This window comes from Ginsengibacter hankyongi (assembly GCF_008710285.1).
GTDB lineage: Bacteria > Bacteroidota > Bacteroidia > Chitinophagales > Chitinophagaceae > Ginsengibacter > Ginsengibacter hankyongi.
On record NZ_VYQF01000006.1, the window covers coordinates 114,793 to 172,463 of the forward strand.

The following is a 57,671-nucleotide window of genomic DNA, read 5'->3' on the forward strand; positions in this document are numbered from 1 at the left end:
CTCATTTTGTTAGGATCTATAAAAATTTCAGGCGTTCCTTCCAATCCTTTCTGCCTGTATAAAATACTTTGATTCTGCAAACCATCATTTTTATAAAAATAATACCACTCTCCTTCTTTAAAAGGCGAACTATACTTTGGATAATTCCACATTTGCTCCAATTTGTTTTTTACTTTAGCATAAAATGGAATAGCGGAAAGATACTGCCCGGTAACTTTATTTTCTTCTTCAACCCATTCTTTTGTTTCTTCACTATTATCATCCTCAAGCCATCGGTAAGGGTCAGTTACCTTTGTACCAAAATAATCATCAACCTGGTTTACCTTTTTTGTTTCGGGATATTTAACTTGCGCAAAATTTTGTGTGGATAGCAACATAGATATAAAGAGAAGGATTAAATTTATTTTCACCATTATTTTTTAATGAAGATAATCCAATTGATAATTATTTCATTTGTTTAATAATACTGCTAAATGTGTATTTTTGACACCTTTTTAAAACAATCGTTCACCCTTAAAATGAATTTATTTGAAGATGGCGGAGAAAAAGGTAACTAAGATAGGTGTGCTTACATCGGGCGGTGATGCACCTGGTATGAATGCGGCAATAAGAGCTGTTGTGCGCACCGGTATTTATAATGGAATGGAAGTGTATGGAATATTGCGGGGCTATTCAGGAATGATCGATGGCGACATCTTTAAAATGGAAAGCAAGAGTGTTGCCAACATTATACAACGCGGCGGAACTATTTTGAAAACAGCAAGATGCAAAGAATTTTTTACTTATGAAGGAAGAGAAAAAGCATACAGCAATTTAAAAAAATTAGGTATTAATGGCCTCGTAATTATAGGCGGCGACGGATCATTCAGAGGTGCACAAATTTTCAGTAATGAATTTGATATTCCCTGCATTGGTTTACCCGGTACCATAGATAAAGATATTGCCGGAACTGATTTTACCATTGGCTTTGACACAGCCGTAAATACAGCCGTTGAAGCTATTGACAAAGTAAGAGATACTGCCGATGCACATGACCGGCTTTTTATAATTGAGGTTATGGGAAGAGATTCGGGGTATATCGCCTTGCATAGCGGCATTGCAACAGGTGCCGAAAATATTTTGATTCCCGAAAGACGAACCGACATTGAAGATATTATTAATGCCCTTGCCGAAAAACAGGGTAGAAAGAAATTAGTGAATATAATTGTAGTTGCTGAAGGGGAAGAATTTGGCGCTACCGAGCTTTCAAAAATTATGACGGAAAGAATGCCTGAGCAGGAAATAAGGGTGTGCATACTCGGACATATACAACGGGGCGGTGCACCTACTTGTTTTGACAGGCTTATTGCCAGTCGTATGGGTTACGCAGCAGTCGAGTGTCTGATGGAGGGCAGGTTCAATGTTTTTGTAGGTATCGTAAACAACCGCATGCATTACATTCCATTAGATGAAGCAGTGAAAAAGAAACAAAAAATTGGCGAAGACTGGATGAAAATTGTAAAAATATTATCAAGCTGATTAATTTTTTCTACTAATATCTGTAACCGTTTTAATCGAACATAATCACCCATCATTTATAAATTACAACAGAAATTAAAAACCCAATGTCTAAGAATATAAAGAAATACTCACAGCCTGGCATGGATAAAAAAGCAGGTGTTGAACATTTAGCGAAGCGTACGAAAATTGTAGCAACAGTAGGCCCCGCATGCGATACTTATGAAATGATGGTGAATCTTGTTAAAGCCGGCGTAAATGTTTTCCGGCTTAATTTTTCTCACGGCGCTCACGAAAACAAAGCCGAGATAATAAAAATAATTCGTAAAATAAATGAAACGCTTCCTTACAATATAGCGATACTTGCCGACCTCCAGGGTCCTAAATTAAGAGTAGGAGAAATTGAAAATAATGCACTGGAAATAAACCCTGGAGATTTGCTCACTTTTACCAATACAAAATGTGTTGGAACAATGGAGAAAATTTATGTTAGTTACCCAAACCTTTACAATGATGTTGTTCCCGGCAATACCATAATGATTGATGATGGAAAATTAGAGGTAAAAGTTATCAAGATTTTGCCCAACAATGATGTAAAAGTAGAGGTGGTTGTTGGTGGTATCCTTTCATCAAAAAAAGGGCTGAATCTTCCCGACACAAAGATATCATTACCTGCTCTTACTGAAAAAGATTTAGCTGACCTCGATTTTATTATCACACAGAATGTTGACTGGATTGCACTTTCTTTTGTAAGAGAAGTGAAGGATATAATAGGATTAAAAAATATTTTAAAAGAGAGAAAAAGCAAAGCAAAAGTTATTGCTAAAATTGAAAAGCCTGAAGCAGTTAACAACATTCGTGATATCATATTAGAAAGTGACGGTATTATGATAGCACGTGGAGATCTTGGCGTAGAGCTTCCCATTGAGAAGGTACCATTAATACAAAAAGAGATCATCCGGAAATGTATGCACCGTGCAAAACCTGTAATCGTTGCTACGCAAATGATGGAGAGTATGATTGACAGGGTAAAGCCCAACAGAAGCGAAATTACTGACGTAGCGAATGCAGTTTTGGAAGGTGCGGATGCCCTGATGCTTAGCGGCGAAACAGCTACAGGACAGCATCCTACGCTGGTAATAGAAACCATGACTAAAATAATTCTTGAAATAGAAAAAACAGCTTACGACTATAACAGGGATGATATCCTGGCACCGCAGCCCCACTCTCCTTCTTTCCTTAGTGATGCATTATGCTATAGCGCCTGCAAACTTGCTGCAGATGTGAAAGCAGATGGCCTGATAGGAATGACACAAAGTGGTTATACCGGTTTTATGTTGAGCAGTTACAGGCCCAAATCTTTATTATTTATTTTTAGCAAAGAAAGAAGTTTGATCAACCAGCTAAGTTTAAGCTGGGGCGTGAGAGCCATTTTTTATGACGAAGAAGAAAGCCTGGATGATATATTCTTTGACCAGATTGGAATTTTAAGAGAAAGAGAATTCTTAAAAAAAGGAGACGTCGTTGTAAATACAGGAAGTACGCCGGTCAATCTGCATTTGCCCACCAACGTGCTGAAGATTACCAAGATTGAAAGTTAGATTTTCGACTGATTAGAATATTAATCCCAATTGAAAATTTAATTAAAAACCCCGCTGAGCGGGGGCATTCCTGATTAAAACCACACACAACGTATTTTTAATTGTTGTATTATCGAGTTCTTATTTATAAAATCAAATATTCACACAAAACCTTTTTAAAATACTCAATTTATAGTAGTGCTAACGGGTTCGGCATTAAAAGATCACTAATTTTAAGGTGAGAATAAAATATTAAAAAAATAAGTTAGGATGATTGATTTTTTGCCAAAAGAATTTATAAATAAGAGCTGCATTAATCACCTTACTGTCATTAATTTTTACCTCCAGCTACAAACAATTATAGCGGCAATTATATTGCCGGCAATATTGTAAAGACTATTAATTAAATGAAGGCCTACCGGGCGCTTTTCATAAACATAAGATATATGCACGGCAGCCGCAGCGAAACAAATTCCTGTGAGTGCACCAAGCTTAAATCCACCCAACCAACCAAAAACTCCAAACCTCGTGGCGAGTATATCCAGCCCAAGTGAACTTAAAAACATAAATAAAAAAGAAGTTATCATAATGCCGGCAACACCTTTATTTGCATTGGAATCATTTATGAAAACAGCATTATAAGCTTTCCATTTCTTTCCAAACAGGATCGTGTACCATATAGACCCAAGCATAAAATATGCGACTCCGCCTATCAATACTACCAGCCAGTGAATGTGATTAAAAATTTCTGTATGCATCATTTTTTGTTTTAAAGAAAAATCGATTTTAGTAAAATAATAAATCTTTATTCAACTTGCAACTGGGCTTAATGATAAATCTATACTGTACTCTTTATATGGATGTTGACGCGGTATAAATTTTTCAAGTTAAACTTGTAATCATTAGCTAAATTTAATCTCTAAAATCTTCGCATGAAAAAAATATACTTCTTTCTTATCCTGTCTTTCTTTTGTTTTGTATCATTCGCTCAAAATGCAGACAGTACGTGGTTTGTAACTAATTATACTAAAATGGAACAGTATATTACCATGCGTGATGGAGTGAGATTATTTACATCTATTTATATACCGAAAGATAAAAATGAAAAACATCCGATACTTATGACACGAACACCATATTCGTGTGCGCCTTACGGTGAAAATAAATTTAAAGATTATTGGAACAGTTATAAAATCGAGTATTGTAAAGAAGGTTACATAATGGTAACACAGGATGTTCGTGGGAGATGGATGAGCGAAGGTGAATTTAAAGATGTGCGTCCTTTTAACCCAAACAAAAAAAATAAAGAGATTGATGAGGCAAGCGATACTTATGATGCTATTGATTGGCTTGTGAAAAATATTCCGGATAACAACGGGAAGGTGGGAGTGTTTGGAATTTCATATCCCGGATTTTATTCAACCATGGCTGCAGCAAGCAACCATGCTGCATTAAAAGCTGTAAGTCCACAGGCGCCCGTTACCAATTGGTTTATTGGCGACGATTTTCATCACAAAGGCGTCTTCTTTCAAATGGATGCATTTGATTTTTATTCCGCATTAGGTTTTTGTTTTGGTGTACCTCATCCTAAACCCATATCTGTTGCGCCTCCTTCGATAGGGTATAACATTCATGATAATTATAAATTTTTTCTTGAAGCGGGAACTTTAAAAAATCTTTCAAAATACATGGGCGATAGTATTGCATTTTGGAAAGAGGTAATGTCTCATCCAAATTACGATGCATGGTGGAAAGCACGTGATGCCCGCAATGCTACAAAAAATTTAAAACCTGCCATGCTGTGGGTAGGTGGCCTATTTGACGCCGAAGATTGCTGGGGTGCATGGAACTCCTATAAAGCTGCAGAAAAAAATAATCCGGGTAAATCATTTAATAAAATTATTGAAGGGCCATGGTATCATGAACAATGGGCTAACAATGATGGCACACATCATGGCAATATTCAATTCGGATCAAACACGAGTGAATATTACCATCAACATTTTGAAATCCCATTCTTTAATTATTTCCTGAAAGGCAAAGGAGATATTTCTCAAATTGCAGAAGCAAATGTTTTTATTACAGGAGCAAATAAATGGAAAACATTTTCACAATGGCCGCCAGAAAATAAAGAAGATAAAGCAATCTATTTGCAGCCTGGCGGAAAATTAAATTGGTCAAAGCCTGCGGCAGCAAATAGTTTCAGCGAATACACAAGTGATCCCGCCAAGCCGGTACCTTATGAAGAGTTTGTGCATTTCAACAGAACAAGAACTTATATGTCGGATGATCAACGCTTTGCTGCGCGCCGGCCTGATGTGTTGGTTTTTCAAACAGACACATTAACGGATGATGTAACAATAACAGGTAATGTAATTGCAGACTTACAAACGAGCATTTCAACATCCGATGCAGATTTTGTAGTAAAAGTAATTGATGTATTTCCTGACTATTTAAGTTATAATAATGTTGATATTTATGCCGAAGAAGATCCCGTTAATCCTTATCCGATGGGTGGTTATCAAATGCTGGTACGGGCAGAGATTATGAGAGGAAAATTCCGTAACAGTTTTGAAAAGCCAGAGTCCTTTGTTCCGGGTAAAATAACAGATGTAAAATGGGAATTACCTGATGTAGCGCATACTTTTTTAAAAGGCCATCGCATCATGATACAAATACAAAGCAGCTGGTTTCCTTTAGCTGACCGCAATCCGCAAAAATTTATGAATATCTATAACGCTAATGATAATGATTTTCAAAAAGCAACTATTCGCATTTTTCATGATGCTATAAATCAATCAAAAATTATTTTACCCATCTTAAAGAATTAAACAGAATAAAATCTTATATGAATACATTTGCAATAAACCTGTTTAATGAAAAAGTTAATCATTACATCTCTGATCCTGGCGAACCTATCGGTATTTGCACAAACAAATGTTAGTATTATTCCAAAACCTGTTGAGGTTACACAAAAAAGCGGATATTTTAATCTAAGTAAGTCAACAATTATTATTGCAAATTCTTCTGCAAAGCATAATGCTGATATGTTGAATTTTTATTTAAAAAAATTATATGGATTTACACTTCCGGTCAAAGCTATTCCGCCTGCTAATGGTGGAAAAACTTTCATAACCCTTGCAGTTAAAAAACTGGCACCAGGAAAAAAAGACCAGTACACGTTATCGGTGTACAAAAACAAAGTAGATATAAACGCAACAAGCAACCAGGCCTTATTTTATGGTATTCAATCGCTGCTTCAACTTTTACCGGCCGACAAAGATTCAATACAAAATATACCAATCGGGATTCCCCAGGTAACTATTAAAGACTATCCCCGCTTTCAATACCGTGGTATGCATCTCGATGTAGGCAGGCATTTTTTTGACGTTGATGAAGTAAAAAAATATATTGATTATTTAGCGTTTCATAAATTCAACACGTTTCATTGGCATTTAACTGAAGACCAGGGCTGGCGCATAGAAATAAAAAAATATCCGTTGCTTACTTCGGTTGGCGGATTTAGAAATGGAACTATCATAGGTCATCATCCCGGAACAGGAAATGACAGCCTTCACTATGGCGGATTTTACACACAAAAAGAAGTAAAGGATGTTGTAAAATATGCACAGGACCGTTATATAACAATTATTCCTGAAATAGAAATGCCGGGACATTCATCTGCGGCCATCGCTGCTTATCCAAAATTGAGCTGCTTTCCTGATGAATCAACTTTAATTAAACCTAACACTCCATGGGCTGGTAGCCGCTCTGGCAAGCAGGTACAGCAAACATGGGGCGTATTCGAAGATGTATATTGCCCATCTGAATTCACTTTCAAATTTCTTGAAAATGTATTGGATGAAGTGATGCAGCTTTTTCCGTCAAGGTATATACATATTGGTGGAGATGAATGCCCGAAAGATTCATGGAAACGTTCTGCCTTTTGCCAGAAACTTATTAAGGATAAAAATTTAAAGGATGAAAATGGATTGCAGACATATTTCATCAGCAGGATAGAAAAATATTTAAACAGTAAAGGAAGAAATATCATCGGATGGGATGAAATTCTCGAAGGAGGATTAACGCCTAACGCTACCGTTATGAGCTGGCGCGGTGAAGAAGGCGGGGTTGCTGCAGCAAAGCAACATCATCATGTAATTATGACTCCCGGAAAATATGTTTATTTCGACCATGCGCAATTAAAAAATAACGACAGTTTAACCATTGGCGGTTATCTTCCGCTTGATACAGTTTATAACTATGAGCCTGTCCCAAAAGAATTAAATAACGATGAATCAAAGTATGTACTGGGAGCGCAGGCAAATGTATGGACAGAGTACATTGCAAATAATGCCAAGCTCGAATACATGATATTTCCCAGGATGAGTGCCTTAAGTGAAGTATTGTGGAGTCCGAAGGATATGCGTAACCTCGACGATTTTAAGGCAAGGCTACCTGTAATGCTTAAACGATATGAAATGTGGGGAGTTAATTATTGTAAAGATTCTCAATAATCGCCACCGCGGCGAAAGGTGCCTGTAACATTAAAAATTAATACCATTATTGATTGCAAAATCAATCCTGATTTGGCAATCAATAGACGGTCAATTATAAAATAATTATTATTCAACTTATCTTCGCGCCGAATTTGATGTAAAAAATAAATATCCTGCGTATTGGGTATAATCACGAAGAATATATTATGCGCACTTAATCGAATAATCCAAATTAACAGAAAATAAAAGTATGATTGACTCTCTCGAAAAAATCCCGGTAAAAATTTTCAAAACACCAAAAGAAGGCTCACAGCAGGTAGCCCGAATCATTTCAGACCTTATAAAAGAAAAAAATGCCGCGGGGAAAAAAGCTGTAATTGGCCTGGCAACGGGTTCTACGCCAAAATCTTTGTATGCAGAACTGGTGAAATTACACCAGGACGAAGGATTGAGTTTTAAAAATGTCATCACTTTTAACCTTGACCAATATTACCCAATGGAACCGGATGCCCTCAACAGCTATCATTATTTTATGCGTAAATATTTATTTGAGCAAACAGATATTGATCCGGAAAATTATTTTTTGCCAAACGGCCTCATTCCCAAAGAAAAAATAAAAGAACACTGCGCCCAATACGAGCAGAAAATTGCTGACGCAGGCGGCATTGACTTGCAGATATTGGGAATTGGAAACAATGGTCACATTGGTTTTAATGAGCCAGGCTCTCCTGTATATTCCAAAACAAGATTGGTTACGCTGGAAAATTCTACCAGGATTGCCAACTCGCATGAATTTGGAAATATTTCGCAGGTGCCCCGGATGGCAATAACGATGGGCATCAGCACTATAATGAAATCGCACCGAATTATTTTAATGGCATGGGGCAAGACAAAAGCGCCGGTTATCCAAAAAGCCGTAGAAGGAAAACCAACTGAAGAAGTTCCTGCATCTTTATTGCAGAATCATGACAACTGTACTTTTGTGGTGGATGAATTTGCAGCGTCGGAATTAACAAGATTTAAATCGCCCTGGCTTACCGGTGAATGTGAATGGACTCCTGGTATCATTAAGCGTGCAGTAATAGGCGTTGCCTTAAAGCTCGGCAAGCCCGTACTTAGTTTAACTAATCATGATTATAATGAATTTGGACTTAGTGATCTATTAGTAGATAAAGGCGACGCCTATGAAATAAACCTTGAAGTATATTATATGCTTCGCGACAGCATTACGGGTTGGCCTGGCGGTAAACCCAATTCTTTCATGCCACATCATCCTGAAAGAAGCCTTCCGTTTCCAAAGAAGGTTTTGATCTTCTCCCCTCACCCTGATGATGATATTATAAGCATGGGCGGCACTTTCATGCGGCTGCACGACCAGGGGCATAATGTTCACGTTGCTTATCAAACGAGTGGAAACATTGCCGTAACCGATGAGTTTGTAACACGTTTCCTTGATTTTACCGTTGGCTTCGAGGAAATTTTTAACATAGATACTACAGTCAGTCAAACAATATTAAATAAAGCCACTTCGTTCATCACCGAGAAAAAAGCTAGTGAAAAAGATACAGAGGAAATAAGAAGCATTAAGGGGTTAATACGCCGCTGTGAAGCCAGAGCCACCTGTAAATATGTTGGGTTAAAAGAAGAACAGATTCATTTTATGAACCTTCCTTTTTATGAAACTGGCACCATTGAAAAAAAGCCGATGAGTGAAGAAGATATTCAACTAACGGTGAAGCTTATGCGTGAAATAAAACCTCACCAGGTTTTTTGTGCTGGCGACCTTGCTGATCCGCATGGTACACACAAAGTTTGTATAGATATTATACTTGCCGCTCTTGCCTTTATGAAAGAAGCAAAGGATGAATGGCTCTCGGATTGCAGGGTTTGGTTGTATAAAGGGGCATGGGAAGAATGGGACATCAGCGAAATTGAAATGGCAGTACCTATGAGCCCCGACCAGGTAAGAAAAAAACGTTATGGAATTTTTATTCACCAGTCACAGAAAGATAGCGTTCCTTTCCAGGGAAGTGATAACCGTGAGTTCTGGCAACGTGCAGAAGAAAGAAATGCCAATACCGCAGATTTGTATGCAAAACTTGGACTTACAAGATATGCAGCGGTGGAAGCTTTTGTAAGATTGCCACTCTGAGGAATAAGATTTAAGAAAACTTTTATAAATTGATATTTTAATCCGGCAATACCTTTGCATCGCCATGAAAAAGCTACTGGCTTTTATTTTACTATTATCTCACATGAATACTTCCATGCTCCTGCCGCAGGCGCCTGAAGATGATGTGTATGATAAAAATGGTAACCAGGTTGATGATATCAATAGCATCGTGGAATTCGTTATGGTACACCTCGGGATTGACCATCACGCTGATGATGAAGATAATGACCAGGGCCAGAATTTTCACATCGTAAAAATCTTCGATTATTGTTTTCAGCCTGTATTCAGCAATATTAAAACACACGAATTTACAATTACCAAACAACCTATGTTTGGCGAATACAAAGAAGATAAAATACCCAACCTTTCCTTTGATATAATTATACCGCCTCCCAAGTCTTCGGTATAATCAACATCTTCTTACATCCGAAGGATTAATTTTTCCTTCCAGCATTTTTATCATCTTAAATATGAACTATGAATGTTAATTCATGGCGCAAGCTGTGCGTAATTGCATTGTTGACGCCGGCGTTTCATTGTTTGGCAACGCCAACTCCGCCGGATACGTTAAAAATAACTATTGAAGAAAGCGAAAAAATATTTCTTCAGAACAACTTATCCATACTGGCAGCCAAATATAATATTGATGCTAACCAGGCACTGGTAAAGCAGGCTAAGTTGTGGGACAATCCTGTTTTAAGTACGGACCAGAATATTTATGACAAGCAAGGCGGCTTTTTTAAACATGACCAGGCTAACGGGCAAGTGTATGTGCAGGTGATGCAGTTAATAAAAACAGCAGGCAAGCGTAATAAATTGGCTCAACTGGCGCAGGATAATGCCACTATTTCAACGGCCCAGTTTGATGATCTTGTAAGAACACTTCGTTTTGCGCTTATAAGTGATTTATATGAAATTGAGCACCAGCTTAAGATAAAACGTGTGTATAATGCGGAGATCAATGAATTGCAAACATTGGTTGGCGGTATGGATGAACAATTAAAAGCAGGTAATATATCCGTCAAGGATAATATTCGTATCAAGGCGCTCCTGTTCAGTTTGCAAAATGAATTAATTAATGTTGCTGCACAATTAATCCCCCTTCAAAGTGAAGTAAAATTATTATTAAGAAACACCGACAGTTCTTTTATACTTCCGGTTTTTAATTATTATTTACCTGATTTGATAAAAAAAGAAATTCCATCAAAAGAAGAATTGATACAAATTGCTGAAAGCAACAGGCCTGACGCAAAGATTGCACATTCACAACTAGATTACGCAAACCATAATTTCATTTACCAGAAAGCATTAGCAAAACCCGATATTAATATTGGAACCGAATATGATCAGCACAGTAGTTATGCCCCCGATTATGTTGGGTTAGCCATTTCATTTCCATTAAACTTTTTAAATAGAAACCAGGGAAATATTGCGTCAGCTCAATTTACTATCAAACAACAACAGGCTTTGTACGATGGCCAGGTTTCACAAATTGAAAATGATATTAATTCCGCAATTGCGAAAGTGAAGTTCTATCAAAATATAGATAACATACAGCAACTCGATTTTTCACGGCAATATGAAACAGTTTTTCAAAACATGTTAAAGAGCTATCAGCAAAGACAGGTGAGCCTTTTAGAATTTATAGATTTTGCTGATGCATATAAAGACACCAAATTAAAATTACTCGAACAACATACCAGCCTTATAAAAGCAATGTTAGAACTGAATTACCAGGCAGGAAAAGATGTCATCACTTTAAATAAATAAATATGAAAAATATTATTCCCTTTTTTATAGCAACAACACTTGTTCTTTTCGCATGCAAGGCAAAAGTAGAAACGGTTGCGGTTAAAGACCCTCCAATTATTTCAGATTCACTTGGACAAATTATAAAAATAGATACCGCAAAAAATGAATACATCGAAGACCAGCTTTCTTTAAGCGGCGAAGTAAGTTATGATGATAATAACGTTGTAAAAATCTTTCCTAATGCCAGCGGCCAGGTTATGAGTGTAAATGTTTCTTTGGGTGATAAAGTTAAAAAAGGGCAAACACTTGCAGTTATTAAGAGCGCCGATGTTGCAGGCAATTATGCTGATCTCTCAACGGTCAACAGCGATGCTGCTATCGCTGAAAAAGAATATAAAAATGCAGAAGAATTGTATAAGAACGGCATCAGCAGCGAGAAAGATTTCGTTCAGGCAAAACTTGAATATGATAAAGCGATGAACGCTGTTAAAAAGGTTCAGATGCAAATTGAAATAAACGGTGGTGGAAAAACAAAAGCCGGCGGCGCTTACTTTATTACCGCACCACGAGATGGATTTATAGTAGAAAAAAATATTAATGCAGGAAGCTTTATACGCAATGATAACAACCAGGATTTATTTACAATTTCCGACATGAAAGACGTATGGGTTTTAGCTAACGTATTCGAAACTGATATTCCGAAAATAAAAGTTGGTCAACCTGCTGAAGTGACCACCCTTGCCTATCCCGGTAAGGTTTTCTATGGAAAAGTTGACCAAATAAATTCAGTGTTGGACCCAATGAGTAAGGCCATGAAAATAAAAATAGTATTACCAAATACGAACATGCTTTTAAAACCCGAAATGTTCACCAGTATTATGCTCGCAAAAGCTGAATCGCAGAAGGCATTGGAAATCCCCAGTACTGCAATTATCTCCGACGGGGGCAAAAACTACGTAGTCACCTATAAAGACCGTTATCATGTAAGGGCACAGGAAGTAAATATTCTAAAAGTATCGGGTACGAAAACTTATATAACGGGGGGGATAAACGAAGGTGATTTGGTAATCAGCAAAAACCAAATTCTCATATATAATTCCCTCATTGAAGAGTGACGCAATCATTACAATCAATTTTTTAAAAAATGTAAGCTGTGGTTAAAATCATAAAAAATATTATTCATTTTTCATTACGTCACAGGTATCTTGTTTTTTTCCTTACCATAGTGTTGGTAATCATAGGAATATGGAGCTATAAAAACACTCCTATTGAAACATTTCCTGATGTAACGAATACCCAGATCATTATCATAACACAATGGCCGGGAAAAAGCGCCGAAGAAGTTGAAAAATTTATAACCATTCCTTTGGAGGTGGTATTAAATTCCGTGCAGAAAAAAGAAAATCTTAGAACGACTTCCTCTTTCGGATTAAGTTATATCCGCATAATTTTTAACGATGATGTGGACGACGCGTTTGCCAGACAGCAAGTTATCAGTCGCCTGGGAAATGCCGATCTCCCCGAGGGAATAAGCCCCGAAGTAGAACCACCTTATGGTCCAACGGGTGAAGTGTACAGGTATACGCTTACCGGGAAAAATTATTCAATACGCGAACTCACAAGCATACAGGATTGGGTACTCGACAGGCAATTAAAGAGCGTGCCGGGAGTAGCAGATGTAAACAGTTTCGGAGGAGAAGAGAAAACTTTTGAAATAAGCGTGAATCCGAATTTGTTGAATCAATACAACCTTAGTTCTCTTGATGTATATTCTGCTGTTGCCAAAAGCAATTTAAATGTAGGTGGCGATGTGATTGAAAAAAACGGGCAGGCATTTGTTGTTAGAGGTATCGGCTTATTAAACAACACAAGTGATATCGAAAATATTATTATTACTAACATTAATGGAGTACCTATTCTTGTTAAAAATATCGGGACAGTGGAAGAAGCTGGCAAACCAAGGCTGGGACAGGTCACAAGGGATTTTAATAAGGATGTAATTGAAGGTATTGTTGTAATACGAAAAGGAGAAAACCCTAAAGAAGCATTAGACAGGATACATGCAAAAGTAAAAGACCTGAATGATAACATTTTGCCGAGGGGTGTAAAAATTGATCCATTCTACGACAGAACTAACCTCATGGACTATGCAACAGAGACTGTTCTGCATAACCTCACGGAAGGCATTATACTCGTTACAGTGATTGTATTTCTTTTCATGGCCGATTGGCGTACAACCTTAACTGTTAGCATCATTATTCCTTTATCATTGTTATTCGCTTTTATTTGTATGCGCATCAAAGGAATGTCTGCAAACCTTCTAAGCATGGGCGCTGTGGATTTCGGAATTATTATAGATGGTGCAGTAGTTATGGTGGAAGGCCTTTTTGTCGTACTCGATCAAAAAGCACGTGAAGTTGGGATGGAAAAATTCAATAAACTGGCAAAGCTTGGGTTGTTCAAGCAAAAGGGAACTGAAATGGGGAAAGCCATTTTCTTTTCAAAGGTTATTATCATAACATGCCTTATACCCATTTTTGCTTTTCAAAAAGTAGAAGGAAAAATGTTTTCTCCTTTAGCTTACACCCTGGGATTTGCGTTAATAGGAGCCTTACTTTTTACACTCACATTGGTTCCTGCATTATCAAGTATTTTACTTAGAAAAAACGTACGGGAAAAGCATAATCCTATTCCATTATTTTTTGAAAGGAGCATTGGTAAGTTTTTCAGGATAACTTACCAGAATAAAAAATCAAGCATTCTTATAGCGCTTGCAATTATGCTGGTTACATTTTTTTCAGCAAGATTTCTAGGAACAGAATTTTTACCTCAATTGAATGAAGGTGCTTTATGGGTTGAAGCAGAATTACCCATGAGTGTAAGTTTGCCGGAAGCTAATGAAATCAGCAATAAAATGGTGGCTATACTTCATAAGTTTCCTGAAGTAAAGCAAACATTGGCGCAGGTTGGAAGACCCAACGATGGTACAGATCCCAAAGGGTTTTATAATGTTCAAACCCAGGTGGATCTATATCCTGAAAAACAATGGAAAAGAAAAATTACTGAAGATGAGTTAATTGCTGAAATGGATAAAGAATTTAAGAAATACCCGGGCATTGTATTTAATTATTCTCAACCCATAAGAGATAATGTTGAAGAAGCTGTATCAGGCGTAAATGCTTCTCTGGCAGTAAAAATTTTCGGAAGCGACTTTAATGAATTGGATAAAGCTGCAGACGAAGTAATGGCACAATTAAAAAATGTTAAGGGAATTGAAGACCTTGGTGTTGAAAGAAATCTTGGCCAACCGGAATTCAGGATAGAGCTCGACCAGCAAAAGATGGCGCAATATGGAATTACGATGGCTGATGCACAAAGTGTAATTGAAATGGCAATTGGCGGTAAAGCAGCAACACAATTATATGAAGGTGAAAGAAAATTTGATGTAAGGGTTCGCTATGAAAAGCCCTATCGTGTGGACCAGGAAGCGATTGAAAACCTTATGATGCCGGGCAAAGACAATAGCAAAATTCCATTAAAAGAAATTGCAGATATTAAAACGATTACAGGGCCTGCCTTTATTTACAGGGATAATAATTTACGTTACATAGCAGTAAAATTTTCAAACCGTGGCCGGGACTTAGGCAGTACTATCCAGGATGCACAGTCACGGGTAAACGCTAATGTTCATTTGCCAAGGGGGTATTATGCTACGTGGAACGGCGAATTTGAAAACCAGGTACGTGCTTCCAAAACCTTGTCGCAGGTAGTGCCCATTTGCCTGTTGGCAATTTTTCTTATTTTGTTTGTAACATTCAATAATGTAAAAGATGCTTTACTCACTTTACTGAATGTTCCGTTTGCATTAATCGGCGGTATTCTTGCTTTACATATTACCGGCTTTAATTTCAGCATAAGTGCAGGTATCGGGTTTATTGCTTTGTTTGGAGTATGCATTCAGAACGGTGTAATTCTTATAAGTGTTTTCAGAAAAAACCTAGAAGAGAAAATGCATTTGGATGACGCAATTTACAAAGGAGTTATATCACGAGTAAGGCCTGTAGTAATGACGGCATTAATGGCTGCAATTGGTTTGTTACCCGCGGCAATTTCCCATGGCATTGGCAGCGAAACCCAAAAGCCACTAGCTATTGTGGTAATTGGCGGACTGGTAACCTCAACCATTTTAACGTTATTAATTCTTCCTGTAATTTTTTCATTGGTGCACCAGTTAATGCATAGAAGGTCGAATAGGTCCTTTTTAAGAAGAATTGGTGTGGTGAGTAAGCTGGAGCAACCTAACCGCTAGTCTTATACGAAAATAGTAAATTACAATGGCGGCTCATTTATTTCATCCGGCATTTCATCCTCCACCGCTGCCTGCTCCTCCATAGATGCAGGCAGTTCGCGATTGGGTTTATCATGCTTAAGTCTTGCTTTCATCTGGCTTGCCTGTGCAATCAGGTTGCCCTTGCCGGTATATAACTTCCTGCCGGCATCATTAAATACAGCAGTGGCTTTTTGTAGCTGTGCACCTACTTTTTCAAAATCTTCCACAAACGCTGCCAGCTTCTCATATATTTTTACGGCTTTGCCTGCAATCAATTGTGCATCTTTGTTGATATCATCTTTTTTCCATAAGTCATATACCAGCTTCATAGCCGGTATTAAATTGGTAGGACTTATCAGCAATACTTTTTTATTGTATGCATAGCGCCACATTTCCATATCATTTTGCATGGCAGTTATATAAGCGCCCTCCACGGGTATGAAGAGCATTACAAAATCAAGGGCATTTATTTTTTGTTGATACTCTTTACTGCTTAAACTATTGATATGCGCATAAACAGAATTAATCAGTAGCTGCAGGTATTTATCCTGTTCAACAATGTCTTTGCTGCTGCAATATTCTTCATAGTGGAGCAACGAAACTTTGGAGTCAATTACGATATTCCTGCCGTCAGGATATTTTACAATAATATCTGGCAGGAATGCCTGTCCTTCTTCATTATAAATGCGCTCCTGTGTAAAATAATGCAGGTCCCTGGTGAGCCCGGAATAATCTAAAATACTTTCCAATATCATCTCACCCCAATTTCCCTGCTGCTTTACTTGCCCGCGAAGTGCATTGGTGAGATTATTAGCCTGGTCTGAAAGTAGTTTGTTAGTCTCTGTAATTATTTTTATCTGTTCTTTCAGGCTTATGCGCTCGTTGTTCTCAACGTCGTAGCGGGCGCCTATTTCTCTTTTAAAGCTATCGATGTTATCCCGCAAAGGCTTTAATATTTCGGCAAGCGATTTTTCCTGGTGTTCATTGAAAGCCTGTGTTTTTTCGTTCAAAATATTTTGCGCAAGCACTTTAAATTCTGTTTCAAACTTTTTGCCGATGTTTTCCAATTCTGCTTTTTGATTGGCAAGCTGTTCATTCTTATATTTTAATTCTGCATCCAAATAGCTTTTTTGTTTGTCCAGGCTGTTGATAGAATTCATTGCTTCATTAAAACGCTGTTCCAGTTTTTGAAACTGTTCTTTGGCGAGTGCTATATTATTTATTTCTGCTTCTATTTTCGCATCTTTTCCTGAAGCCTCGCTGCTTATCGCCCGCAATTGTTCCTGCAGTTTTTCTACCTGCAGTTGCAGTGCTGCGTTATTGCTTACCACTATATTTTTCTCGGTCTCTAATGCTGCACCTCTCTTTAACGCTTCTAAGTCTTGCACCTGCTCTTTTACAACACTTGCCTTTTTAATAAGCCATGCAATGAGAAAGCCAGAAAGAAATGCTATGATGATATAAAGAATGGTCATAAACAATTTTTATTATTTTCAATGCATGCTCAACAACTTTATGCTGCTATTCAATTTTTGTAAAGCAAATATAAGTGCGCGATATAGTCTCAATTCTTTAGTTAAAATTCCAGGTCATTTTTTCTATAGAGCCTTTCATACTTGCTGTTTTTGTGAGCGCCGATACTTGTACTTATTCCACTGAAAATAATTTTAGTCAAATAATTAAAAAATGAAAAGTTTTTTAGCCGTTCAAAATAAATAAGCCCGGTCCGGGAGGTATTATTATTTCTTATATAAAAGAAATTTACCAAATTACTCTCAGTGCTCTTCAACAGTTTTGTTTTTTCCGTCCCGCCCTTTTTTAATAGTTTAATATGCATGTTATGATAATAAAATTTCATTTTGCCCCAGGCAACATTGTCATTACCGATGGCATTCATATTGAAATAGTCTAAATAACCCGTAACAAATTTTACGTTGGAAAGCGGTGCCAGTAAAGGATTTAAAATTGATAATGAAACAGGCTGTACCTGCAAATTCAACCGGAAACCATATAATAAATCGTGGTAAGATTGATGAATGTTAATGTTAAAAGGAACTTCATCTAAAAGACGGCCTGCAATATTTATTAATAAAGAATCCTGCGGATGAATCTGTTGATTTTTAATGTTACTTATGTTGCCATCCAAATGAGTGAGCACGAGGCTGCCATCCAATCTTGATTTAGCATTTCTCTCTGTATAAATTATTTTTCCATCGTCTATAAAAACCTTAGTTGCAGAAAGAGGCAAGTCAATTTTTTTTATTTGCTCCGTAAATAATTTCTTACGAACGTTAGGCAACAACGGCGGAAGTTTATCCCTGTAGACATTTACATAGGGATGATTAAAATCAGCCGTTTGCACAGCTAAAGAATTTCCATTGAGTAGTGTCGCCATGTCTACCCCGGATAACAAAGCCCGTCCGGAATTAAAATAAATATAATCAGTTTGATATGGACTTAACGCTATTGCAGAATCGCGGGATAGCAACGGATGATAATTTATCGAATCTACTTTAAGTTGTTTCTTACTGCCATTATAATTTACTTCATCCACATGCCACGAAGAATGTTTGGTGGTATAATTTGCTGAAGAAGTGCTCATCCATGCGCCTGGATTTTCTGTAAGTAGTTTAACCGGGGTTTTTATCGCGTTATTGTTTAATGCCACATTGCCGATAGCAATATCGTTCAATCTAAGATCATTTCCTTTTACATTAAAAGCAAAACCCTTTGAATTTTTTAAACTTAACGATGTAAGAAAAGCCTGCCACGCAGTTGAGTTTGCTGCAACAGGGAAATTAATCTTTTGCAAGCTTACATTAATATCACCATCAATATCCACAACTTTTTTGTTATCCCTAATGTATGTCGCCTTTCCTGATTCAAGATTAAAATCATCTGCTGTAATTTTATCCGAATCGATTGCAATGTTGTCCATTGTTATTTTACTTGCTTTAGAATCAGGCAATAAAATATTGCTGTTCGATATACTATCCTGCAATAACAAATTCAAGACAGGGTCAGTAATATTTAAATGATCAATTTTAATTGAGGGAATTTTTTTTGAACTTTTAGCAATAGTTGATAAAGCTTTTTGTTGCTGGTAATTAACATCCGGGGATTGTAATGCGACGTTTTTAAAATAAACATCCTTAGTAAAATATTTATTGAATGCTCCTTTAAGTTGTACAGAAGGAATGGTAACCATTAAATTTCCGGAACTATTGTTTTGCTGAAACACAGTATTTTTAAACTCCTGCGCATTATCAGCTAAATTAAATTCTGTTGCTTTTGCCCGCATAGACGCAGTTATATAATTCAATTTTTCTCCTGCCAGTTGCAACCCTTTCATTTCAACAGGGCCCTCGTAATTTTTAAATATTGATTCTATTTGAACATCCTTAATAAACGCCGTCGCATTATTATCCTTATTTACAATTTGCAAAGCGGTTTGTTTGCCTTGTATGTTTTTTAAAAGTAAGGATGTATTTCTATGTTGTTGCTTACCACCTGCGGCTACATTTACGTTTATGGCACCGTTATTCCATCGCATTCCATCAACCACAAAACTGGTGTTATTTTTTTCCGAATAAATTTTATTGATAGTTACATCCTTGATCCGGGAATCAACCTGGCGGCTATTATTTTTAATCAATAATTCTGCTGCATGTAACTGGTTATTCGCATCAAACCGTACATCCTTCAATTGTGCGTTGATATCGCCAATTTTAAAAAGACCATCCGTGAATGATAAAGTCTGTACATCATTATAAAGGCTCACATGTTTAATGTCCGTAAAATTTTTGCTTAAAAACCCAAGGTTCAGTCCATTTAATTGTAACGAATTGCTAAGGCCCCAGTTAAGGTTAATAGTTCCATTTACAATTTTAAGTTTGTCAATCGCCATAAAATCATCAAACGTGTGGGTTGAATTAAAGAGCATTGATTTTTTAGAAATTTCCACCTCCCTATCTTTCTTAAAATTTATAACAGGTTCATATAAGATAGCTTCGCTTGCAGTTAAATATTGATCCAATATCAACTCAGACCAGTTGATACCCAATAGCTCAAAATAATGTACGTTATAATCCCTGTAGTTCCGGGCTTTGTTTTTACCGGAGACTGTATGCACTGAAAAATTATTAAGTAATAATTTATCGTTTGAGAAACGCACGCTGTCAAATGAAAAGATGCTCGTGCTATCGGCGTTATATAGCTGGTAACCTTTAACCATCATGTCAAAACTTTTTATTGAAATAAGTTTTGATGAATCGGGATTGATACGAAGATTGCTGATTTGAAAATTTACTTTACCTGAGTGAAAATCGGGTAGCGTTTTTTTTCCCTTAATACTTAAATGAATATCGGCATTCATTACACCCACAAAACCCAGGTCCAGGTTACCCGAAAATGTTTTTATAATATTTTCAATATCAGGTACACTTTTTGAAATCTTGCTGGTTCCTGCCTGTGTTGAATTAAGACTAATGTTTGATACAGGATTTTCGCAATAAACGGAATCTGCCCTGATAATGTTTTTCTTATATAACGCAGTAAAATCCACCCCTACAAGCGCTAATCTTTTAAAACTAATAGTGTAACTACTTTCCGATTCGTGAACAGGCAGTGCTATGATAGTACAACTATCAAGTATAATGTTTTTCGCCTGCTCTATCGAAAGCTTTTTAAATAATAACCTATGAAAACCATCACTTAAAGTAATATCCTGTTTGGAGGAACTAAAATCAAGGTTATTATTTTCCAGGTATTTGCCGGGTTCGCCGTTGTGTTTATCCAGCTTTTTAAGAGTAAAATAAATATTGGAGAGCACAATAGGTTTTTTACCGGGCGCTTTATTATTAAGAATAAGCTTGGCATTAATTACATATATTGAATGGGTACGAAGCGCTGAAATCCCCTCCTCTATTGAATTATAGATTTTACCTAATTCAACCCCCAGGAAAAGCTGGTTGGCTGAATCGGGAATATTTTTTACACGATTATTATATACCTCAATAACCGGATCGTATGCTTTAATTTCTTTTATCTCCAGCTGCCGGTGAATCAATAGCGACCATATTGAATTGGTGTGTAATTTTATTTTTTTGAAATTAACCTGGTAACTTTTAGGAGCATTACTGTTAGCCGTACTTGAAATGTTAGCTTCACGAATGTTAACATCGCTATTGATAAAATCAAAAGTTGCGTCAGCGAGCCTTAGTTGTAGCCGCCCTCCCGATCTTTCATTAAAAAGATTTATTAAAATGCTTTTGGAATTATGCACAAACCACCCGTAGCCCGCAGCAAGAGCAAGAATAAATACAGTAAGAATAACAATAGCCAGCTTTATCAAATGTTTCCGAAAAGGTCTGTGGCCCGCTGCTTTCATAAAAAGTAAGGATTAATAATCCATAGTCGCCGTTTATATTTGTAAAATTAATGAGATAATATTAGTTATCATTTAATGTTTGAGCAGTCATTGTCAGGCAGCCCGCTGAATAAACTTAATCCAGTTTCTATAATTAATTGTTTGAGTTGCATCGTCATTGCCAAAAAATGAAGCAGGTTTTTCGTGTAGCCAATTGTCGACTTCCCGTACGTTATTTTGGTATTCTCAACCGCTGCAATAATGTTACTTTGTGTTGTAAAATATAAAGCCAACTGTTTTTTATTGAAAGCTTCAGAATTTTTAAATCCCTTAATGGATTTTACCACGCTGCACTGCAAAATTCAACATCTCCTGCGATGCGTCTGTGCCATAAACATTTGTTGCAATTTCCAAAAGGACTTTTGTTGAAAGGCCTGTTCCGCAAGCTATGTCTAATGCGTTATTAAGCTTTTTGTCGAGATGTATAATAATCTTTGATGTGCTTTATAGTGTTGCTGTGAAAGTCGGGCCGACCTTTCGAATAACGCTCTGCCACTGTCTTTGGATTAAAGTAGTTCATCTTCTTTCGTGTTGCGTTCTTTACTTCGCATGCAACGTTAGTTGGCTTTCGATTGACCAATTAAGGTATTGCTAATATTTTATTTCCGCAAAACAAATATAATGTCTGTAGATACAGGGGAAAACTATCTCGTTAGCGCTTACTTGTTGTCCAAGCCGTGAAATCATACTGTATTTAAAGTCAAGATTCCTTAATGGAACTTTGTCTGAAAGTGTGCCATCACCCGCAAGCGTTTGCTCATTCATAATTTGAGTTTGTTTTACAGATTCGTTATACAGGAAATATATTTTGCTCGCCGCATTTATTACAGTAAATGACGGAAACGTAACACCCGCATATTGAGATTTAACGATCTCGTTAGTCCAGCGAAGATGTGCCTTGTTATCAAAATAAAATATGATCACATTCTTGCAGTAGGCGCTCGCTAATATTCTAAAACTGGAAAATATATAGGATGAGGAATAGAAAATAGGATTATCCCGCAGACCCCATGGCAGGATAAACGCTGCGGGTGTCTCGAGGTCTTCGGCTGTTACAATAAATCCCCCATCGTTCGTTAATATAACATCTCTCAAATAAAAACCGTCCAGCGTATTTGTTGCTGCCTTTTGAGATGCAGCTTTATCAGGCCCAGCATCGGCAAAAGAAAAAAAGTTGCTTGCGACTAACGCATTCATCTGTTTACTCCAGATGGCACTATAAGGTCCTTCTTTGTCACTATTTCTTTTTTTAAAATATAATGCATTGATGACGTATTGCTGGTTCACATTATCTACGCGAAGATCTACCCTGTCCAACAAATTGCCGGATAGGTTCAGCAAATGCATATTGAAATTATCTTGTGTGGGAGCTTTGATAACGAGTATTAATTCATTAAAAACATCGGTTGGATCCAACTTACTCCCCTTGGTAAAAACAAAGTTGCCGTCATTATCAACCAGGAAATCACTGAACAAATCGTTTTCTGTTTCAAACAGACTTGGTATATGTGATTTGCGTATCAGTTGAAGACTATCATTAAAAAGCAGCGTGGTAAAATCGTATAAGTGATTACCCGTAAAAACATCGCCCTTATAAAGTTTATAAATAATTATTTTCGATTTGTCTTCACTGCTGATGATGTGATAAAGCTCAATATCGGCGATAAATTTAATATGCGTCGTATCAAGTTGAAAAGGTTCCCGTATCGTTTTTCCATTTTCGTCTATGGCCGCCGCCATGCAATAAAAAACATTTCTTTTTTGGAATTGATAGATCACATAAACCCGCCCAGCACAATCAACAAAATCTAGTGAACGAATAGTTGAAGGCAAAAAATCAAGATTTGCATTGCTTTTTAATTTCATCTGGTTATCGTAAACCGCTATCAAATGTTTATAGCGGATATTTTTATAAACCAGAAGATTGCCGTTTAATTTTCCTATTATATGGAAACTCTTCGTTAAACCAAACGGAACCCTGGTTGGAGCGTCAAAAAGAAGATCGTCACGTTCAGGTTTGCTGTAACTTATTTCCTGTGCCAGTGATGATAAGCATGAAAAACCGGCTATTATAAAAATGAAAATAGTTTTCATGGTGCTTCGGTGGAAGATTAAAAATTTAATACATCTAATTTAGGTTAAATGCTATTAAAGGAAAGAAGCAACTCTTTGATAATCGAAAATGCCTATGGATAAGTTGAGCATGAATCGGGGAAGCCTTCAGTTTTTCTTAAGCCGTATTGTATTGATATGGTTTTAAGTTTTAGGTAATTATTTTAAAGGGTTCAAAGGATTACAGTTGAAATTAAGCATTGCCCGTCTTTTCCAAATTACAATCTGGATTTTAATTGAAATGTGATCAATATTTTCGACAAACATAAGTTATCGATTCGTTTTTCTTCCCGATTCGCTTGTTGTTATGTAAACCGGATTGTGATGCACAGGAAAGTTTAATGAGTTGGCTACAAAACATAATTCATTTGCCTTTTTGTGAAGTTCATTAGCCATTTCTATATTCAGAATGCCTGTTATAGTAACGGTAGGATTCAATGTTACCTCTGTGAATTTACCACCGCCATTTGCAGTCTCAATCATTATGCCTGTTGCAGTGTCAACATAGTTTGTTACAATAATACCTTCCACAGCACATAAATGCAGATACCACAACATATGACATGATGAAATAGAAGCTAACAAAAGTTCTTCTGGGTTATGTTTTGTTTTGTCGCCGCGAAATGCCGGGTCGGAGGACCCCAAAATATCATTTTTGCCATTAACTTTAATAATATGGCTCCTTTCAAATTCTTTGTAATTTGAAGTACCTGTTCCAGTATTGCCTGTCCACATTACTGTAAGGGTATAATTATGTTGCCTGCTCATATTGTTTTCTATTTAATCAGCTTTGCCATTCTTTTGTCCATTCCTGAGACACTTGTATGCCTTTTTCGTAATTGTCAACAACTACAATCAATTGATTTGAATGATCGCTGTATTGTGTCAAAATATTTACGTTAGCATCTGCCATTCTTCTGCAAAACATTCCTAGTTGGCCCGGAACATCCTGGCGAAGTTTCTGAATTATTACATTGTTTATTTTCCGGACTACAATTTGAACTTTTGCTAATTCTTCTTTTGCTCTTTCTGCTTCTTCAACTAAATAATGTGCGATTGCTATTTCGCCATTTTGAAATACTCCCCCACCCTCCAGGCTGATTTTGCTTTTGCCTAATGTTTCACCCATATGCGCCAATTCTCCGGGCTTGTTCGCTAATAAAATTTCTATGTCTTGCATTTTTTGTATTGTTTGTACAAAGAAAATACAATTATTATTTTTACAATTCATTTAAGATTGAACTATGGATGTAGAAGATAAGTTTGTGTCAATTTCCGCATTGTTGTGTGAAACTACAAGAGCAAGAATGCTTTGGAATTTACTTGACGGAAGAGCATATACTGCAGGTGAAATGTCTATCGTTGCAGATACTTCGCCTACTTCTGCCAGTAATCATTTGTCAAAGTTGCTTGAAGCAGAAATAGTCAAAGTCGAAATTCAGGGACGACATAGGTATTACTCTCTTTTAAATTCTGACGTTGCCTATGCCGTTGAAGGATTAGCAAATCTTGCAAAAAAAGGTTCTTCTAAAATTATAAAGAAACAGCCCAAACAAAATGGTGTAAAATATTGCAGAACCTGTTACGATCACTTAGCTGGCTTTGTTGGTGTTAAAATTGCCGAAACATTAGAAGCGAAGGGCTATTTAACAAAATCAAAAAATATTTATTTAGTTTCTAAAAAAGGCTGGGAATGGTTTCAGTGGTTTAATATATCAAAAGAAGGTTTTATTAATAATCGTCGGCCAATAACGCGTCAGTGCCTTGATTGGTCAGAACGCCGCCCGCATTTAGCCGGCCAGCTAGGTGCATCATTTTTAAACAAAATGTTTGATAGAAAATGGTTTAAAAAAGTTGAATTTTCAAGGGAGTTAATCATAACTTCAAAAGGCCGGGAAGAACTTTATAAGATGTTGGGTATTGCTCTGTAATTCTGACTTTTCAAAAGGTACAAATTCATTTTTTCATTTCCTGTACCAACAGCCGATTGCTATTCCCTCTGCCAGCCTCGCGGCAAACTGCAATGTATACTGGCTACTGTAATTATTTATCGTAGAGTAAATGTTTACAATTGCTCCTGACTTAAAGGTAGTAAAACTTACAAGTTGCGAATCTGTAAGATGTAGAGTCGTAGCAAACACAATAATTCCTTTCCTTGTTGTTTAAGTTTAGTGATATCGGCAACAAGGTCGGCTGAGACACTGATATAAATACAGGTATCAAATTTGATTGGTCAGGTTAACGGCAACTTTTAAAAATAATGCACCATGAGAAAAATCATTTTAATCCTTCTCATATTCCAGGTGGCCTGCCACCAGGGCATGGAGAACAAACCTGTGGAAAACATACCTGTTCCTGTTAGGAGCGATTCTGTTGATACACAGAACCTGAAGTATCCGATAAAGAAAGGCGTAAGTGTGGATTCCCTGGCTGGGGAAAAGACGATGGGCGAAAAAACTAAATGAGATTGGCTTTGCAAAGAAAATGGTAATTACTTTGCTACAACACCAGCCGCAAACAAGGCGGGTATCTTGTAAGCAAGCGGTGGAATATTGTTTTAGGCACACTAATAGCTTCCGAATCATAAGAGTAAAAAGTCTGGCGTTGCTTTTGTAAGAGACGAATATAATTTTCTAAATATGAATATCAGTTTTCAGCATATAATACCAACTGGTTTCAATAACCAGTCCCGAGTTTGGATATACCAAAACAACCGGCCTTTTACTAAACCCGAGATGCTTCATATTGAAGAGCATCTGGGAAACCGCATCCTTGAATGGGAATTTCAAGGTACAAGTTTACAGTCTCATGTGAGTATATTGTTTCAACAGTTTATCATCGTGATGGTGGATCAACCAGCAACACAGAATAACAGTTCCTATGCAGGCAACCTGATCGGATTGATTAGGGAGATTGAAGAGGATTGCCAGGTAACATTATCAAACAGGCAGATGCTTGCTTTCATTATACAGGATAGAATACAGCTTATGCCGCTAACCATGGTGAATGATGCAATTGAGAAGGACCTTATTACTTCCGAAACACTGTATTTCAACAATACAGTGCTTACAAAAGAAGAATTATTGAATAACTGGATTGTACCTCTTAAAGATAGCTGGCTTAGCAACAGGATGCCCGAGAATGTAGAAAGTGATGATGAATTTATTTACTGACACTCTCCGCGTAGACCGGCGCTGAATTTATCACAGGAAAGCCCGCTTCGAGCATAAGCAAGTTCCTTCGGCATGGGGCTTCCCGGAAAAATGATTTTTATTTTGAAGGTTTGTAAGGGGCAGCACGCTGAGACACTAATAACCGATGTATTAAATATTATAAAGTGCGAAATTAATTTAGAATATTATCTAAAACTTTTATTGCAGAACAAACAGCACCTTCCATGTATCCCGGAAATTCAGTTGATGATTCTGTTCCCGATAAAAACAATTTTCCATCCAGGTAACTTTCCTGCAATAATGGATGCCCATTGTTTTGATGTGGCCTTTCGATATGCTGCTCTCCGCCCCATACAAATTCATCAGTCCACACTTTGTCATAATAAGTAACAGGATATTTTGCGTCATCCCCAAACAGTTCTGCTAACTGCTGTAATACAAGCTCTTTTCGTGCCTCTCGCGAATAAGAGGAAGCACCGCTATTTAGGAAACCCGTAAAACCAAACCTGTCTTCTTCAACATTAGTGTGGTCATACATTTCAACAACTATACCTGCATGACTGTACAACATTCCCGAATATCCATTGTTTCGCCAAAAGGACGCTGCATATTCTAATACAAATTTTATATTGCCGGCCATCCAGGTTTGAACGGTGGGTAGAATTATTGCCAGGTTACGAGGCAATCCAGTATAAAACTGAATTTGCGAAGCTGCTAATTGTGGTGGTAAACACAACACAACCTTATCAGCATAAATCATTTCTCCGTTTAAAGTCTCTACGCACAATTGGCCTTCTGCTTCTTTAATGGCAATGGCTTTTGTATTCAGCCTGATGTTTTCAGAAGCTATTTTCTTGCTTAACGTGTCAATCAGCATTTGCGTTCCGCCTGCTATTCTGTAGGATGGTGTGTCTGCTTCAGGTATAAAAAATTTTTGTGGCGGTTCAAAAGACTTGGTTTGAAAGAGTGACATGCCTTTTGAGAATTGCGGAAATTTTTTTAGTCCCAGATTTTCAATCAATGATAATAAATTCGGATGCATATCCGAAAACCATGTAGCACCTAATTCAAGCGGCGTTTGCAATTTTCCTTTAACTGTTTGTATCCTTCCTCCTAATCTTGATGATGCCTCCAGAATTATGGATTCTATATTTTTTTGGACAAGTAAATAGGCCAGGGTGAGTCCGCTTAGTCCACCGCCAATAATTACTATTCTTCTTTGTTTCATTGAATCTTTATGTTGCCAATTTTGGTCCCTGCTTATTTGGCTTGTGCGTAACGTTTACGGCTTACTGCTGTGCCAGTAATTTATATCGTTCATCCGTCACCGTTAGCCCCGTAGAAAAACTATTGATGAAGATAGGTACAAAAGATGAATAATGAAACTCTATGTGGATTGCTACTGATAGCATTATAAAGATGGATTTGCGTTTATACCGGTGAAAGATTGCCTACGTACAAACGCTGCTCTACACTCTTGCTCCAGGTGTCTTTTCCGCATGCCTGGACTAAATAAGGGATTAAGCAGTCACATTATTTTATTTCTTCAGGAACATGAAGCACAGCATTTAAAGCTGGCTTCGGTTGCCGGCTTCTATCCCACAGTAAGGGATAATTGATGCGGTTGGGAATAGGATAATCATTTTTCCAACTCATGCCATCATGTACTCCCCAAAAAGTTACCCTTGCAATTTTATCTTTTTTACTATAAAATATTTTAAATAATTCTTTGTACCTGTTAGTGAGTAATTGTTGGACACTGTCGGGTAATCCATTGCGATAAGGATCCAGGAAGTTCTTGAATTCTTCCAACTGAAATTGTTTATCACTCATACTTTGGCCAATGATCTGTCCTTCTTTTGTTAAGGGTAACACATCTACATCCAGTTCGGTGATCATTACTTTAACGCCGCATGCAGCGTAGGCGTCAATGGCTGCTTCTATATATGCTGTTTTAGGATAGTTGAGCCCCCAATGGCCCTGCATACCTACACCGTCAATGCGTATGCCTTCTTTCTGCAACATTTTTACCATGCGTACTATACCATCCCTTTTTTCCGGCCGCCAGGCATTAAAATCGTTATAGTATAATTCTGTATTGGGCGCAAATTCGCTGGCAAACTTAAATGCATATTTTACGAGTGTATCGCCATTACCAAATGCATTTACCCATGAGGTGGACCTGTAGCTGCCATCATTATCTATCACTTCATTCACCACGTCCCAGGCATTTACTTTGCCGGCATACCTACCGGCTACTGCTTTGATATGATTTCGTAAGCGTTCAATTTGTTCTTCTTTTGAATTAGGCTTCCCTTTTGCATTTATAAAAAACCATGCGGGTACCTGGTTATGCCAAACCAATGTGTGGCCAACGATAAACATATTATGTGCCCGACCAAATGCAACAAATGCATCGGCAGGAACATAATTGAAAACGTCGGGCTGAGGGTTTATCAAAGCAGCTTTCATTGAATTTTCCAATGTGATACAGTTGAAATGCTTAATCACAATATCCTGCGATGCTTTATCTGCACCTGAAATTATAGCATCATTAACTGAAACACCCATTAAAAATGCGTTACTGTAAACTTCTTTTAATGTTTTATTGCTTCCAGAAGGAGTTGCAATTTTCTTAGTATCACTACAATTTTCTAAACAAAGAAAAATGAATAGTAAAGTGTAAATCGTTGGAAATACTTTCTTCATAGGTTGATTCTTTTCTATTTCTTACGCTACAACATTTATCAGTTCACCTATTTTATCAATAGCAATTGAAATTTCATCGCCACTTTTCAGTGTAAATTCATTCCCGGGAACAATACCGGTGCCGGTCATTATCATACAACCGTATGGAAAAGAACATTCACGATAAATAAAAGAACTTAATTCTTCAGGGGTACGCCTCATCTGGTTAATAGCAATACTATCTTTAAAAGCAATTTGTTTGTTTCTGCTGATAGTTAGCGTAATTTTTGTGTCGCTCTCAATTGGCTTTTCCGTAAGCAATATACAAGGGCCAACGGATGCACATCCATCATATGTTTTTGCCTGTGGAAGGTATAAAGGGTTTTCTCCTTCAATACTACGGCTGCTCATGTCATTTCCAACGGTATAGCCTATTATTTTTCCTGAGCTAGTTACCACCAATGTCAATTCAGGTTCCGGAACATCCCATGTGCTGTCTTTTCTTATTCTTACAAACCCTTTATTACCTACTACACGGTGTGGTGTACTTTTGAAAAAACATTCGGGTCTTTCGGCTTCATACACACGACTGTAGAAATCTCCGCCGCCGGCATCTTTACTTTCCTCCTGTCTTCCGATTTTGCTTCGCAAATAGGTTACGCCACAGGCCCATAATTCCTGGTTATTGCCAATTACAGGAAGTAATTCTTCAACCAGTGTACTGTTCCCTGCAGTGGCATCTTTTATAAGTGCTGTTGCAGATCGAAAAGCATTATCATCATTAATCAGTTTTTCCCACCGGGCCTTTACCGCATAAAAATTTCCATTGGATTCAATTACAGTTCCGTTGTTGGTGTTGTACAATTTCATTTTTATTTTCTTTTTAAATTGTCTTTTGATTATTATAATCTATCACTCCATAATAGCGTTTACCCTTATGCGTTACTTCAATGGCATTGATAAAGTTTGATTTTTTTACCCAGAAAAAGATTTCATACAACTTTAATGAATCAAAGCCAGGTTTATGTAGTGAATGTTGCAGTTTGGTGTTACGCAGGCACCAAAGAAATAAATGTTAATGCGAATCCCTGGTTACTTCACTTCCGGAATTTCCCTGTAAAAAATCAAGATCAGCACCTTTATCAGAACCCATCACATGTTTTATGTACAAACTCACATATCCTCTTTCTGCTGCGGGTTTAGGAGCGGTCCATTTTTTTCTTCTTGATGCCAATTCTTCATCTGTTACGTGCAGGTGTAATTTTCTTTGTGTCACATCCAGTTCAATCATATCTCCATTTTGCACCAACGCCAAATTGCCGCCAATGGCTGATTCCGGTGATACATGCAGTACGGCTGTGCCGTAGGCAGTACCACTCATTCGCCCATCACTTATCCGAACCATGTCTTTAACGCCTTTCTCTAATATTTTTTTGGGTAAAGCCATGTTACCTACTTCCGGCATACCAGGATAGCCAACAGGACCTACATATTTTAAAACCATTATACAAGTTTCATCAATATCTAGGTTAGGATCATCAATTCTGGCATTGTAGTCTTCTATACTTTCAAATACTACTGCACGGCCTGTATGCTCCAATAAGGCAGGCGTGGCTGCGGAGGGTTTTATTACTGCGCCATTTAAAGCAAGATTGCCTTTTACCACAACGCAACCTGCATCAGGTATCAATGGTTTTTCATAAGTGGCAATTACATCATCATTGTAACAATCTGTATGGCCCTTAATATTCTCGTGATGATTTTTACCGGTAACCGTTATTATATTTTTGTGTAAAATATCTTTTAGTTCATTTAAGATTACCGGTAACCCTCCGGCATAATAGAAGTCCTCCATCAGGTATTTGCCTGAAGGCATCAGGTTTAATAATAATGGAATTTTACTGCCAATTCTATCAAAATCATCCAGATTTATGTCAATACCAATTCTGCCCGCAATAGCAATAAGATGAATTATAAAATTGGATGAACCACCCACTGCTGCATTTACCAAAATAGCATTTTCAAATGCTTCCCTTGTCAATATTTTATCGATGGTTAAATTTTCTTTTACCATTTCTACTATTCTCCTGCCGCTCAGTTGCGCCATTTGCTTTTTTCGGCTATCGGCTGCGGGAATGGCCGATGCGCCACTTATTGTTAAGCCCAACGATTCTACCATCACAGCCATGGTACTTGCAGTGCCCATCGTCATACAATGACCGATACTCCGGCTCATACAGCTTTCAGCTACTTCACATTCTTCTTGTGTCATTTTTCCGGTCTTCATATCTTCATCAAACTTCCATACGTGTGTGCCACTGCCAATAGTTTGTCCTTTATATCGTCCATTCAGCATAGGTCCACCAGGGACAACTATTGTTGGCAAGCCCACACTGGAAGCACCCATCACAGTTGACGGAGTTGTTTTATCACAACCTGTTAACAGTACTACGCCATCGATCGGGTTGCCACGAATACTTTCTTCTGCATCCATACTTGCCAGGTTTCGGAAAAGCATTGCTGTTGGTTTCAGTAATGTTTCACCCAGGCTCATGATGGGGAATTCTAATGGAAAACCACCGGCTTCCAACACACCACGTTTCACCATTTCAGCATGCTCCCGCAAATGTGCGTTGCAAGGCGTTAGTTCGCTAAATGTATTGCAAATACCAATCACGGGTCTTCCATCAAACATATCGATGGGCATGCCTTGGTTTTTCATCCAACTCCGGTAGATAATACCGTCTTTATTTTTTTTACCAAACCAGTTGTGGCTTCTTAAATTTTCACTCATATATCATAAATTTGGGAAAAGTCATTCGTTATTCTTTATTATTGCTTCTTTAGTACGGACACCATTTACTAACCTGTAAATTTTCATTGGGTTCAGATCTGTTAGCTCTTCCGGCAATTGTTCCTTTTCAGCAGCCCGTCTAATCTCTTGCGATGTTGATTTATAAAAAGATAGTCGTTGTTTTTGTCTGTAGAGGGGTTGTAAGAATAAAAAGTTTCATTCCCCAAGCCTGAAAATTGAACGCCTATGATTTGTTTTTCTATTGTCATTTAAGTTGTTTAAGTAGCTGTTTAGCTAAGGGGATAATTTTAAAAAGACCTAATGTAAATACAAAAGATCGGCCTGCTGTATGAGAGGTTGAAACCACAATTGCGGTCTCGCAATTTAAACTAGATTCGGGCATACTTCACTCCTGAAATACAAAGCATCTCTTAGCGCAGGCAGATTAGCTTTTTAAAAAATGTCTACATTAAAATGTATTGACTGGCATACTTAATTACGGATTTTTATATTATTATATAAACTGTCTAAAGATTATGAAGGAACTTTCATCAAACCACCAGCCACTGTAACAAAAATTGAGACTGTGACTGGTGGTTACCAAATCATGTAAAAAACTATCTGCTTTGCATTGTCTGTTGATTCTTTTATTTATTTATCCCACCAAATCCTCGTACTTAATTTATCCGCTCCCTGTTTAGCAATTGCCGCATTTACATTATCTGTGTTTACTGATAATTCGGAAGTAGGATAGGTAAGCCTCCTGATAAAAGTTCCGGTGGGTACATCCGGATTGTTGGGTTGTCCATAAGGATTAGGGGTTAATGCAGGAAATCCGCTTCTTCTGAAGTTGGCAAAGGCTTCCGGGCCATTTAAAAATGACGCAATCCAATACTGGGTATTGATTTGTTCCAACTCAGTTCCTGCCATTAGCGGATTTGCAGCTATGTAAGTATCCCTGTCACCGGGTGCCACCGTACAACCAGCATCATAAGTAGCCATTTGGTCCATGTGGGCTTTTATTCCATCAGAAAAATATTGTGCAGCAGTACCAGAGGTTATCCATCCTCTAAAGGCAGCTTCGGCCAATAACAAATCTGTCTGGGCAGCAGTAACATAAAATACCGGGGCAGAAGGTTTTACGATCCTTCTCCGATCTGCCTGGCTGTAATCATAGAAGCTTGCCAGACCATCAGCGCTTGCCTGGGCAACAATAGTACCATTATCATATCCCATTGGCATTCCAATTTGCTGAGCCGGGTTTGTAGAACCCACCCCCACCGTTTGTCCATTGCCTGAAGTGGCACCTACATAACGAATAGCAATAGCCGGTAACCTGGGATCGTTAGTATTTTTCAGCTGATCAACAAAAGGCTTGGCCAGGTAAAAATTGGCAGCTTCACTTCCGTTTAGCATACCACCAATAGGCTGTGTATAATTGCCGTCTTGTCTCATGTATGCATTATCAGCATTGGAAGTTATTACACCACCTGCAAAAGCAGCCTGAACAGTAGCCTTGGCTTTGTCAGCATCAATCTTACTGAGCCTCATGCCCGCTCTCAAGAGCAATGAATTGGCAAATTTTTTCCATTGGGCAATGTTTCCGCTATACAGTACATCCTGTGTTTCTATTACACCGGTAGCGCTCAATGCTGCAGAAGCATCCTTCAACTCCTGAATAATGTTCGGGTAGATATCCTTCTGCTCATCATACGAAGGAAAAAATTTCTGGTCAGAATAGCCAGCTCCTCCCTGAGAGTAAGGGATGTTCCCATATTCATCCGTGAGAATCATGAATGCATAAGACTGGAATATGCGGGCCATATTATAAAGGTTACTTCTTGCGGCAACACTTTTTGTATTTATAATTACATCATGCGTATACTTAATAACATTTTCGTAGTAAACTACCCATATAGAGGCTAAAGTAGCTTCCTTGCTATCCTGGTTAAAATTGGCGCCGGCCAATACCCCGCCATTAGGCGTAACCATCTGTTGAACGATTCCTACATCAAAAACCAGTGATTTTCCGGGAAATGAAGTATTAATAATAGCATTGTTCAAAAGAAGAACAGGATCGATAGCTGTCGGGTCGGTAGTATTTTTATTTAATCGTTCCAATCCCTTGTCACAGGAAGCGGCGAATAATAATAAAACAGCCAGTAAACTATAGTTACGTATTTTTTTCATAATTAATCGTATTAAAATTTAATATTTAAGTTCACACCCAAACCTCTTGTAGTTGGGAGGCTCGGAGACTCTAGTCCGATCATATTATCAGAACCATACCCGGAGGATTCGGGATCAATATTGTCAATCCATTTCTTAATAATGAGAACATTGTTAGCAACTAAATCAAGCTTAAGACCTTTAATTGGCCATTTTGCCGGTATGAACTTTGTGAAATTGTATCCAAGGGTAATCTGCCTGAGTTTCCAGTAACCCCCATTATAGATAACGGCTTCAACCAGCGCTTGTGATCTGAGGTGCTCCCAGTAAGTTTGATTTTTTGCTACGGCTGTGTTGACGTTTCCATTGGGGTCCACGCCATCTCCAATCACACCCCCTTCTCTTCCTTGCAATGTCATTTTATGAAGCCCTTCGCGGATAGCGTTGAAGTTAGTACCTGATAAAACTTTGTTGCCTAATTTATAATCTATGAAGACGGACAAGCTGATTTCTTTGTAACTAAATGAATTAAGAAATCCACCGGTCCATTTAGGCAAGGCACTTCCAAACAAAACAAGGTTGGGTGTACGCAATGGTATTCCGTTTGTCTGAAAAATTTTTCGCCCTTTTGCATCCCGGGCATATCCATACCCCGCAATCTGCCCTATTTCTTTACCAACAACATCTCTCACTTCTCCATTAAATGGGTGAGACCCTATGGTGATTCTTTCTCCGGGTGTACTGGTAAGTATGCTGAGTACCCTTGTTTTATTAAATGAGGTATTCGCAGTAAAATCCCACTGGAAATTTTTTGTACTTATCGGTACTAAATCCAGCAATACTTCAAAACCCAAATTGCGGCTTTTGCCACTATTGATACTAGTATTAACAAACCCCGAAGCATCTGATATTTGAACCGGAACAATCTGATCGGTAGTTATTTTTCTATATGCAGCAACATCTAGATTCACCCTGCTGTTGAACATTTTTAATTCCAGTCCTATTTCCGTTTCAGCTGTTCTGCTGGGTCTTAAATTGGCATTTGGCACTGTCGTGCCACTCGCTCCTACTGGCACTGCGGTTCCTGATGGATTATTGATCAAATTAGAATTAATAGAATAGAACAATTGGTTAGAATAAGGAGCCACGTCACCATCACTTCCCACTTCGGCATATCCCATTCTAATCTTTCCAAAAGATAACCAGGGCATACTGTTTTTCAGTGTTTCTGAAAAAACATAAGCGCCGGAAACAGAAGGATATAATATGCTTCTGTTAGCTGCAGATAATGTAGAGAACCAATCGTTTCGAACGGTACCGTTCAAATACAAAGTCCGGTTCCATGATACCTCTCCGGAGCTATACAAAGAATTTACACCTTTTTGAGAAAGATTGTAAATGGGGTTTTTTGCCCTGCCATTTTGAACCGTATAAAGCCCCCTGATAATAAAATCAGTTACCTGAACATTGTTCACGTCAGTGCGCCTGCGCATTTGATTGCCCCCACCGGTGAGAGCGACTGCAAAATTTCCAAATTCTTTGGTAGCATTTACCAAAAAATCAAGGTTGGTTTCTCTGAACCGGCGTGATTCCTGGGTATACACTCCATTTACAAAACCAGGAGGTGCTGACGTCCTTGAGGCCTGGCCCGTAGGAAAATTATTTACATCCTCATCGCGTGACCAGTAATCCTGGCCAAAACGGCCCTGAACAAAAAGCCAGGGAAGGATATCATATTTTGCCGAAACGTTTCCAAAAACCCTGTCTCTCCGGATATTATGGAACTGCTGTGATAATTCCCAAAATGGGTTGGTCCTGTTTTTGAATCTTGAATAGACATATTCATCCTGCGTTCCGGGGATGAATTTATTCGCGTCTAATACACTTAGTGGCATCGAATTGGCTAATGCCATTAAAGTAGTAGGAATCGTATTGTCCTGATTGGATATGTTCGGCGGATTTTTATTAACTTCATTTGTATAGTTAACATTTCCGGCGAAACTAAATTTATCAGATAAATTATAACTAAACCCAAGATTCATCCCCTTACGGTTAAGGCTGTTATTTGGAACGATTCCCTGATTATCTGTATTGTTTAGTGAAAGATGCATGCCCCCTTTATCACCACTACTTTCCATTGTAACCGTATTTGCCAGGTTTTGACCGTGGCGGTAGAATTCCTTAATACGACTCCCTTGTGGAACGTAAGGAATGCCCGGGCTATTAAATAATGTCTGCGTCATGCCCGGCTGAAATTTTTCACCAAAAGACCATTCCCCTGATGTTGGGTTCGGGGTAGTAGGACGAACCCCATTTTCTCCCTGGCCATATATTTTTTGATAATCAGTAAAATCTAAAGGTGCTTCGTCGGTATAATTTCCATTATATGTTACTCCAAGACCCTTACCCTTGCCTTTTGTTTTAGTGGTGATCATGATGACTCCATCTTTAGCCCTGGAACCGTAAAGAGCAGATGCAGGAGCTCCTTTCAGAATGCTCATACTTTCAATATCATCAGGGTTAATACTTGATAAGCCGTCTCCTCCATCTGCAAAAACACCGCCACCATTAACACCAATTGTATTATCATTAAAATTGGTATTATCAATAGGGACACCATTGATTACGATCAATGGGTTGTTTTGCCCGGAAATGGAAGATTGACCCCGGATACGGATCTTTGACGTTCCTCCTGGTCCGGTACCTAACGAACTAATGTTTACCCCTGCTACTTTACCCTGCAAGGCATTCATTACATTCGAAGTTCGGTTTACAGAAAGTTCATCCGGATTAACATTAGTAGTAGAATATCCCAGGCCTCTTGCCTGCTTGGTAATTCCTAAAGCGGTAACTACAATTTCGCTAAGATTCCTGGCTGTGCCTGAGATTCGTACATTTATGGTATTCCTGTTACCCACTGTTTCTTCCTGGGTTTCAGACCCCACGTAACTAAACACAAGGACATCAGTTTTTGTAGCATTAATTTTAAATCGTCCAGATTGATCAGTAACAGTCGCCCGGTTGGTATTTTTAACCTGAACGGTAACTCCGGAAACAGCCTGGTTGTTTTCATCTAAAACTGTTCCGGAAATAGTTGTTTGAGCTTTTCCGGAATTACAAAAAGCAAAAAGCAGCAGAGAAAACAGAAACCTCATCAAGCCCGGTACATAAGCCGGTTGTAGATTTTTTGTCATAAAGCAAATCGTTTTAGTAAATAAATAATTAAGGGAGTTTATTTGGCTCCCTGAGTTTAGAAAAGAAATGCTAAGGTAGAAATACGTTTAAGTAAAAACTTCCAATAAAAAACTTCGTTGGATTTTATAAGTCATCTTAAAATAAATTCCCTTTCTTTATCGGGTAATTTATATTATTAACGATTGCGGTTACAATATACTTGTTCTTAATTGTACATGAATCAATTTCTACTTTGCCAAAAGAAAGCCGTGGAATTACTCCTGTTTCCACACATTGAAGAAATAGGCGTAATCAAGAATTCAGCTATTCGACTAAATGGCTTTCTTAATATCGTGGATGATGGGTTAAAAATATATTATGTACAGGAAGGCAAATTTGAATGGACAATTAATCACCGGCCTTTTATTTTATATCCCGGCGATGTGGCATTAATATTACCCGGAATAGCGTTTGGAAATGAAAACAATGTATTGGAGGTTGGATCTTTTTCCTGGATTCACCTACGGATAAAAGTAAACAAAAAAGGACAACTCCTAACGGGTTCCTGGAGCAGTTTGTCAGATAGTGAAACCCGGGCAGTTAGCAAGATCTTGCAAATGAACAGTTCGCCGGTGCTTCAAAAATTTACAGAAGCAGGCCACATTTTTAAATCTATTCAGTCAGAATTATTTAATCAGGAGATAGGTTACCAGGCAAGGGTAAATCATCTACTTGATGAAATTTTTATCCAGATGTCAAGGCAATTCTCCAGGATATCTAATCCGGGAAGAGATTTTCCATCAACGTTTATGAAATTGGAACACGAGCTAAGACAGGATCTTTCACATCAATGGACGGTAGAAGAAATGGCGGCGCTGGTAGGATTAGGCACTACATTATTTAATGACACGGTCAAAAGTTATTCAGGTTTTTCACCGGTAAGTTATCTTATCAATATCCGGATTTCTGAAGCAATTAAACTATTGAAAAAATCAGACATCAACCTCACCGATATTGCATTGGATACCGGGTTTTATTCATCACAACATTTCTCCACCACCTTTAAAAAACTGACTGGTTATACGCCCAGCCAATTTAGAAAAAATCATTCGCGAACGAAATAATTATTTTAACCATGGAATGTATCATCACCATAGAACTTGGCACCAATGCAGTAAGAGTGTATGCATTTGATTTGAATGGCCGTATGCTTGGCTCACTAAAAGGATATTGCCCCACATTTCATAGTGAACCTGATTACAGTGAACAGGATCCAGACCAGATATTTATCACTATGTTGTATGTTCTCAAAAACCTTTTAAACGATTTAGTACATCCTAAAAAATACAAAGTATTATCAATTTGTTTTAGTGCGTCCATGCACAGTGTGCTTGCCGTAGATAAAAGAGGAAATCCCATGGGTAATGCTATCACCTGGGCGGATAACAGAGCTAATAAGGAAGCTGCCGAACTCAAGAAGTCAGCCCTTGGTAAAAAGATATACAAAACTACCGGTACACCGCTGCACCCCATGTCTCCACTAACAAAAATTGCCTGGATTAAAAACAATGAAAAGGAAAAGTTCAAACAGGCTAGTAAGTTTTTATCCCTTAAGAGTTATATCCTGCAGCAATTAACAGGAGAGTACATGGTTGATTACAGTATTGCATCGGCTACAGGTTTGCTTAACATTCATAAAATACAATGGGAGCCTGAGGCGCTTAAATTTGCAGGCATCACTCCAGCCATGTTGCCAGATCTGGTACCTGTTTTTACCTCTACAGGAAGATTAAACAAAGCCTACCAAACATCATTGGGTCTGTCGGCCGATACCAAACTTCTTGTTGGTTCCAGCGATGGCTGCATGGCGATTCTGGGGGATGGGATAATTGGAGAAGGAATGGCCAACATCACTGTTGAAGACAGCGGTGCCGTGAGGGTAATGGGTGATAAGGTATTGCAGGACGAAAAACAACTTTTCTTCAACTATTTGCTTACCGAAAACCGGTACGTATCCGGGGGGCCTACGAATAACGGAGGTAACATCTTTGAATGGTTTACCCGGCAATTTGGCGATTTTAAAAATCCATTTGACATTGAAGATAGTATGATGGAGCTAATCAATAAGGCCTCAGGTATTTCACCGGGGTCAGATGGTTTAATATTTCTGCCCTATTTATTGGGTGAGAGAGCGCCTATATGGAATGCCAATGCACGGGGTGTTTATTTTGGAATAAATATAAAGCATACTAAAGCCCATTTTCTGAGGGCAGTTATCGAAGGCATTTTATATGAAATTTATAGTATTGGCAAAACGCTTCAGCAACATCGTGCCTTCAATACTCTTTCTATTAACGGAAGTTTTGGCACACTACCCTTTTTTGTACAAATGGTGGCTGATATTTATAATAAGCCTGTCCGGCTGATGCATAATTATCATAGTGTAAGTTATGGCTCCTACTTAATAAGCGCAACAGAAATGGGTATTTACAATTCTCTTGATGAAGCAGTGAAAACGGTTGTACTACGCGACATTGTAACTCCTGAAAAAAATAACCATGGAACCTATTTAAAATATTACAAAATATTTGAATCACTAAGTACTAAACTGGCTAATGAGTTTGCGGATATTGCTGCATTGCAACAGTCATAACCTAAAGCGCCATTACAAACAGGCAATTAATCATAAAGTGCGATGGTTTAATAACCTGCTTTCCGTTAAAAGATAAAAAAACATTATTAACAATCGTCTTAACTAAATATTTCTTTCAAAACATGCGGGTCAAAAATTATCCGACAATCTTTTATAGTGTTGCTGCCCTTTGCGCTGTCTTATCTGTAATCTTCAGGGTAGCCGGTGAAATAAATATGGTAGGATGGTCGATGTGTTTGTTCTTTATGTGTATTGCATTTGCATTGAGGGGTACTCCCTTGCTAAAAGGTATGTCATTCACAGCTATCATTTTTGCCTCAGTAACGCTGGCAATGTTTCATCCGCAATATTTTATAGCATGGAAGAATTATAAATTAAGTGATTCTATCATTCCCTTGATACAGCTGCTTATGTTTGGCATGGGCTCTTCAATGGGTATTAAAGATTTTGCATCCATTGCCAAATCACCTAAGGGAGTAATGGTTGGTGTAGGATGCCATTTTGTTATAATGCCATTGCTTGGTTTTACACTGGCAAGCCTTACCAACTTTCAGCCTGAAATAGCTGCCGGTATTATTTTGATAGGATGTTCCCCCAGTGGCCTTGCATCAAACGTAATGGCTTATCTCGCCAACGCGAATCTTGCCCTATCAATCACTATCACTTCCGTCGCCACATTGTTAGCGCCTTTTATTACTCCATTGCTGATGAAAGTTTTCGCGGGTGCATTAATTGAAATTAATGTGATGAGCATGATGTGGGATATTTTGAAAATGATCATTATCCCCATTGGTGCCGGTTTAATATTTAATAAATTATTATTTGGAAAATTAAAATGGCTTGATAATGTCATGCCGTTTATTTCTATGTTCAGCATTGCAGCCATCGTTACAATAATTGTAGCAGCCGGCAGGGATAATTTGATGAAGATCGGACTGCTATTATTACTGGTAGGATTAATGCATAACACATTCGGCTATTTACTGGGTTATTGGGCAGCCAGGTTATTTAAGTTACCTGAGCGGGATTGCCGTACGGTTGCCATTGAGGTAGGTATGCAAAATGCAGGACTGGCTTCAGGTATTGCAAAACAAATGGGAAAAATTGGAACCATCGGGTTAGCAGCGGCTGTATTTGGACCATTGATGAACATTACAGGATCTGCACTGGCAAGCTGGTGGCACAACCGGTTGCCGGATAGCGAAAAACCAAAATTGATAGTTGAGCCATCTTCTAAATTAAAAAAAGCTATATGAAAAAAATCAAACTTCTAGTAACCATGCTTTACCTGTTTGGGATTCTACAAAACGTACAAAGTCAGCAGGTGCAAATAAGCAAAGAAGAATTAATTGCGTTGACACACGAATGGAAAGGCGAACGCTTTCCTGATGGAAGACCAAAAGTACCGGATGATATTATACGGAGAATGAAATCAGTTAGCGTCGAAGAAGCCTGGGCCGTTTTGAGCAATGCTGGCTATAATTACCAGGTTGCTGAAGATTGGCAAATAATCAATCCGGATAGTGTACTTGTCGGCCGTGCGGTAACCACAACGTTTATGCCTGGCCGGCCCGATGTATGGAAGGCCATTGATTCATTAGGCAAAAAACAAGGGAAAAGAGCTCAAAATGTTTGGGCCGTTGAAATGTTGGTTAAAGGCGATGTATATGTAGCGGATCAGTTTGGAGCCAAACGAAACGGACCCACTATCGGTGATAATGTAGGTAATGCCATTTATGCCAGAACAGGGAATGGTATTGTGTATGATGGCGCAATAAGAGATTTGGAAGGTTTAAAAGAAATAGGAGGGTTTACTTCTTATTATACCAGTTACGATCCTTCCTATCATAATCCCGGTGCCGGACAAAATAGAGATTTAACTACCATGATTGTTGGTATCAACCATCCTACCCGTATAAGAACAGTAACTGTAATGCCCGGAGATGTAGTATTGGGTAAAATGGGTGTGGTTGTTTTTATTCCGCCCCAGTTAGCCGAAAAGGTGGTGAAGACGTCAGAAATTGTGCGCTTACGCGACCAGTTTGGTCACCAGCGTTTAAGAGAAGGAAAATATACGGCCGGACAAATAGATGCCCGCTGGACAGATGAAATTGAAAAAGATTTCTCAAAGTGGTTAAACGACCATATCAATGAATTGCCGGTTGGCAAAGAACAGATACAGGAATATCTGAAAGACAGAACCTGGTAAAATATTTTTTGAAGCTTCAAAAAAATGATGTCTTCACCTGATGGTTCGCGAGGTGTATAAAACAAAATAATTATCTAAACTAAAAAGTAACACAATGTCAAATTCCAGAAGATCGTTTTTAACAAAGACGGCGATAGCTGCGGCCATGACGCCCTTTGCATCTTTATCATCTTTGGGCCAGGGAATTACAGAAGCGGTAGAAAGAACGCCAAAATCTTCAGCCCCTTCTGATTTAAAAATAACTGGTGTAAAGTGTGCTTATTCGGGCGGCGGATTATTTGTAAAAATTCTTACTAACCAGGATATATGGGGCACTGGTGAAGCAGTAGATGCAATTGGTGGCACCTATTATTTGGTGCAACGGATAGGCAAGCAAATTACAGGAAGAAGCCCTTTAAACCCGAACCGTATTTTTGATGAGCTGAGAAAAGGAAATTTCTTTGGGGGTGCCCAATCAGGAATGTATGTTGCTGTATTATCGGCATTTGATGCTGCCTTATGGGATTTATGTGGCAAAGCGCTTGGCCTGCCTGTTTATCAGCTATTGGGCGGCAAGTTTCGTGACAAACTTAGGGTGTATTGCGATACAGAATTATATGCGGTCAGAAATCCTAAACCGGAAGATTATGCAAAAGCTGCTACAGATGCCGTGAGCAGAGGATATACCGCAGTTAAATTTGATATTGATGAAGCAAACGATCCTAATAAATTCGACCGGTATAACTGGACGGCAAGCAATGCAGAGTTAGAAAGAATGTACAATTCCATTGAGGCCGTTCGCAAAGCAGTAGGTCCCCATATTGATATTTGTGTTGACATGCACGGACGCTACGATGCACCGACAGGAAGAAAAGTGGCCAAAATGATGGAGCCTTTAAATCTTATGTGGCTGGAAGAGCCGATACCTGCAGATAATGTGGATGTTTATAAAACCATCACGCAGGAAACAAGCACTCCGATATGCGGCGGAGAAAATTTTTATCTCGGGTACGGCTATACGCGTTTATTATCAGAAGCGGCTATTGATATCATCATGCCGGATCTTCAGAAGTGCGGCGGACTTGGCGAAGGGCAGCGCATAGCTAACCTGGCTAATTTATATTATACGCCTTTTTCACCCCACATGGTAGGTTCTTTTTTGGGCGCTATGGCCACCGCTCATGTGTGTGCTTCAGTACCAAATTTTCATATCCTGGAATGGCAAACATTAAGCGATACAGAACCAAAATGGAAAGAGATCATCACGTATGATAAACCGTTTATTGAAAAAGGATTTCTTGTATTATCTGACAAACCTGGCATTGGCGTTGAACTTAACGTAGAAGGATTGAAAAAATATGCTGTTCCCAACGTTCCTTTCTTTGAGTAAGCAAATCACATTTAACAAGGTTCTGAATATAATTTAATCGCGTCAAAATTTTCGAAATGAAATATTGAATGGAGTTGAGGTAGTTTTTCTGTCTTGCCATTTTGTTGATTGCAGAAAATTATAGCTATACAATCTATGAGTAGTGCTTCAGCCAGCGTTGCTGTCGTGATAACTTTTATCGTTCATCCGCCACCGTTAGCCTTATTGAAAAACTATTGATGAAGATAGGTACAAAAGCTCAATAATGAAACGCTGCCGGGGCTGCTGTTCATATTACAAAAAAAGAGGCTTTCCAGTTTACCCGAATTTCGAATAACAGGAAAGCCCGGCTTCGCGTATGCGCAAATTTCTTCGGCATCGGGGTTCCCCAAAAGAGATTTTTATTTTGAAGGTTTGTAAGTGGGAAACTCCGCTGAGACACAACGGCGGCTCTCACGGATGGCGACCTTGGCTTGTAATGGGTGGAACCCCCACGTTGGTTGAAGTGTAGAATTAGTCGTCGTTGCAAAATCAATCAAACTAATTCTGATAATCAAAGCTGCCTTTTTGGTCCACATATAATTGCGTGCAACCGCATTCACCCGTAAATGATGTCGCCGGCGAAAACAATCCCCAAAAATAAAAGAGCACCAGCCGATGGACTGCAAGGTTTTCATAGCATGGCATGAAAAATGAAACTAAATAATATTTTTCACTTGTCACAACGGTCCGGGGCATGCCTGCGATAAGGCTTTTTTAAAGACTACTTCTTTTCCAAATAATAACTATTGCTTCCCATAAATACTTTTACTCCTTTGCAATGAGCATCAAATTCCATGTCAATATTCGCGGCTATCAACCTGAATTTATTTTTACTAACATATTCCAACGGCAGGCTAGTAAATCCCATTCCTCCTACCTGTAATCCCTTTTGTTTTTTTCTGATAATGATTTCAAAGGGAAATTTTTTATTAGTGTATACTCCCGTATATCGCTTAGAATGCTTCGTTTTTGATATTACAAATTTCATTTCGCATATTGGCGGCGCTTTCCCAAAATATATATCCATTGCCCTGGTAATGATATTCTGCACAGGATAGAGCTGACCGTTAGAACAGTAAGCAATTGACAGACTATCCTGTAAAAAGTGCGCAGCTACTGAAACGAACTCATCTATAGAACCGGTATGACCAAAAGCATCTTTCGTTTGATAAGGGAACTTCATCATTCCCATTCCATAGCCATCCGTCATAGTTTCCATTTGAGAAAGGTTCGTAAAGCTGATTAATCTTCCTGAGAAGAGTGCATCCATAAATTGGGTAAGTGCAGCCGGTGTAGAAACCATATTCCCGGAGGCCCCAGGTATACTCATGTCAGTTACAGGGCTTTGTTTCCATCTTTTTTTAAACCTGTAAGAAAAACATTCATTGTTTTCTATGGATGTTTCATGACCGCAATAAATATCTTTAAGATTGATTTTCGAAATGATTCTTTCGTTAACAACAGTTTCATAAGATTTTCCGGATATTTTCTCAATGATATAACCCAACAATAAGTAATTTGTATTGTTATAATCAAATTTTAAACCCGGTAAAAATTTGGTGCCGCCGCTTTTAACAATCGCGAGCATTTCTTCATGTGTTTTCGGAGCTCTTCCAAATCTTTGTCTTGAAAAATTACGAAGGCCCGTCCGGTGGCGCAGCAGCTGCTCAATAGTAATCAGGTGAGCATTAGGAATACCAGGAAAATAATTGTCCAGGGTACTTAGGAGGCCCAGTTTGCCCTCACCGATCAGTTGGAAAATAATGACCGCGGTAAACATTTTAGTGATAGAGCCAATCCGGTATTTTGTTTCGCAATTAGCCGTAACCGGTCTTTGATTATTCAATAATCTATAACCAATCGAATGACAATACAAAACTTGCCCATTTTTAGAAATCGCAATACTTCCCATTCCCTTATCGGCGGCAGCAATTGCTGAAAAAAAGCTATCTAATTTATCTGCATTGGGGCACTGGGCATATCCCTTTAGAAAAAGAATACCGAAAGCCATCAGCAACAGCCGGCCTATCGCGACTATTTTTGAAATGTGATAACGGCAAGGCATAATCGAAATGATTATAAAATTGTCATATTGATTCAGTCGCTGTCAATCAACAGTATAATTCCTACCCACACGTCCGCTGAGACATTGAGGTACCCAACTCAATGCCTATTGGTTTACTAAAATCTACAATAATATCAACGTCACTCTTAGCAGTAAAGTCGTCCCTAACTATTGACCCAAATAAACCGATTGAACTGACAAAATACTTCTTCATCAACTCCGGTTTAAGTTGAGCCAATATTTCCTTTACCGAAGTTAATTCTGTCATATTTCAAAGATAAGAATAGTTTCTATTTGGCCATTTACACCTACGACGAGCCTGCTTCTATGCTAATTTATTTCGTTTAGACCATTCCGTTAGTCTTATTGAAAAGCTATTAATAAATATATGCACAAAAGATGAATAATGAAAGTCTGCCGGGGTTGCTGTTTATATTACAAAAAAAGAGGCTTTGAAGTTTACCCGAATTTCGCATAACAGGAAAGCCCGGCTTCGCGTATGCGTAAATTCCTTTGGCATCGGGGTTCCCCCGAAAATGATTTATATTTTGAAGGATTGTAAGCGGGAAACTCCGCTGAGACACTATTATCAATGGCATCATAAGCCATTTGCATTTCTTCATACCTGTAAGATTTTATCTGCGGAACCAGAATCAATTCATTCAGCACATCATCGTGATAAAACGTTTTAGCTAATGTGTAAAAGGAATTTTGGTTGCTCTACCCACCAAAATGTTTACTCAATGCTGCACTATTAATAACATTAATATTAGAACCATCAGCCGCTATAAGACGATACTCGTTCCAGCGCTTTACCTGGTTACTGCTATAGAAATAATAGCTTCTGTACAGTACTGCATTCCACCAATAAAAAAATGAAAAGTGAAGTTTGCATCTTTGTTGTGTAAAGGCACTTGCAGAACATGGCATAGAGTTATTTAGTTCTTCAAAATATCGTTCCAGTTCAACACTCAATGTCTTTTTGCAAAGTTTAATAATGAAGAAAGCCAGCTTATCAAACGGCAGTTTTCTTGATCGGGAAAAGTCTTTATCAGAGCTGCAAAATTTACCTAACAGTTCTCTATTGGAGGAAACTACGGTAATAAAATTCTTTAATTCACTGAGGATTTTTACATTTACATCAAACATGGGATTGCAGTTGGTTTTAAGATTCGACACCTCAAAACTATATAATTGCAGTCCTTTTTGTTTGATTACTTAACTTAATGACATTGCCCGCAGGGACATTTAAGACAGGCGTAAAACTCAACAAATGCCAGGCTTAACAATATATCACCCATCATTTACAACCAAAAAATTGAACTAAATATGTATTACTTAAGTCGTACTATTGTAACCATTTTCGTATTTATATTTATTACTGCAATGAATATTCATTCTGAGACAGCCGTGGAGAAAAAAGCGACTGCACACCGATACCTGAGGGTATCTATTGCACATTGGGATATTAATCTCTATACCGCTGATGCCGAACAAATTTTTCGTCAGATTGAGACTGATGGTGTTGCTGTGTTTCAGGCGCAACCCGGATTCATTCGCTATCGGCTGATGCGTACAGACAGTACTACCACCATTGCCGTGGCTGAATGGGAATCGGAACAACTCGGTCAGGCGGGTGCAGAAAAATATCGGGCATGGATGCGCAGCGTTGGAATTATGAACCACATTAAGCTTGAAACTTACACAGGCGATATTGTAGCCGCATCCTGAAGTTTACTCACTGTCAATCGTCCCACTGTTGCAAGCGCATTCTCCCATCAACGTAAACTTAGCAGGCGGCGCTTCAGCCTTGGTCGTGGCACACGAAACAATTCTCTATTCATGGAAGAGGTTATTTAAAAACCCAAATTCATCCACACCCGTTTCATAAAATCTGGCAGAATAATAATAATCCAAATAATCTGTGGCAAGATTCCACTTACTACTAACAGGAGTTCCTATTTGGCCATTTACACTTACGACGAGCCTGCTTCTATGCAAATTTATTTCGTTCAGCCCATGCCGTTAGCCTAATTGAAAAGCTATTAATAAATATATGCACAAAAGATGAATAATGAAAGTCTGCCGTAATTCTGCTGAAAGCATTGCGACGCTTACCCGAATTTCGCATAACAGGAAAGCCCGGCTACGGGTATGCGCAAATTCCTTCGGCATCGGGGTTCCCGGAAAATGATTTTTGTTTTGAAGATAGGTGAGTGGGAAACCCCGATGAGACACTATTATTTCTACTGCAAACGAATATTACATTCATTTGGCATCCCTAAGTTTAAGCCAAATTTGAAACCATTTCTTTTTTGGATTGTCAATTTTCAACAAGAATTGTTTGTGATTGTCAATCACAGTAAAAACCAAGTCGTTGTCCAAAATGATTCCAGATTTCTTCCTATAAAGAATTTTATCACTTTCTTTCTGATACCATTCTTCTGTTGTCTTAGTCCAATTAGCAAACTTTAATGATTGTCTTTCTTTCATAACGAGGTCTGTCTAAAATTACCGCTAACAGTAGGTAGTGCCCAAGCCACGATATTCAATAAACGTTCTGCCGGAGCGATGATTTATAATTTATTAATGAAGATAACAACAAAAGCTCATAACAATTCCTGGCTTCTAAAGCAAGATTTGTATTGACGGGGTTTACAAAGTATAGAATTTAACTTGCTATAAAGTAAACGTATAACCCCTATGCTAACCCCAAATTCGAATAACAGAAAAGCCCGGCTTCGGGTATGCGCAAATTCCTTCGGCATCGGGGTTCCTGGAAAGAGATTTTTATTTTGGAGGTTTGTAAGTGGGAAACCCCGCTGAGGCAGTAATCGTATTATGCTTTTCTCTCGAAGTATCTTCCTTTAAATCTGTAATCGATAAATCTATTAGTTACTTTGCCTTCGTCGAGCACAATAGGTATCCTTAACGTCTTTGTTTCTTTGTCATAAGAAATCAGGTAGATAGGCCTTTGCTTTCTATCCACTACCGAAAAGAAGTCGTAGTCAAAACCAAGATTATTTTTAATTCCGGTGCCTGTCTTAATCAAATTAACTGAGTCGTTTAAAAGAGTATCGTTTATAGCGAAGGCTTTTACACCCTGATATGCGTCCTTCGAAGAATAAGTACAATCATAAAGTCCCAAATAATATGTATGAACGGATGTCTTGACAGTATAAATTCGCATATACCATTTGACACTATAGTGGTCTTCCTCGTTCAGGGAATCTTGAAGTATTCTTGCAAAAATCTTTTCGCCTGATTTATATTGAAAGATATTCTGTTGAAAATGCATTGTGCCCCCAGTCCAGGTGTCCCACGAATAAATACGAAACAATCCATCGTCAGAAGTGGAAATCCATAATCCCCGTTCTTTTAGTTGCTTGAATTCAAAGCTGATACTCTTAGGGTTCTTAGAAGTGACGTTTAAAAGGCTTTTCTCAAACTGATCATTAGCATCTAGCAGTGAGTCATACACGCTAATATTCTTCCTGTCGCCGTCGAAGTCTCGCCAATACAAAATACGTTCAAACTGCCGGACTAACTTTTGCCCGACATCGTTTCGTGACTGTTCAAAAGAACCTAAAGCGAGAAAAACAAAAATGATTGCGAATAATAATTTCATCCTGAAAGTATTGGTCTGCTTCCCGCTTACGCCGGCGAATATCTGCTATATTGAATTATAGCGTTCACCCCATACCGTTAGTCCACCCAAGCCTACGGGGTTGCAAAGCTATTCATGAAGATATGTACAAAAGCTCAAATATGAAACGCTGCCGGGGCTGCTGTTCATATTACAAAAAATGAGGCTTTGCAGTTCACCCAAATTTCGCATAATGGAAAAGCCCGGCTTCGGGTATGCGCAAATTCCTTTGGCATCGGGGTTACGGGAAAATGATTTTGATTTTTGAAGATTTGTATGCGGAAAACCCCGCTGAGACACTAATGAAACTCTGCAGGGCCTGTAGCTGATAGGATTACGAAAGTTGCACATCTGCGACCATAGCTGCAAGCCGCTTTGTTATAAGCAGCGTTATTTGGTTTGTTGATTACTTAAAAGTAATGAAAACCCCGTCAATATTTTATCCATCTGAATCAGGCTGTCTTGTTTATTTTTAATGATAGAATCTTTTTGTAAAACAATGGAATCCTTTAACAATATTGTCCTATTCAAATTGACGGTGTCTTGCCTTAGGACTTTCAAATCTTCATAATAATCGCTTTTCTCTCTATCAAATTTTGAACTGCCAATGCTTTGGCCTAAAATGAAAGCTGCAGAAATTAATCCTGCAAAAACTGTCCAGAAAAACGCCGGAGCAATACCAAATGGTAGTTGTGTCTTCATTTTAATAATAATTTCAGGTTGTGTTTGCGGAATTGCCATTGGTTTGTTTGTTTCAGTTCGGGCCTGTTGTTCTTTATACTGTTTTGCCAATGCTACCTTTTGGATAGAATCCTTTCGTTCTTTTTCCAACTGCTCTTCTAAATACTGAATGTTTTCGTCTAAATACTGTATCGCTTGGTTTTTAATAATTGCGATTTCACCGGGCTTAAAGCCGAATATTTTCTTAGTCGCAAAATCATATATAAGTTCGTGAAAATTGCCGGCTCTTGGTGAGTAGCTTTTGAAGTATTCTTCTAAAAAAGAATAGGTGGTCTTAAGCCAAACTTCCGTATCATTTTGGTTAACTTTTAGTCGCTGCTCTCTTAATTTTTTTATTGTGTAGTCTGTGTCCATGAAAGTTGTCTATAACGATAGGGCTGGGGTTGCTGGAATTTATTTCGTTTAGCCCACAACGTTAGCCCAGTTGAAAAATTATTAATGAAGATATATACAAATGCGCAATAATGAAAGTGCGCTTGATCTGCTACTCCAGCCAGCGTAAGTCTCCTTCTTTCGCAAGCCCACCTCATGCGTTCGTGCGAGCCGGCGATTGATCTCCGGTCACCGCATCAAGAACATCTTGCCTCGTAATGAGGGGAACACCCACATTCGCTGAGTTTAGCAAATCTATACTTTTGCCTACCAAAATTTGCACCAGGGTTTTTTGTCTGCTTGTATTTGACGACTTTCAGAGGTTTCATTACTTTCAGAATTCTTTTTATTCTTAAAATAGCTATCGTCATAAAATTCATTATCGTCACCTTGAACCCTTGCATTTAAGGCTTTAGCAATTGATAGCATTTTCTTTATGGTTTCGTCGTCAGGATATTTAGCACTAATAGTCCCTTTCCAAAAGTCAAACCATAGTGACTCACTCGGTACGCCTTCTGAGTGACCAGTCCAGAGGCAAAATCCCGGGTTTTCCTCCCATGAAGTCTCAACGTTTGGTATATCTAATTTATAACCGTTTGTCAAATTTAGTTCTGGGTCATTTGAAATATACTCTAACCACTCGTCCATGGTTATAGAGCTATCTTCTTCATCATTTTCATAGTCATCTCTTCTTATAATATGAACTTCATACCCCATAATAATAATTCATTTTTGTCAGGTCAAGTAATTGCAAGCAATTTTGTATTTATATATTACACGAAACTTTCAATCCAAAAAACCCTTTCATTTCGATATACCATTTATTTCAGTTATTAAAGTTGTAACCAACCCGGTCAAGCAAGCAGCGTCTATCCTATCAGTTAGTTTTTCAATGTAGAGATTTCAAATATATTACTTTCTACTTATTTATATAAATCAAAAATTAAATTCGCTTGCATTTTCCGGTGGTTTAAGGGGTGCTTTTTACACCACAAAATCGGGAATTTATCATGATACCAGGGGCGTAGTATCATGATACAATGGTCATGGTATATATGTACTAAGGTCGTAGTATCATGATACAATGGTCATAGTATATATCTACTAAGGTCGTAGTATCATTATGCAATGGTCCTGGTATATATGTACTAAGGTCGTAGTATCATGATAAAATGGTCATAGTATATATGTACTAAGGTCATAGTATCATTATACAAGGGTCATGGTATTTATGTCTGAAGAACTTTTTCAAACAATATTTTGAGCCCGGCGGCCCCTACCCTGCACCGTTAGCAATTCAATTTGGGTGCATTTATGGCCCGGAAATGTGGATAAATAATATTTTTTACGGGTATCATAAAAAAATATCCGGGGCACACGACTTTAATGAAATGCAGTATTTACGGGCATTCCGGCCCGGCAACGCAATTACAGGCTTTTTTATTATGTCCCAATATTGGGACTTGACGGGTATGTGATAACAAAGCAATTTAGCAGCCTCATTTGAGATGAATGGGGCTTAAACAAAAAATTAAATTCTTATGAAAAAGTTTTTAAGAAAGGTGGTTAAATCCTTTAAAAAATTAGCTGAAGCGAATCTATTAACGTTTTCGCAAAATGTAGCCACATCAATGGCCAATGCCATTGCTGAATTTCCAACACCCACCCCACCCCTTGCAGATATTAATACCGCAATAGGTATCTATGCCGAACTGCTCCAGGCAGCTGCGGGCAGGGACAAAGTGCAGGTGGTGATGAAAAACCTTAGTAAACAAAACCTCCTGCTGCTGCTGAGCCAGCTTGCAGATTATGTAAACCTTACAGCACAGGGAGCCGAGGATTTGCTGGCAAAAAGCGGCTTCACCCTTAACAAAGTTCCTGAGCCTGTGGCCCTGGATGCACCTGGATACGTGGTGCTGCTGGATGGCGGCGGAAGCGGCGAACTTACGTTCAAGTTCAGGAGAGTAAAGGGCGCCTCAAGCTACTTGTACCAATACACTTCAGATGCATCACTTGCAAATGAAAGCTGGGTAAGCATACCGGCCACCACTACTTCTTACACTTTTACAGGGCTCACCAGCGGAACCACGTATTATTGCCGCGTGGTAGCTGTGGGCAGCTACCAGCAACAGAAGACAAGTATTGTTCTAAATCGTATTTCTCAATAATTAATTAACCAAGCCTCATTCAAAAAAATTGCTGCCGTAAGGTGGCTTTTTTTTTGTGATTGTCTGAACCATGATTTACCTGATTAAAGGATTCTCAGGATTAATAAGCGGGGAGAATCATGGTAATCTGATAATCCTTTTTAATCAAGGTTCAGAAAAGTTCATGGTAATCTTATAATCCTCTTAATCATGGTTCATAAAAAGTTCAAACCATTCTTTCTCATAAAGTCATCTATAGTGGCTGCATTGAGGGAGCCAAGCATTTTCTTTAATCTCTTGCGGTAAGTATATACGGTTTCTTTACTAAGGTTTGCGGCTACAGCTATTTCTTTAATGGACCATCCCATGCGGCTGCAATACAATACAATGATAAATTTTTCATTAAGCATCCGGTTATTATTGTTACTTGTACCGGGACGGTTGTTGCCGGCGGTCATGGCCAGCTCTGTCTGGCTGCAATAAAATGCCTGTCCCTTCATTGCCATTTTTACAGCAAGAATAATTGCTGTGGGGCTGGCATCCTGCTTAATACATGCGATACAGCCGGCAGCTATAGCCTTCGCCACTTTATGTTGATCCTGTTGCTGCCATAGCAAAATAATTTTGAATGACCGGGTGCGAATGGCAAGCTTCTGCAAGGCTGTAAATTCTTTCCGCTCCGCAAGGCCTATATCTGCAATAATAATGTCCGGGCTAAGAGCAATGGCCGCCTTTAGCAGCGCTGAAGCGGTGGTGATTTTACTGATGATTTGAACGCCCCGGTAAGATCGCAATACGTTGTGCAAAATAGCCATGATAACCGGGTGGCTGTGGGCAATAATTAAATTAAAGATCAATGTACAAGAAGTTAGTTTAATAATTAGTTAGCGTTCCGGCAATTGGTAGAATAAATATAATTATTTTGTTTAAAAAAACCAAGGCAGGGCCAACGATTACGAAAGTTATTGATGGTAAGGCGCCGGTGTAAATGAGCTTATTATCTGCTGTTTTTTAATGGCTACCGGCAACGGCTGTACGATGCTCTGTGGTAGGTATAATAAAGGAGGTTTTGTAAATATTAATTCTTTTTTTTTAATTAAATGCCATGGGTAACAATTGCCGGCAACATTTTCTTTAGCTGGAAAAGTGAGCAGGAAATATTTTACAGGCAATCCTGAATCACGGATATTTATAATAATTTCCAGTTGGGTTTTTTAATTAACTATTAATTCCATACGATATGCACACGATATACGATCTTTTTGGCCAGGGGCAAAACCTCACTTCACTGCAAATGAGCCTTCGTGCAATAGTTATATTTTTTATTGCACTTATCCTTCTCCGTTATACCGGCATGCGGGTGTTTGGTATTAAATCAGCTTTCGATACGTGCGTTATGATAATGCTTGGCGCAGTTTTAGCCCGGGCTGTGGTGGGCGCTTCTCCATTTATAGCCACGGTTGCTGCATCTGCCGCGCTGGTAGTCGTTCACAGGTTAATTGCACGCATAAGTGTAAGCAACCAGTTCCTGAGCCATTTGGTAAAGGGTAAACCGCTTTCCCTTTATAAAGACGGTATTCTTAATGATAAAAATTTAAAAAGATGCGCTTTAAGCTACGGGGATGTTATTGAAGAAGTAAGAATAAGCATGAGCCAGAACAACCTTGATAATATTGATGAGATTTTTATGGAGCGAACGGGAAAGATAAGCGTGATAAGGAAAAACAATTAACGATAATGAAATACAAAAGAGATTGTTGCTAAAAACCATCTCACAACAATCTCTTACTCCCTCTCTATTTATTGTCGTCCTGGTGAAAAACCACTCTGTCAAAAATATTTGCGGTAACGTTTCTTCCCTGGATTAATCCCGCATCAATAGAGGACTGGTAATGAATGCAACCTGGAATTGCCTGCTCTATGCCAATGTATGCAGTCTTTATGCACCGGCCGTTTTGTTCGTTTCAATTCTACTCTTCCGGGCGTTGATACTTACTCTGAAAAGATTCTTCCTGTACAATACTCATGGCCGGTTTTCATTATAATGGATCCATTAGCCTGAAGATTAGCATATGCACCTTTTCCATCTATAATACGCCACTGACCTGTAAAAGTTGTCATTTGACATTCAGAATAGGTAGTGAATTGATCCCCTCCGGCAGGTGTAAATACAGTAGTACAGTGAATTGCCATGCCATAGAAATCTATAGTCATCACATAAGTCCCTGACGTTCCAAGTTGCGCACTGGCAACAAAAGAGCCTGTTTTCACTACTTGCGGAGCTGCTCCGCTGGAAGTCAATGTCGTGGTTGTTAAAAAGACGTCGGCCGGTGCTTCTGAATTTACTGAATTGGCCCCAGGCGTCAAAGCTGTTGCGTTGTTTACAGCAGAAGGAGCCGAAGGAGAAACCAAGCTGTTGTCTTTTTGGCACCCGGTGAAGATAATAAGTGATACTCCTATAAGGAGCAGCATTAATTTTGAATTCTGTTTCATAACTGTTCTTTTTAAATTATTAATGAAAAATGGTTGAATGAGAATGACAAAAATTTATTTATTTAGTGACAGACTACCTAAAGCAGCCATTGCTGTTGACAAACATTAGATGGAGATATTAAAGGAATAAACAAACTTTTTATTAAGTAAAGCTTTCATGATAATTTATATTTTTAGATTGAATACAGATTTAAATCTAATCTGCTCAGAACACTTATTTTCCCTATTTCGTTCTATTACCTTAATTACATGGTAACAAACGGAAACAATGGTGTAATTACCTTTTACCGACGACGAAATGCCTTCGCCTTTTCAATAAATGAATTGGTCTATTTTATTGAATAACTATTGCTTTTTGAATAACCAATAGATAATTTTAAGAGAGAAACAATTATGTGAAGGCTTATGATTTCATATTCTCCAACCGGTTATCACACCGCCTTACAAGGCATCTTATTTTCTGGATTGTATTTTTAGTTTATTTCTACTACGTTAATCTTATTCCCGGTACCACGCAAGATTTATGGAGCAGCAAAACATACCGCAATGCCCGGTAAGCGTTATATCGGTGTATGTTTCCATATACATTTTATTGCCCCGGTATATACTTCGCGGTAAATATGTAAGCTTACTCTTAATAACAGCAGGGCTTTCCGTGATCTATTTTTTATTGGCATGGCTGATTACCGTCCTACTGGCCCGTCTCACTACAAATATTTCTTATAATGAGCTACCGGTCACTTTCAGGTGGTTTCAACCGGTGCGTTATGGCATAGGGCTTCCGCTTACATCGGGCGTATTAACTACTATTATTATGTTGTTTAAAAACTGGCACATTGAGCAGAAAGAAAATGAAGTATTGCAAAGGCAAAAGATCAATACAGAACTACTCTTATTGAAAACACAGTTTCAGCCTCATTTCTTATACGATGCTTTGGAAAACATTTTCTTTCTTGTCCGTAAGCAATCTGCTGAATCTCCGGGCTCGGTGCTAAAATTATCTGACCTGCTGAGTTATATCCTATACGAAAAAGACCTGGTGCCGGTTGAGAAGGAACTTGATATGATGAAAGCGTATCTCAGTTTACAAAAAACGTTTTATCCTGAAGTGCTTTGCATCAACTTCGATCAAAACATTGAAAAGGGAAATTTAGTAATTGCACCCCTGCTATTGGTATCGTTAATTGAAAACTGCTTTGAAAGATTTCTAAAAACAACAGGCCAAAAGCTTAACCTCAATCTTAATATTAAAACTGATAAACGCGAATTATATTTTCAATTAGAATGCGGCGATAATTCAGGAAGTGAATTAAAAAGTATTAACCCCGATTACAGTTGGATAACCTCTTTAAAAAGGATAGAGTTACTATACGCAGGCGCTCACAGTTTTGATATGTATATAGAAAATGGCACCAGCAATATATTACTGATGCTGGAACTCGACGACATTGCCACGGCTAATAAAAAAAGTATAAAGGAACCGGTTTTGCTATGACGATACACGATTTCATATTTTCTAATGAACGCGGCAAACGTATTGCCAGGCATTGTATCTTTTGGCTTTGCTGGTTTCTTTATATGGCGTGTACGCAGTTAAGAAATCAATCGCCGCAGGAAATAGGGATGAAGAATTTTATCATTTACCAGGCGGGGGTATCGGCTAACCGCACGCTATTGCAAATAGTCTTTTGCTATCCTCTTATTTATTACTTAGTGCCATTTTACTTACAAAAGATGAAGTACAAAGCGTTTTTTGCTTTGCTGGCACTCTTTTTATTTGCGATCTACTGGATCACTTATTATGATTTTTATTACATATGGTCGGATACTGCTTCGCCCGTATTTTTTAATGTAAATAATGTGAAGCCATTGAACCTCTTTCAAACAAAGTATTTTTCTATCTACAGTAACATTCATTTTACGGGATCCCTTGTATCATGTGCATTTATTCTTTCAGTAAAATATTATAAGAACTGGTATAAAAAGCAACGAGAAAATGAAATGCTGATGAAAGAAAATTCGCAGGCTGAGTTACAATTATTGAAGGCGCAGGTGCACCCGCATTTTTTGTTTAATACACTCAACAATATTTATTCGCTTACGCTCGATGACTCACAAAAGGCCGCAATAACTATAAAAAAATTATCAGGGATGGTATTGTATATGGAAAATGAAGGCGCACAGCATTATGTATTGCTAACCAAAGAAATTAAAATGCTTCTCGATTATATAGGGCTTGAAAAAATACGATACGGCGACAGGCTGGTAATGGTGGTAGATATAAAACATAACCCGGAAGATAAGCTTATGATAGCGCCGCTATTAATGATACCCTTTGTTGAAAATTGTTTTAAGCATGGTGCCAGCAAAACAATTGATACAGCAAGGATAGAACTGTTAATTGAAACAGGAAAAACATGGCTCACATTTAAAATCAGTAACAGCCTGCTGGCTGTTGCGGAAAAAGAAAATGGAAGAATAAAAATCGGTTTATTGAACGTTAGAAAAAGACTACAGCTCCTTTACCCCGGAAGGCACACATTAGATATTCAATCCTCGGGCAACCTCTTTACCGTACACATGAAA

Annotated in this window: 45 protein-coding genes (2 of these 45 only partly in view); 22 read left to right on the plus strand and 23 right to left on the minus strand. The window is 38.2% G+C overall.

Features of this window, described 5'->3' with window-relative positions:
* A protein-coding gene (locus tag FW778_RS17480; protein ID WP_150416144.1) for a prolyl oligopeptidase family serine peptidase crosses the window boundary here: on the minus strand, positions 1–413 show its 5' end (the start). 1,705 nt of this gene lie to the left of the window's left edge; 413 of the gene's 2,118 nt are visible here — the first part of the coding sequence; it begins with the start codon at positions 411–413; the stop codon falls past the left edge of the window.
* Positions 414–534: 121 nt separating this feature from the next.
* Between FW778_RS17480 and pfkA the strand changes: the two genes are divergently transcribed.
* Both pfkA and pyk read left to right on the plus strand, forming a co-directional pair.
* Positions 535–1,518 carry a 6-phosphofructokinase gene (gene pfkA / locus FW778_RS17485; protein ID WP_150416145.1) on the plus strand — a complete coding sequence of 328 codons (984 nt, stop codon included), beginning with the start codon at positions 535–537 and terminating at the stop codon, positions 1,516–1,518.
* 86 nt (positions 1,519–1,604) lie between these two features.
* Positions 1,605–3,098 carry a pyruvate kinase gene (pyk, locus tag FW778_RS17490; protein ID WP_150416146.1) on the plus strand — a complete coding sequence of 498 codons (1,494 nt, stop codon included), beginning with the start codon at positions 1,605–1,607 and terminating at the stop codon, positions 3,096–3,098.
* A gap of 317 nt (positions 3,099–3,415) precedes the next feature.
* Here pyk and FW778_RS17495 read toward each other — a convergent pair whose 3' ends face one another.
* Positions 3,416–3,838, minus strand: coding sequence for a DUF1761 domain-containing protein (locus FW778_RS17495; protein WP_150416147.1), 423 nt, complete (start codon positions 3,836–3,838; stop codon positions 3,416–3,418).
* 171 nt (positions 3,839–4,009) lie between these two features.
* Here FW778_RS17495 and FW778_RS17500 point away from each other — a divergent pair, with 171 nt between their 5' ends.
* The 7 genes from FW778_RS17500 to FW778_RS17530 all read left to right on the plus strand — a co-directional run bounded on the left by FW778_RS17500 (position 4,010) and on the right by FW778_RS17530 (position 15,810).
* On the plus strand, positions 4,010–5,908 hold the full coding sequence (locus FW778_RS17500) for a CocE/NonD family hydrolase (RefSeq protein ID WP_150416148.1): 1,899 nt from the start codon (positions 4,010–4,012) through the stop codon (positions 5,906–5,908).
* Between the two features lie 45 nt (positions 5,909–5,953).
* Positions 5,954–7,594, plus strand: a complete 1,641-nt coding sequence (locus FW778_RS17505; protein WP_150416149.1) for a beta-N-acetylhexosaminidase — start codon at positions 5,954–5,956, stop codon at positions 7,592–7,594.
* A 232-nt stretch (positions 7,595–7,826) separates the two neighbouring features.
* Entirely contained in the window at positions 7,827–9,728 is a 1,902-nt protein-coding gene (nagB, locus tag FW778_RS17510) for a glucosamine-6-phosphate deaminase (protein ID WP_150416150.1), read from the plus strand.
* A gap of 64 nt (positions 9,729–9,792) precedes the next feature.
* Entirely contained in the window at positions 9,793–10,158 is a 366-nt protein-coding gene (locus FW778_RS17515) for a hypothetical protein (RefSeq protein WP_150416151.1), read from the plus strand.
* A gap of 68 nt (positions 10,159–10,226) precedes the next feature.
* The gene (locus tag FW778_RS17520; RefSeq protein WP_150416152.1) at positions 10,227–11,519 is read left to right on the plus strand and encodes a TolC family protein; all 1,293 of its coding nucleotides are present in this window, start codon (positions 10,227–10,229) and stop codon (positions 11,517–11,519) included.
* Positions 11,520–11,521: 2 nt separating this feature from the next.
* Positions 11,522–12,616, plus strand: a complete 1,095-nt coding sequence (locus tag FW778_RS17525; RefSeq protein WP_235906388.1) for an efflux RND transporter periplasmic adaptor subunit — start codon at positions 11,522–11,524, stop codon at positions 12,614–12,616.
* A gap of 38 nt (positions 12,617–12,654) precedes the next feature.
* Positions 12,655–15,810, plus strand: coding sequence for an efflux RND transporter permease subunit (locus FW778_RS17530; protein ID WP_150416154.1), 3,156 nt, complete (start codon positions 12,655–12,657; stop codon positions 15,808–15,810).
* Between the two features lie 20 nt (positions 15,811–15,830).
* Here the strand turns inward: FW778_RS17530 and rmuC are convergent, their stop codons facing one another.
* The 6 genes from rmuC to FW778_RS17560 form a co-directional block, all read right to left on the minus strand.
* Positions 15,831–17,306, minus strand: coding sequence for a DNA recombination protein RmuC (gene rmuC / locus FW778_RS17535; protein ID WP_150416155.1), 1,476 nt, complete (start codon positions 17,304–17,306; stop codon positions 15,831–15,833).
* 101 nt (positions 17,307–17,407) lie between these two features.
* Positions 17,408–21,220, minus strand: a complete 3,813-nt coding sequence (locus tag FW778_RS17540) for a hypothetical protein (RefSeq protein ID WP_150416156.1) — start codon at positions 21,218–21,220, stop codon at positions 17,408–17,410.
* A 309-nt stretch (positions 21,221–21,529) separates the two neighbouring features.
* The gene (locus tag FW778_RS23785; RefSeq protein ID WP_150416241.1) at positions 21,530–21,691 is read right to left on the minus strand and encodes a methyltransferase domain-containing protein; all 162 of its coding nucleotides are present in this window, start codon (positions 21,689–21,691) and stop codon (positions 21,530–21,532) included.
* 159 nt (positions 21,692–21,850) lie between these two features.
* Positions 21,851–23,353: a hypothetical protein gene (locus FW778_RS17550; RefSeq protein WP_150416157.1), complete on the minus strand. Its 1,503-nt coding sequence runs from the start codon at positions 23,351–23,353 to the stop codon at positions 21,851–21,853.
* Positions 23,354–23,641: 288 nt separating this feature from the next.
* Positions 23,642–24,139, minus strand: a complete 498-nt coding sequence (locus tag FW778_RS17555) for an OsmC family protein (RefSeq protein ID WP_150416158.1) — start codon at positions 24,137–24,139, stop codon at positions 23,642–23,644.
* A gap of 16 nt (positions 24,140–24,155) precedes the next feature.
* Complete coding sequence (locus tag FW778_RS17560; RefSeq protein WP_150416159.1) at positions 24,156–24,551, minus strand: amino acid-binding ACT domain-containing protein; 396 nt, start codon at positions 24,549–24,551, stop codon at positions 24,156–24,158.
* Positions 24,552–24,615: 64 nt separating this feature from the next.
* On the opposite strand from FW778_RS17560, the gene FW778_RS17565 reads away from it, so the two are divergent.
* The 3 genes from FW778_RS17565 to FW778_RS17575 all read left to right on the plus strand — a co-directional run bounded on the left by FW778_RS17565 (position 24,616) and on the right by FW778_RS17575 (position 26,544).
* A complete protein-coding gene (locus FW778_RS17565) occupies positions 24,616–25,302 on the plus strand; it encodes an ArsR/SmtB family transcription factor (protein ID WP_150416160.1) in 687 nt (228 codons plus the stop codon).
* A gap of 336 nt (positions 25,303–25,638) precedes the next feature.
* Positions 25,639–25,836, plus strand: a complete 198-nt coding sequence (locus tag FW778_RS17570) for a hypothetical protein (RefSeq protein ID WP_150416161.1) — start codon at positions 25,639–25,641, stop codon at positions 25,834–25,836.
* Positions 25,837–26,010: 174 nt separating this feature from the next.
* The gene (locus tag FW778_RS17575) at positions 26,011–26,544 is read left to right on the plus strand and encodes a hypothetical protein (RefSeq protein ID WP_150416162.1); all 534 of its coding nucleotides are present in this window, start codon (positions 26,011–26,013) and stop codon (positions 26,542–26,544) included.
* A gap of 172 nt (positions 26,545–26,716) precedes the next feature.
* Here FW778_RS17575 and FW778_RS17580 read toward each other — a convergent pair whose 3' ends face one another.
* From FW778_RS17580 to FW778_RS17605, 6 genes are all read right to left on the minus strand, one after another.
* Positions 26,717–27,772, minus strand: coding sequence for a flavin monoamine oxidase family protein (locus tag FW778_RS17580; protein WP_150416163.1), 1,056 nt, complete (start codon positions 27,770–27,772; stop codon positions 26,717–26,719).
* A gap of 305 nt (positions 27,773–28,077) precedes the next feature.
* A complete protein-coding gene (locus FW778_RS17585) occupies positions 28,078–29,253 on the minus strand; it encodes an endo-1,4-beta-xylanase (protein ID WP_150416164.1) in 1,176 nt (391 codons plus the stop codon).
* A gap of 21 nt (positions 29,254–29,274) precedes the next feature.
* On the minus strand, positions 29,275–30,102 hold the full coding sequence (locus tag FW778_RS17590; protein ID WP_150416165.1) for a fumarylacetoacetate hydrolase family protein: 828 nt from the start codon (positions 30,100–30,102) through the stop codon (positions 29,275–29,277).
* 205 nt (positions 30,103–30,307) lie between these two features.
* Positions 30,308–32,026, minus strand: coding sequence for an IlvD/Edd family dehydratase (locus tag FW778_RS17595; protein ID WP_150416166.1), 1,719 nt, complete (start codon positions 32,024–32,026; stop codon positions 30,308–30,310).
* A 651-nt stretch (positions 32,027–32,677) separates the two neighbouring features.
* Positions 32,678–34,216, minus strand: coding sequence for a SusD/RagB family nutrient-binding outer membrane lipoprotein (locus FW778_RS17600; RefSeq protein ID WP_150416167.1), 1,539 nt, complete (start codon positions 34,214–34,216; stop codon positions 32,678–32,680).
* A gap of 11 nt (positions 34,217–34,227) precedes the next feature.
* On the minus strand, positions 34,228–37,389 hold the full coding sequence (locus FW778_RS17605) for a SusC/RagA family TonB-linked outer membrane protein (RefSeq protein ID WP_150416168.1): 3,162 nt from the start codon (positions 37,387–37,389) through the stop codon (positions 34,228–34,230).
* Positions 37,390–37,638: 249 nt separating this feature from the next.
* On the opposite strand from FW778_RS17605, the gene FW778_RS17610 reads away from it, so the two are divergent.
* The 5 genes from FW778_RS17610 to FW778_RS17630 all read left to right on the plus strand — a co-directional run bounded on the left by FW778_RS17610 (position 37,639) and on the right by FW778_RS17630 (position 43,600).
* Positions 37,639–38,493 (plus strand): AraC family transcriptional regulator, encoded by an 855-nt coding sequence (locus FW778_RS17610; RefSeq protein ID WP_235906391.1) that lies wholly within the window; start codon positions 37,639–37,641, stop codon positions 38,491–38,493.
* Positions 38,494–38,504: 11 nt separating this feature from the next.
* Positions 38,505–40,022: a gluconokinase gene (locus FW778_RS17615; protein ID WP_150416170.1), complete on the plus strand. Its 1,518-nt coding sequence runs from the start codon at positions 38,505–38,507 to the stop codon at positions 40,020–40,022.
* Between the two features lie 122 nt (positions 40,023–40,144).
* A complete protein-coding gene (locus FW778_RS17620) occupies positions 40,145–41,278 on the plus strand; it encodes a bile acid:sodium symporter family protein (RefSeq protein WP_150416171.1) in 1,134 nt (377 codons plus the stop codon).
* The gene (locus FW778_RS17625; RefSeq protein ID WP_150416172.1) at positions 41,275–42,231 is read left to right on the plus strand and encodes an RraA family protein; all 957 of its coding nucleotides are present in this window, start codon (positions 41,275–41,277) and stop codon (positions 42,229–42,231) included. The genes FW778_RS17620 and FW778_RS17625 overlap by 4 nt, the downstream gene beginning before the upstream one ends.
* 94 nt (positions 42,232–42,325) lie before the next feature.
* Positions 42,326–43,600 (plus strand): mandelate racemase/muconate lactonizing enzyme family protein, encoded by a 1,275-nt coding sequence (locus FW778_RS17630; protein ID WP_150416173.1) that lies wholly within the window; start codon positions 42,326–42,328, stop codon positions 43,598–43,600.
* 742 nt (positions 43,601–44,342) lie between these two features.
* Here FW778_RS17630 and FW778_RS17635 read toward each other — a convergent pair.
* The 3 genes from FW778_RS17635 to FW778_RS17645 form a co-directional block, all read right to left on the minus strand.
* Complete coding sequence (locus tag FW778_RS17635; RefSeq protein WP_150416174.1) at positions 44,343–45,686, minus strand: serine hydrolase domain-containing protein; 1,344 nt, start codon at positions 45,684–45,686, stop codon at positions 44,343–44,345.
* A gap of 61 nt (positions 45,687–45,747) precedes the next feature.
* A complete protein-coding gene (locus tag FW778_RS17640) occupies positions 45,748–45,954 on the minus strand; it encodes a nucleotidyltransferase family protein (RefSeq protein ID WP_150416175.1) in 207 nt (68 codons plus the stop codon).
* Positions 45,955–46,406: 452 nt separating this feature from the next.
* On the minus strand, positions 46,407–46,835 hold the full coding sequence (locus FW778_RS17645; RefSeq protein WP_150416176.1) for a hypothetical protein: 429 nt from the start codon (positions 46,833–46,835) through the stop codon (positions 46,407–46,409).
* A gap of 180 nt (positions 46,836–47,015) precedes the next feature.
* Between FW778_RS17645 and FW778_RS17650 the strand changes: the two genes are divergently transcribed.
* On the plus strand, positions 47,016–47,417 hold the full coding sequence (locus tag FW778_RS17650; RefSeq protein ID WP_150416177.1) for an antibiotic biosynthesis monooxygenase family protein: 402 nt from the start codon (positions 47,016–47,018) through the stop codon (positions 47,415–47,417).
* A gap of 537 nt (positions 47,418–47,954) precedes the next feature.
* Here FW778_RS17650 and FW778_RS17655 read toward each other — a convergent pair.
* The 4 genes from FW778_RS17655 to FW778_RS17670 form a co-directional block, all read right to left on the minus strand.
* Positions 47,955–48,179 carry a hypothetical protein gene (locus tag FW778_RS17655; RefSeq protein WP_150416178.1) on the minus strand — a complete coding sequence of 75 codons (225 nt, stop codon included), beginning with the start codon at positions 48,177–48,179 and terminating at the stop codon, positions 47,955–47,957.
* A 346-nt stretch (positions 48,180–48,525) separates the two neighbouring features.
* The gene (locus FW778_RS17660) at positions 48,526–49,314 is read right to left on the minus strand and encodes a hypothetical protein (protein ID WP_150416179.1); all 789 of its coding nucleotides are present in this window, start codon (positions 49,312–49,314) and stop codon (positions 48,526–48,528) included.
* 408 nt (positions 49,315–49,722) lie between these two features.
* Positions 49,723–50,427 (minus strand): hypothetical protein, encoded by a 705-nt coding sequence (locus FW778_RS17665; RefSeq protein ID WP_150416180.1) that lies wholly within the window; start codon positions 50,425–50,427, stop codon positions 49,723–49,725.
* Between the two features lie 285 nt (positions 50,428–50,712).
* Positions 50,713–51,162, minus strand: a complete 450-nt coding sequence (locus FW778_RS17670) for a hypothetical protein (RefSeq protein WP_150416181.1) — start codon at positions 51,160–51,162, stop codon at positions 50,713–50,715.
* Positions 51,163–51,986: 824 nt separating this feature from the next.
* Between FW778_RS17670 and FW778_RS17675 the strand changes: the two genes are divergently transcribed.
* On the plus strand, positions 51,987–52,613 hold the full coding sequence (locus tag FW778_RS17675; RefSeq protein ID WP_150416182.1) for a fibronectin type III domain-containing protein: 627 nt from the start codon (positions 51,987–51,989) through the stop codon (positions 52,611–52,613).
* Between the two features lie 194 nt (positions 52,614–52,807).
* Here FW778_RS17675 and FW778_RS17680 read toward each other — a convergent pair whose 3' ends face one another.
* A complete protein-coding gene (locus tag FW778_RS17680; protein WP_150416183.1) occupies positions 52,808–53,449 on the minus strand; it encodes a DNA-binding response regulator in 642 nt (213 codons plus the stop codon).
* A gap of 383 nt (positions 53,450–53,832) precedes the next feature.
* Between FW778_RS17680 and FW778_RS17685 the strand changes: the two genes are divergently transcribed.
* Positions 53,833–54,324 carry a DUF421 domain-containing protein gene (locus tag FW778_RS17685; RefSeq protein ID WP_150416184.1) on the plus strand — a complete coding sequence of 164 codons (492 nt, stop codon included), beginning with the start codon at positions 53,833–53,835 and terminating at the stop codon, positions 54,322–54,324.
* Positions 54,325–54,584: 260 nt separating this feature from the next.
* Here FW778_RS17685 and FW778_RS17690 read toward each other — a convergent pair whose 3' ends face one another.
* Entirely contained in the window at positions 54,585–55,085 is a 501-nt protein-coding gene (locus FW778_RS17690) for a hypothetical protein (protein WP_150416185.1), read from the minus strand.
* A 523-nt stretch (positions 55,086–55,608) separates the two neighbouring features.
* Here FW778_RS17690 and FW778_RS17695 point away from each other — a divergent pair.
* Positions 55,609–56,580 (plus strand): sensor histidine kinase, encoded by a 972-nt coding sequence (locus FW778_RS17695; RefSeq protein ID WP_150416186.1) that lies wholly within the window; start codon positions 55,609–55,611, stop codon positions 56,578–56,580.
* Positions 56,577–57,671 carry the 5' portion of a sensor histidine kinase gene (locus FW778_RS17700; protein WP_150416187.1) on the plus strand. Its footprint extends 69 nt past the window's final position, so only the first 1,095 of its 1,164 coding nucleotides appear in the window; its start codon is at positions 56,577–56,579; its stop codon lies beyond the right edge, outside the window. Before FW778_RS17695 ends, FW778_RS17700 begins: the two co-directional genes overlap by 4 nt.

Excerpts from the sequence above, each read along its gene's own strand:
- FW778_RS17695 (WP_150416186.1), top strand. The coding sequence starts at position 55,609 with ATGGAGCAGCAAAACATACCGCAATGCCCGGTAAGCGTTATATCGGTG.
- FW778_RS17650 (WP_150416177.1), top strand. The coding sequence starts at position 47,016 with ATGTATTACTTAAGTCGTACTATTGTAACCATTTTCGTATTTATATTT.
- FW778_RS17550 (WP_150416157.1), bottom strand. The coding sequence starts at position 23,353 with ATGAAAACTATTTTCATTTTTATAATAGCCGGTTTTTCATGCTTATCA.
- FW778_RS17595 (WP_150416166.1), bottom strand. The coding sequence starts at position 32,026 with ATGAGTGAAAATTTAAGAAGCCACAACTGGTTTGGTAAAAAAAATAAA.
- pyk (WP_150416146.1), top strand. The coding sequence starts at position 1,605 with ATGTCTAAGAATATAAAGAAATACTCACAGCCTGGCATGGATAAAAAA.
- FW778_RS17505 (WP_150416149.1), top strand. The coding sequence starts at position 5,954 with ATGAAAAAGTTAATCATTACATCTCTGATCCTGGCGAACCTATCGGTA.
- rmuC (WP_150416155.1), bottom strand. The coding sequence starts at position 17,306 with ATGACCATTCTTTATATCATCATAGCATTTCTTTCTGGCTTTCTCATT.
- FW778_RS17585 (WP_150416164.1), bottom strand. The coding sequence starts at position 29,253 with ATGAAGAAAGTATTTCCAACGATTTACACTTTACTATTCATTTTTCTT.
- nagB (WP_150416150.1), top strand. The coding sequence starts at position 7,827 with ATGATTGACTCTCTCGAAAAAATCCCGGTAAAAATTTTCAAAACACCA.
- FW778_RS17495 (WP_150416147.1), bottom strand. The coding sequence starts at position 3,838 with ATGATGCATACAGAAATTTTTAATCACATTCACTGGCTGGTAGTATTG.
- FW778_RS17675 (WP_150416182.1), top strand. The coding sequence starts at position 51,987 with ATGAAAAAGTTTTTAAGAAAGGTGGTTAAATCCTTTAAAAAATTAGCT.
- FW778_RS17555 (WP_150416158.1), bottom strand. The coding sequence starts at position 24,139 with ATGAGCAGGCAACATAATTATACCCTTACAGTAATGTGGACAGGCAAT.
- FW778_RS17520 (WP_150416152.1), top strand. The coding sequence starts at position 10,227 with ATGAATGTTAATTCATGGCGCAAGCTGTGCGTAATTGCATTGTTGACG.
- FW778_RS17660 (WP_150416179.1), bottom strand. The coding sequence starts at position 49,314 with ATGAAATTATTATTCGCAATCATTTTTGTTTTTCTCGCTTTAGGTTCT.
- FW778_RS17615 (WP_150416170.1), top strand. The coding sequence starts at position 38,505 with ATGGAATGTATCATCACCATAGAACTTGGCACCAATGCAGTAAGAGTG.
- FW778_RS17655 (WP_150416178.1), bottom strand. The coding sequence starts at position 48,179 with ATGAAAGAAAGACAATCATTAAAGTTTGCTAATTGGACTAAGACAACA.
- FW778_RS17580 (WP_150416163.1), bottom strand. The coding sequence starts at position 27,772 with ATGAAACAAAGAAGAATAGTAATTATTGGCGGTGGACTAAGCGGACTC.
- FW778_RS17665 (WP_150416180.1), bottom strand. The coding sequence starts at position 50,427 with ATGGACACAGACTACACAATAAAAAAATTAAGAGAGCAGCGACTAAAA.
- FW778_RS17605 (WP_150416168.1), bottom strand. The coding sequence starts at position 37,389 with ATGACAAAAAATCTACAACCGGCTTATGTACCGGGCTTGATGAGGTTT.
- FW778_RS17515 (WP_150416151.1), top strand. The coding sequence starts at position 9,793 with ATGAAAAAGCTACTGGCTTTTATTTTACTATTATCTCACATGAATACT.
- FW778_RS17570 (WP_150416161.1), top strand. The coding sequence starts at position 25,639 with ATGAGAAAAATCATTTTAATCCTTCTCATATTCCAGGTGGCCTGCCAC.
- FW778_RS17500 (WP_150416148.1), top strand. The coding sequence starts at position 4,010 with ATGAAAAAAATATACTTCTTTCTTATCCTGTCTTTCTTTTGTTTTGTA.
- FW778_RS17540 (WP_150416156.1), bottom strand. The coding sequence starts at position 21,220 with ATGAAAGCAGCGGGCCACAGACCTTTTCGGAAACATTTGATAAAGCTG.
- FW778_RS17670 (WP_150416181.1), bottom strand. The coding sequence starts at position 51,162 with ATGGGGTATGAAGTTCATATTATAAGAAGAGATGACTATGAAAATGAT.
- FW778_RS17640 (WP_150416175.1), bottom strand. The coding sequence starts at position 45,954 with ATGACAGAATTAACTTCGGTAAAGGAAATATTGGCTCAACTTAAACCG.
- FW778_RS17645 (WP_150416176.1), bottom strand. The coding sequence starts at position 46,835 with ATGTTTGATGTAAATGTAAAAATCCTCAGTGAATTAAAGAATTTTATT.
- FW778_RS17600 (WP_150416167.1), bottom strand. The coding sequence starts at position 34,216 with ATGAAAAAAATACGTAACTATAGTTTACTGGCTGTTTTATTATTATTC.
- FW778_RS17690 (WP_150416185.1), bottom strand. The coding sequence starts at position 55,085 with ATGAAACAGAATTCAAAATTAATGCTGCTCCTTATAGGAGTATCACTT.
- FW778_RS17620 (WP_150416171.1), top strand. The coding sequence starts at position 40,145 with ATGCGGGTCAAAAATTATCCGACAATCTTTTATAGTGTTGCTGCCCTT.
- FW778_RS17525 (WP_235906388.1), top strand. The coding sequence starts at position 11,522 with ATGAAAAATATTATTCCCTTTTTTATAGCAACAACACTTGTTCTTTTC.
- FW778_RS17565 (WP_150416160.1), top strand. The coding sequence starts at position 24,616 with ATGGATGTAGAAGATAAGTTTGTGTCAATTTCCGCATTGTTGTGTGAA.
- FW778_RS17635 (WP_150416174.1), bottom strand. The coding sequence starts at position 45,686 with ATGCCTTGCCGTTATCACATTTCAAAAATAGTCGCGATAGGCCGGCTG.
- FW778_RS17630 (WP_150416173.1), top strand. The coding sequence starts at position 42,326 with ATGTCAAATTCCAGAAGATCGTTTTTAACAAAGACGGCGATAGCTGCG.
- FW778_RS17625 (WP_150416172.1), top strand. The coding sequence starts at position 41,275 with ATGAAAAAAATCAAACTTCTAGTAACCATGCTTTACCTGTTTGGGATT.
- pfkA (WP_150416145.1), top strand. The coding sequence starts at position 535 with ATGGCGGAGAAAAAGGTAACTAAGATAGGTGTGCTTACATCGGGCGGT.
- FW778_RS17560 (WP_150416159.1), bottom strand. The coding sequence starts at position 24,551 with ATGCAAGACATAGAAATTTTATTAGCGAACAAGCCCGGAGAATTGGCG.
- FW778_RS17685 (WP_150416184.1), top strand. The coding sequence starts at position 53,833 with ATGCACACGATATACGATCTTTTTGGCCAGGGGCAAAACCTCACTTCA.
- FW778_RS17590 (WP_150416165.1), bottom strand. The coding sequence starts at position 30,102 with ATGAAATTGTACAACACCAACAACGGAACTGTAATTGAATCCAATGGA.
- FW778_RS17575 (WP_150416162.1), top strand. The coding sequence starts at position 26,011 with ATGAATATCAGTTTTCAGCATATAATACCAACTGGTTTCAATAACCAG.